Raw genomic sequence first — 57,671 nt, 5'->3', positions numbered from 1 at the left:
CGATCCGGGGCCGTCAGCGCATGGCGGTGACGGGAGCGAACGGCAGCGGCAAATCCACCCTGCTGAAAATACTTGCCGGGGCCGTTCCGCCCGCTGCGGGGCGGTGCGAGGTCCATGTTCCGTACGCTTGGCTGGACCAGCAACTGGCCATGCTCGATCCGGCCCGGTCTGCGCTGGACCAGTTGCTGGCCGCGAATCCTTCCGCCGGGCAGGCCGAAATGCGGACACGGCTTGCCTTGCTGGGGCTTTCCGGCGACGCCGCGCTGGAACCCTGCTCCCGCCTGAGCGGCGGGGAGCGCCTCAAGGCCGCGCTGGCGTGCGTCCTGTATGCCGAACATCCCGCCGAGCTGCTGCTGCTCGACGAACCCACCAACCACCTCGACCTGCGCTCCCTCCAGGCGCTGGAACAGATGCTGCTGCAGTATCGGGGCGCGCTGGTGCTGGTTTCGCACGACGAGGTGTTCCTGCACCGCCTGCGGCTCGACGGCCGGATCGAGCTGTCCGGAGAGGGATTTGCCGTGCGGGGAATGGACAGCCAGCACAAATTTCTGTACGATTCGGTTTACTAAAAGCCGCGAACTATCTGCGGCTTTAGCACTCCAACTACCGGAGTGCTAACCTGAAGCCCTGGTACTGGAGGTTTCACATGTCTCAAGCTTTGGCGACCACCAACCTGTCGCTGCCCAGCGTGGTCGGCAGCCTGGATGCCTACATCTCGGCGGTGCACCGCATCCCGGTGCTGAGCCACGATGAGGAGCAGGCGCTGTCGCGTCGCTACAACGAGGAAGAGGACCTCTCCGCCGCCAAGCAGCTGGTGCTGTCGCACCTGCGTTTCGTGGTGCACGTGGCCCGCGGCTATTCCGGCTACGGCTTGCAGCTGGGCGACCTGATCCAGGAAGGCAACATCGGCCTGATGAAGGCGGTGAAGCGTTTCGATCCGGACCAGGGCGTGCGCCTGGTCAGCTTCGCGGTGCACTGGATCCGCGCCGAGATGCACGAGTTCATCCTGAAGAACTGGCGCATCGTGAAGGTCGCCACCACCAAGGCGCAGCGCAAGCTGTTCTTCAACCTGCGCAAGAGCAAGAAGCGCCTGGGCTGGATGAACGCGGCCGAGGTGAGCGCGGTCGCCCACGACCTGGGCGTGCCCGAGGCCACGGTGCGCGAGATGGAATCGCGCCTGTCCGGCCGCGACATCGGCTTCGAGGCGCCGGCGGACGCCGACGACGACGCCAGGCCCGCGCCCGAGGCGTTCCTGGTCGACGAAGGCGCCGACCCGTACGACAACGTGGCCGCGGCCGACCAGTCGGACAACGAGCTGACCACGCTGTCCGCCGCGATGGGCAAGCTGGACGAGCGCTCGCGCCACATCATCCAGCGCCGCTGGCTGGACGACGACAAGGCCACGCTGCAGGAACTGGCCGACGAGTACGGCGTGTCCGCCGAGCGCATCCGCCAGGTCGAGGCGAACGCGATGAAGAAGATGCGCGGGCTGTTCGCGGCCTGACCGGGCGGCCCCGTCCGGCCGCGATCCCGACAAGCGACGCAGCTGAGTTGCCACGGCCCGCTTCCGCGGGCCGTGGGCTTTTCAGCGTTCGCGTCCGTGCCGGTCCGCGCCGGTGATGATTCGCGCGTGCCGCGCCTGGGTCCAGTACGCCATCGCCCAGTCCAGCAGCACCACCAGCCGGTTGCGGAAGCCGATCAGGAACCAGATGTGCGCGCCCAGCCACACCCACCAGGCGAGCAGGCCGGAGAATCGCAGCCGACCGAACTGGGCTACTGCGGCCATGCGTCCTATCGTGGCCAGCGAACCCGCGTCGCGATAGCGGAACGGCAGCACGCGCGTGTCGCCGCGCAGGCGGGCGGCGATGAGACGTCCCACGTGCTCGCCCATCTGCTTGGCGGCCGGCGCCACGCCCGGCACCGGGCTGCCGTCCTGCTGCACGCTGGCGAGGTCGCCCAGCACGAACACCTCGGAATGGCCGGGCAGGCCGAGGTCGGGCTGCACCAGCACGCGGCCCGCGCGGTCCAGCGGTGCGTCCAGCTGGCGGCCCAGTGGCGAGGCGGCCACGCCCGCGGCCCACAGCACGGTGCGCGCGGCGATGCGCTCGCCGCCCAGCGTCACGCCGTCGTCGTCCACTGCGGTCACCGCGTGGCCCAGGCGCACCTGCACGCCCAGGTGTTCCAGCTGCCGCTGCGCCTTGGCCGACAGCACCGGATCGAACGCTGGCAGCACGCGCGGGCCCGCCTCGACCAGCAGGATGTTGGCGTCCCGCGGCTGGGCGCGGCGGAACTCGCCGGTCAGCGTGTGGCGGGCGATCTCGGCGAGCGTGCCGGCCAGTTCCACGCCGGTGGCGCCGCCGCCCACCACGACGAGGTTGAGCCAGGCCTGGCGGCGCGCGGGATCGTCCTCCTGCTCGGCGCGCTCGAACGCGGTGAGCACGCGGCGGCGGATCGCCAGCGCGTCGTCCAGCGATTTCAGGCCCGGGGCGTTGCCGGCCCAGTCGTCGTGGCCGAAATAGGCGTGCGCGGCGCCGGTGGCGACCAGCAGCCAGTCGTAGTCCAGCCGCTCGCGGGTGAGCTGCACGCGGCGCTGCGCGAGGTCGATGCCGGTGACCTCGTCCATCAGCACGGTGACGTTGCGCTGGTGGCGCAGGATCTGCCGCAGCGGCGCGGCGATCGACGGCGCCGACAGGCCCGCGGTGGCGACCTGGTACAGCAGCGGCTGGAACAGGTGGTGGTTGTGCCGGTCGACCAGGGTGATGCGCGCCGGCGCGCCGGCCAGCGCACGGGCGGCGGAGAGTCCGCCGAAACCGCCGCCGAGTATCACGATGTGAGGCAGTGCAGCGGGCATGCAGTGGTTCCTCGCAAACGGGTTGTTCAGTAGAGGTCGATCGGGTCCACGTCCAGCGACCAGCGTACCTTGCGCGCCGCCGGCAGGCGCGCGAGCTGCGCGGCCCAGGGGCGCAGCGCGGCGTGCAGCTCGCGGCGGTTCGCCGCTTCCAGCAGCAGCTGGCCGCGCTGACGGCCGGCGCGCAGCGGCATCGGCGCGGGCATCGGGCCGGCGACCTGCAGGCCGTGCTCCGGCGGCAGCGCGGCGCAGGCTGCGGCGAGGAAAGCGTCGACCGCCGCGCGCTGGGTGGCCTCGGCGCGCAGCAGCACCTGGTGTGCATAGGGCGGCAACGCGCCCAGTCGCCGTTCGGCCAGCAGGGTCTGCGCCGCGGCGGCGTAGCCCTGCGCCAGCAACTGGCGCAGCAGCGGGTGGTCCGGGTGATGGGTCTGCAGCAGCACGCGGCCCGGCTTGGCGGCGCGTCCGGCGCGTCCGGCCACCTGCACCAGTTGCTGCGCCAGTCGCTCGCTGGCGCGGAAGTCCACGCTGAGCAGGCCTTCGTCCACGCCCACGATGGCGACCAGGGTGAGGTTGGGCAGGTCGTGGCCCTTGGCCAGCATCTGGGTGCCGACCAGGATCGCGGGTTTGGCGGGCTGGTCCGCCGCGTCGCGCAGGCCGTCGAGCAACTGTTCGAACGCGTCGCGGCGGCGGGTGGTCTCGCGGTCGATGCGCAGCACCGGCACGTCGGGGAAGCGCGCGGCCAGCGCTTCCTCCAGCCGCTCGGTGCCCTGGCCCTGCGGCTTCAGCTCGGTGGCGCCGCAGGCCGGGCAGGCCGCCGGAATGCGGCTGTGGTGGTCGCAGTGGTGGCAGATCAGTACGCGGCGGCCGGCGTGCAGGGTCATCGGGTGTTCGCAGCGCGGGCAGTCGGCATGCCAGCCGCAGGCGTGGCACAGCAGCACCGGCGCATAGCCGCGGCGGTTGCGGAACACCAGCGCCTGTTCGCCGCGCGCCACCGTCTCGGCCACCGCGGCGAGCAGGGTGGGCGAGAGGCCGTGCTCCAGCCGCTGCGCGCGCATGTCCACGATCTGTACCGTGGGCGGCCGCACCGCGCCGGGCCGTGCGCGCAGGTGCAGCGCGCGGTAGCGGCCGGCTTCCACGTTCGCCAGCGATTCCAGCGACGGCGTGCCCGAGCCCAGCAGCACCGGCACGTCCAGCGCGCGGGCGCGCACCACGGCAAGGTCGCGGGCGTGGTAGCGGAAGCCTTCCTGCTGCTTGTAGGCGCCGTCGTGTTCCTCGTCGACGATGACCAGGCCGGCGCGCGGCAGCGGGGTGAACACCGCCGAGCGCGTGCCCAGGATCACCTTCGCCTCGCCCGAACGCGCGCGCAGCCACGCCCGCGCGCGTTCGCCTTCGGCGAGGTTGGAATGGATCACCTCCACCGCCACGCCCAGGCGCTCGCGCAGGCGGCGCAGGGTCTGCGGGGCGAGGCCGATCTCCGGCACCAGCAGCAGCGCCTGCTTGCCTTGCGCCAGCACACGTTCGATCAGGGCGAGGTACACCTCGGTCTTGCCGCTGCCGGTGACGCCGTCGAGCAGGAAGGGCTGGTAGCGGCCGAGATCGTCGGCCACCGCATCCACGGCCTGCTGCTGTTCCGTGCTGAGCGGGTGCGCGGGGCGTACGGCGATGGCGCGGTCGGGGCTGCGTTCGCCGCGCTCGACCAGCCCGGCGGCGAGCAGGCGCCGCGCCGCGGCACGCCAGCCGGGCAGGCAGGCCTCCAGTTCGGTGGCGCCCAGCGGGCCGGCGGCCAGTTCGGCGAGCAGGGCACGGCTGCCACCGCGCCGGCTGCCGGCGTCCAGTGCGCCGCGTCCGGTCACGGTGAGCGACCAGCATTCCTCGCCCAGCGTCGGCAGCGGTTTCGGTTCGCGCAGGGCCAGCGGCAGCGCGTTCGCATAAGCCTCGCCAGGAGCGCCCAGCCAGTAGTCGGCCGCCCAGGCCAGGGTCTGCATCAGTTCGGCATCGAGCAGCGGTTCGTCGTCGAGTACGCGCAGCGCGCGTTTCAGCTTGCCTGCACCCACCGCGGTTTCCACGCCCGTGGCGACCACTACGCCCACTGCCTTGCCGCGGCCGAACGGTACCAGCAACCGGCTGCCTGGCCTGATCTCGCCGCCGGCCGCGGGCGGCAGGTAGTCGAACAAGGTGGGCAGCGGCACCGGCAGGGCGACGCGCAAGGTGGCGGGAATCATGACGGTCGAGTCTAGCGGGGGCGCCGGGGCCGCATTCCCGGCGCAAGGGGCAGGCTTGGCGGGACTTGCGCATACATGCTGCCCGCGGGTCGAGGAGTCGGGCGCAAGTCACTCAGCCGCGCAGGTTTTTCCGCTTATCCACAAAGCCTGTGGACAAGTCTGTGGACGGTACGGGGACGAGGGCCCCCGGAGCGCATCGTGGCGCCCTTCCCTACACTCTGGACATGTTTTGGTCATGCATAAAAACATATGTTTTTCAGTGTGTTGTGTTTCACGGTGGGCAGCCGTTCATCGAACGGCCAACAAGGACGCGCTGGCTTGACAGCCCGGTGACGCTGTGCAAAACCGCGACCGGGTGCTCCCCGGGAGGTGGCGCCGCCAGCCCCTGCGCCAGGGGCTTTGTGCTAGTGCGCCAGCCCAAGCACCGCCGCGCCCAGCAACACGAGACCGAGCAGCCAGACGTAGCACCAGCCCACGCACCAGTACTTCAGCAGCGTCATGGCCCAGCCCTGCCGGTAGATCTGCTTCTGCATCACCAGCAGGTAGATCGGCGCCCACCACACCAGGGCGATGCGCAGCCAGCGCAGCGGATAGCCGACCCAGGCGGCATGCGGCACCACCCAGCCGATCAGGGTGCCCAGCAGCATGAGCAGCAGCAACCACAGGAACAGGAAGGCGTGGCTGTGCAGCGCCACGATCAGATGCTCCATGTAGATGCGCCGCCGGAACACGTAGAACAGCTTGAGCAGCAGCGCGAACACCGGCACCAGCACCAGCATGGCGCCCGGCAGCTTGCCGAAGAAGCCGGTGAGCATGCGCTCCCTGGCGGCTTCGCGGCTGGCCGGGTCGCCGTGCTTGTAGTCGTGCCAGTTGTCCTGCATGTGCTGGAGGGTCGCGGTCAGTTCCGCGTTGGCGAAGGCCGGCAGCCAGCCGATCTGCACGGGCTTGATCGGCGTGCGATCGTCGCTGCGCGCCACGGCGGCGACCGTGCCGCTGGCGGCGGGCAACGGCTGGGCATGCAGCTCGGCCAGCCGCCGGTTCGCGGCCTCGCGCAGCTGCTGCTTCCCGCTGGCCGCCTGCGCCGCCATCGTGTCGCTGCCGAAGGTCTGCACCGCGTTCAGCGCGTTGATCTTGCTGTCGAACAGGTCGCGCACGTCCTCGGCGTCCGCGGCCTGCGCGAAGTCGGCGCCGCGGTCCAGCAGCACCGTCTGCTGATGCCGGTCGACATTCTGGTCGATCGCCCGCGAGGTGATCAGGTGCAGCACGAAGAAGTTCAGCAGGCACAGCACGAACATCAGCCGGAACGGCGCGATGTAGCGCATGCGCCGGCCGGCGAAGTACTCCAGGGTGAGGAAGCCGGGCTTGAGGAACAGCGCCGGCAGCGTGCGCAGGATGCGGCTGTCGATGTGCAGCAGCGTCTCCACCGCCTCCTCGGTCATGTGGTGCATCGGCTTGAGCACGCTGTGCATGGATTGCCCGCACTCGTGGCAGTACTCGCCGGCCAGCGGCGTGCCGCAGTTGGCGCAGTGCAGCCCTTCGTGGCTGGACAGGGATTTCATCGCGGGTCCCTTGGCGGTCATGGACAGGCTCTCGGCGTCGCAGCGGGCGATCTTGGCACAGCAGGCGATGGCCGGCAGCCCGGTCCGCTAGAATGGCCGCCCCCCGGAGTCTTTCGATGAACCCGTTCCGCCCCGAACGTGCCCGCGTGCGGCACGAGATCGGCGCCACCGTGCGCCTCGCCCTTCCGCTGATCCTGGCGCAGCTGGCCGCGGTCGGCAGCAACGTGATCGACGCGGTGCTGGCCGGCCACGTGAGCGCGCATGTGCTGGGCGCGGTGGCGGTGGGCGCCAGCCTGTGGTCGCTGGCGATCGTCAGCGGCATCGGCGTGATGATGGCGGTGCCGCCGTCGGTGGCGCAGCTGGATGGCGCCCGGCGGCGCGGCGAGGTGGGCGGCGTGTTCCGCCAGGCGCTGTGGCTGGCGCTGGGCATGGGGGTGCTGCTGTGGTTCGCGGTGCGCCACGCGGGGCCGCTGATCGACCTGATCGGGGTGGCGCCCAGCCTGCGCCACGACGTGGAGCGCTTCCTGTACGCGATCAGCTGGGGCGCGCCCGCGCTGACCTGCTATTTCGCGCTGCGCGGGCTTTCCGAGGGGCTGTCGCTGACGCGGCCGTCGATGTACTTCGGCTTCGGCGGCCTGTTGCTGCTGATTCCGCTGGGCTACGTGCTGATGTTCGGCAAGCTGGGCATCCCGCCGCAGGGCGCGCACGGTTGCGGCGTCGCCACCGCCACGGTGCTGTGGCTGGAGATGCTGGGCTTCGCGGTGTACGTGACGAAGCACCGCAACTACCGCGGCCTGAACCTGTTCGAGCGTTTCGAGTGGCCGGACTGGCGGCGCATCGGCGCCTTGCTGTACGTGGGCGGGCCGATGGCGGTGACCCTGCTGGCCGAGGGCGGGCTGTTCGTGGCCACCGCGCTGATCATCAGCACGCTGGGCGAGGACGTGATCGCCAGCCACCAGGTGGCGCTGAACGTGGCCACGCTGTTCTTCATGGTGCCGCTGGGACTGGCGATGGCGATCACCGTGCGGGTGGGCAACGCGGTGGGGCGCGGCGACGCGCGCGGCGTGCGCTACGCCGGCTTCTGCGGCATCGGCCTCACCCTGGCGACCCAGCTGGTGTCGGCCTCGGTGATGCTGGCGCTGCCGCACTACATCGCGATGCTTTACACGCACGACGCCACGGTGATCGCGCTGGCGTCGCAGTTGATCGTGCTGGCCGGGCTGTTCCAGTTTTCCGACGGCATCCAGGTGGCTGCGAACGGCGCGTTGCGCGGACTCAAGGACACCCGTGCACCGATGGCGATCACCCTGTTCGCCTACTGGGGCGTGGGCATGCCGGTGGGCTGGTGGCTGGCATTCCACCATGGTCTCGGCGCGCGCGGCATGTGGATGGGCCTGATCGCGGGCCTCAGCGTGGCGGCGCTGATGCTGTTCGTGCGCTTCTGGCGCAGCGCCTGGCGCGAGCGCTGGCGGCGGCATGCCGACGTCGCGCCGGAGGCGCCGGTGCCGGTCGCTCCCGGCATGACGTGATGCCGCCCGAACGGCTACGCTAGCGCGAATCCCTCCCGGAAAACCCGTCGATGTCGCCTCCGCCCATGCCGTCCCGTCCTTCGCCTTCGCCCACGCCGCCGCGCCGGAACGGTTTCTGGGCGGTGCTGTGCGGCATCGGCCGCGGCATCAACGTGGTGCGGCTGGTCATCATCAACGCGGCGTTCTTCTTCGTGTTGCTGATCGTGCTGGTGCTGATCGCGGGCGGCATCGCCGCCAGCCGCGCGTCGCGCACCGTGGCGGACGACAGCGTGCTGGTGCTGCAGCCGCAGGGGCAACTGGTCGAGCAGTACAGCATCGATCCGCTGCAGCGCGCGCTGGCGCGCCTGTCCGGCGGCAAGAGCGAACAGGTGCAGCTGCGCGACCTGGTGGGCGCGATCGACGGCGCCGCGCGCGACAAGCGCATCACCCGCATCCTGCTGCTGCCCGACGAACTGCACGCCGGCGGTTTCGCCGCGTTGCGCGAGGTGGGCGCGGCGCTGGACCGCTTCCGCGCCACCGGCAAGCCGGTGATCGCCTGGGCGGCGAACCTGGACCAGGGCCAGTACTACCTCGCCGCCCACGCCGACAGCGTGCTGCTCGATCCGCAGGGCAGCCTGATGCTGACCGGCCTCGCGAACTACCGGCTGTTCTACAAGGGCCTGCTGGACAAGCTGGGCGTGGACGTGCACCTGTTCCGCGTCGGCCAGTTCAAGAGCGCGGCCGAACCGTACATCCTCGACCACGCCTCGCCCGCCTCGAAGGAAGCGGACGGCTACTGGATGGGCGGCCTGTGGGACGAATACCTGGCCGAGGCGGCGAAGCTGCGCAAGCTCGATCCGGCGAAGCTGCGCGCCGACATCGACAACCTGCCGCAGGCCATCGCCGGCACCCAGGGCGACCTCGCCAGGCTGGCGCTGGACGAACACCTGATCGACGGCACCGCCACCCGCGCCGAGCTGATCGCGATGCTGCGCAAGCAGGGCGTGCCCGCCGCGAAGAACGGCCACGGCTTCCGCTCGGTGGACCTGCAGCATTACGTCGCCGACCTGCCGACGGGCGGCGATCTGCTCACGCCGGGCGTGACCGTGGTGGTGGCCGAGGGCGAGATCGCCGGGGGCAAGCGGCCGCCGGGTTCGATCGGCGGCGAGTCCACCGCCGCGCTGGTCCGCGCCGCGCGCGAGGACAAGCGCACCAAGGCGCTGGTGCTGCGCGTGGATTCGCCCGGCGGCGAGGTGTATGCCGCCGAGCAGATCCGCCGCGAGGTGGAACTCACCCGCGAGGCCGGCATTCCGGTGGTGGTCTCGATGGGCGACGTGGCCGCCAGCGGCGGCTACTGGATCTCGATGAACGCGAACCGCATCTTTGCGGAGCCGAACACCATCACCGGCTCGATCGGCATCTTCGGCATGTACTACACGGTGCCGAACACGCTGGCCAAGCTGGGCATCACCAGCGACGGCGTGGCCACCGGGCCGATGGCCGGCGCGTTCGACATCAGCCGTCCGCTGGACCCCAAGGTCGGCGCGGTGATCCAGGCGATCATCGACAAGGGCTACCGCGACTTCGTGGGCGGCGTGGCCAAGGCGCGCGGCAAGAGCTACGCCGACATCGACGCGATCGCCCAGGGCCGCGTGTGGACCGGCAGCCAGGCGCGCGAACGCGGCCTGGTCGACCAGCTCGGCGGCCTGGGCGATGCGGTGACCGAGGCCGCCGGCCTCGCCAAGCTGGGCGGGAAGTACCCGGTGCGCTACCAGCAGGCGGCGCTGGGCGCGTTCGAGCGCTTCATGGTCGGCTTCAGCCAGAGCGCCGGCGTGGAACTGCTGCAGGCCTGGGGCGTGCGGCTGCCGCCGTGGTTCGCGCAGATCCATGCGCTGGCGCCGGAGCTGTCGCTGCTGCGGGACGCCAGGGCCGGCACGCCGAACGTCTACGCGTATTGTTTCTGCTCGCCGCACTGAGCGGCGCGCCGGAGTTCAGTCGATCGCGGCGTGGTACCACTCGCCCTGCCGCGACACGCGTATCGGCATGCCGAACGCTACGCCCAGCGCCTCGTCGGTGAGCGTGGCGGCCTTGTCGCCCTGGCGCAGCACGCGGCCGTCCTTGAGCAGCAGCACCTGGCCGATCTCGGGGATGATTTCCTCCACGTGATGGGTCACCAGCAGCAGCGTGGTGCCGCCGCGCGCCAGCGTGCGCAGGCTTTCCAGGAAGCGGCGACGGCTGGCGAGATCCAGTCCCGCGCAGGGTTCGTCCAGCAGCAGTGCGCGCGGGCGGTGCACCAGGGCGCGCGCGATCAGCACGCGGCGCGCCTCGCCGGTGGACAGGCTGGCCATCGCGCGGCCGACCAGATGGCTGGCGCCCAGCTGCTCCAGCGCCGCGTGCGCGCGTGCGCGCATCTCGTCGCTGACCGCGTGGTCCCGCCACAGCCCGCGCGCGGCGAAGAAGCCGGAGACCACCGCATCGAACACCTCCAGCGGCTCCTCGCTGGTGTAGTCGCTCTGCACGGCCGGCGAGACGATGCCCAGCAAGCCGCGCAGCTCCGCCACGTTCCAGTGCGCGCGGCCGAACACGCGCACCGGGCTGCGGCCGTCGTCCGGCGCCAGCGGGTAGACCTGGCGCGCGATCAGTTGCACCAGCGTGGACTTGCCCGCGCCATTCGCGCCGAGGATGGCGGTGTGGCAGCCGGCGTCCAGGCGCAGGCTGAAACGGTCCAGCACCGGCTGGCCGCCGCGCAGCACGGTGGCGGCGGTTATCTCCAGCAGCGGCGGTACGGGGAGTGGGTTGGCGTCGGCGGGCATGCCGGAAAGATGCCGGCAAACCCGGCGGCTGGCAAGCCATGTGGACGTCGAGACGTCCAAACGCGGGCAGGGTTACTGGGTCTGCGCCTCGATCTGCCTGCGCTGTTCCTCGGCCTGCTTGTCCGCGATCTTCTGCACGTCCTTCGCCCGCTGCTCGTCCGCCTTCATCGCATCCCACGGCGTGGCGACGCGGCTGCTGGCCGCGGCCGCCGGCTGCGCGACCGCGGTCGGCGTGGGCGACTTCCCGGAGCAGCCGGCGAGGGCCAGCAGGCACAGCAGCGGCAGGGGTGCTTTCATCGTGCGGACCTCGCGGGAATGCCGGCGCCGAGTGTCCCGCCGCACGGGCCCGGCGGCAAGGCCATCGTGTAAGCTCAGCCCATGAACAGCCGCATCGACGCCTGGCAGCTGCACGGCCATACCGCCCTGATCACCGGCGCCAGCAAGGGCATCGGCTACGCCGCCGCGCGCGAGCTGGCCGGGCGGGGCGCGAACGTGCTGCTGGTGGCGCGCGACGAGGATTACCTCGAACAGGTGCGGGTGGAGCTGGCCGACGACCACGAAGGCATCGAAGTGTTCGCCTTCGGCGCCGACCTCGCCGACGCGGAGGACCGGCTCGCGGTGTTCGACTGGGTGGCCGACCTGGGCCTGCCGCTGTCGCTGCTGGTCAACAATGCCGGCGGCAACGTACCCAGGCCGGTGCTGGAGTACGGCGACGACTACCGGGAAATCTTCGAGCTGAACCTGTTCGCGGCGTTCGAGATGTGCCGGCTGGCGCATCCGCAGCTGGTGCAGCACGCGAACGCGGCCATCGTCAACGTGGGCTCGGTGTCCGGCATCACCCATGTGCGCACCGGCGCGCCCTACGGCATGAGCAAGGCCGCGTTGCACCAGCTCACCCGCAACCTCGCCGCGGAGTGGGCAGTGGACGGCATCCGCGTCAACGCGGTGGCGCCGTGGTACATCCGCACCCAGCGCACCGATACGGCGCTGGCCGACGAGGATTACCTGGAGGAAGTGCTGGAGCGCACGCCGCTGCGCCGCATCGGCGAGCCGGAGGAAGTGGCCGCGGCGATCGCCTTCCTGTGCCTGCCCGCCGCCAGCTACATCACCGGCCAGGTGCTGGGCGTGGACGGCGGCTTCCTCAACTACGGGTTCTGATCCCCGTTCACGGGCCGCCGCAACCCTGCAGCTGCGCACGCAGCTCGGCTTCGCGCCGCAGCAGCGGGGGCTGGTCGCTCTTGAACGCGCGACCCAGCTTGTGCTCGTTCTCGGTCCAGTCCTTGCGCAGCGCCTCGCACACTTCCTGCGGGCTCATGGCGCGGCAGCGGTCCCGCACCCAGGTGTAATAGCTGGAGACCATCGCGGCGTTGGGCGGCTCGCGGCCCATGCGGTTCGCCGCGTTGTACTGCTGCGCCAGCGAAGTCGGCACGCCGACGATGCCCAGCGGCGCGTAATAGCCGGGCGGGTCGCCGGTGGCGCTGGTATAGGTCTTGCCGTCGGTGGCGCGCACGCACTGGTACAGCACGGGCACCGGGGCGGCCGGCGGTGGAGGTGGCGGCGTTGCGGCCGCGACGACAGGTGGCGCGCTGCTGCCGGGCGCGGGCGGGAGGTAGGGCGGGGACGACGGCGGCGCCACGTCCAGGGCGATTGGCCGCTGGCCCTGCGCGCCGGGGCAGGGCGTGGACTGGTAGCTGGCCTCGCCGTGCGCTCCCGCGCACTTGTACACCGTCTGCGCGTGCGCCGGCGCGCACAGGCCTGCGCCCGCCAAGGCGAGCAGGAAGGACAGGGCGGGCAGACGCGGCATCGTTCGTTCCACGACCACGCGGGGAGCAAGGCTCAGAATACGGCCTCGTGTTCCTCGGCGGCAAAGCCCAGGGTCACCGCGCCTTCGCCCACGTTGACCATGCCGGTGATGCTCATCGGCGCCTCCAGCAGCGCGACGCCGCATTCCTCGCAGGCCACGCGCAGGCCGGCATGGCCGGGCAGGTGCGAAAGCACGTCGACGTCGCCGCCGTAGCTCAGGCATACCACCGGCACCAGCAGGCCGGCGCGCACGCGGGCGGCGGCGTAGTCGAACAGCTGCTGCGCGCCCTGCTCGAAGCCGCGCGCCTTGCCCACCGGGCCGGTCTCGCCGCGGAAGCAGCGCAGGATGGGCTTGATGTCCAGCGCCGAGCCCAGCATGGCGCTGAACAGCCCCACGCTGCGGTCGTTCTTCTTCTTGGCGCGGGCGCGCAGGTAGTACAGGTCGCGCGGCAGCATGTAGCCGTAGCTGTTGTGGGCGATGTGGTTGAGCCGTTCGCGGATCGTGGCGGGCGCCTCGTTCGCCGCGATCAGCCGGGCCGCCTCGAACACCACCGGCGCCGCGCCCGCGAAGATGTTGCGCGTGTCGATCACCCGCATCAGGAACGGCCCGGGAATGCCGGCCGGCTCGCGCACCTCGCGGTAGCCGCGCAGTATCGCGAAGCTGGCGCGCACCACGTTGTCGTGGATCGGGCTGCGGGTGGCGGTGATGGTGAGGCAGAACGCGCAGTCCTGTTCCAGCGCCTGGTGCTGCAGGAACATCCGCTGCACCTCCTCCACCGAGGTGGGCTCGGTTTCCGCCGAGTGGCTGCGGTTGCCGAGGCGGCGGTCGATGAAGCGCCGGATCTCCGCCGGGTCGCGGTCGTCCAGGAACGTCTCGCCGTCCACCTTCACGGTGATCGGAAGCACCGAGATGCGGTGTTCCTCCACGAACGCCTGCGGCAGGTCGCAGGCCGCATCCATGGTCAGCCCCATGCGCATGTGTCACCCCCTCAAATGACGCCCAGAACATAGCATGCGCCGGGCCCCGATGCCGGGCAGCGAGTCGCCGTCCCATGCATTCATAATGGCGCCCGACCCCGAGGACCCCGCCGGCGTGGCGTCGCCGGCATCCTCCGCGCAGGCGGAGGCAGCAACGGACAAGGCAGCAACACATGAAAGAAAAACAGGAAATCGTCGCCAACTGGTTGCCGCGCTACACCGGCACGCCGCTGGAGCAGTTCGGTCAGCACATCCTGCTGACGAACTTCGGCCACTATGTGGACTTGTTCGCCGAATGGCATGGCGTGGAAGTGCGAGGGCGCGACCGGCCCATGCCGAATGCCACGGCGGACGGCATCACCTTGATCAACTTCGGCATGGGCAGCCCCAACGCCGCCACCGTGATGGACCTGCTCGGCGCGATCGCGCCCAGGGCGGCGCTGTTCCTGGGCAAGTGCGGCGGGGTCAAGAGGAAAAACCGGATCGGCGACCTGATCCTGCCGATCGCCGCGATCCGCGGCGAGGGCACCAGCGGCGACTACCTGCCGCCCGAAGTGCCGGCGCTGCCGGCATTCCAGTTGCAGCGCGCCGTCTCCACCATGATCCGCGACCTCGGCCACGACTACTGGACCGGCACCGTCTACACCACCAACCGCCGCGTCTGGGAACACGACGACCAGTTCAAGTCCTACCTCCGGCGCACCCGCTGCATGGCGGTGGACATGGAGACCGCCACCATCTTCGCCGCCGGCTTCGCCAACGAGATCCCCTGCGGCGCCCTGCTGCTGGTCTCCGACCAGCCGATGATCCCCGAGGGCGTGAAGACCGAAGCCAGCGACCGCACGGTCACCGAGACCTACGTGGAGGCGCACATCCGCGTGGGCATCGAGGCGCTCAAGCTGGTCCGTCGCAACGGCAGGAGCGTGAAGCACCTGCGGTTCGACGAAGACGGGGACTGAGGGCGAAGAAACTCGACGCGGTCGTCTCTGCTGCAGCCATCACGGGGCGGAATGCATGCCCCTGCGTGCTGCGGGCGGGGCGACCGCTGGCGTCCGCCCCCGCATCAAGGCCCGGGATTCGAAACCCCGCTACCGGCATGCCAGGGCAACTTCCGGCTGCGATGGCGGCCAGCAGCCGCGCGTGCTGCGATGCAGCACTCCGGCTTGAGCGTCGATCACGCGTGAAACTCAAGGCGATCCCTTACCGGTGCCTTGGGCAAGACGGGTGGCGTTCAGGCTCGCCGATACGCCAACATTCGGAAACGAAAAATATTGCGCAAGTCCTGATTGCTGATTTATGTGGATTTTCCCGTTTTCAATGACTGCAATTCGTTTTTTATTGCTGCCTTGTCGTAATTAATTGCGAATATGAGTTCGTTGACAAAATGTAAAGCGGGCGTATCAAATCCGCATGCCTCAATGTGAAACCTGATGTCGATGGTTAATCGTTCGACCAACCGGATCTACCGTCCCGGATCCACGGCCCACTGCCAGGTTGGCGTTCCCAGCCGTTTGCGTTGACGCACCTTTACCCATGGATGATCGCGGCCAGTGACGGAGCGCCGCGATGCGGTGGGCAAATCAGAAGGCCGGGGCTGCTGCCACCGGCCAGATCAAGAATCTATTCGGAGGGTGTCACTCATGAAACTCGGGGTTTCGAAGCTTTCCTCATCCGTCCGCCTGGCGCTTTCGCTGGGTGCCGTCGTCGCCATGGGCACCAGCACCATGGCGTTCGCGCAAGACGCCAACAGCCAGCAGGGCGGCCAGCCCACTGAACAGAAGGCCAAGCAGCTGCAGACCGTGGTGGTTACCGGTTCGCTGATTCGCCGCGTCGACGTCGAAACGTCCAATCCGGTCGTCACCATCGACCGCGCGCAGATCCAGGCCACCGGCAAACTGACCTTGGGCGATCTGGTGCAGCAGCTGCCGGCGATGACCGGCGGCAACGTCAATCCGCAGGTCAACAACGGCGGCGGCACCGGCCAGTCCAGCATCAACCTGCGCGGTCTCGGCTCCAAGCGCACCCTGATCCTGGTCGATGGCCAGCGCCTGCTGAGCAAGGATCCCAACGCCATTCCGGCCGATGCGATCGAGCGCATCGAAGTGCTGCCTTCCGGTGCTTCGGCTACCTATGGCTCCGATGCCATCGGCGGCGTGGTGAACTTCATCCTGCGCAAGGACTATCAAGGCGCAACGTTCACCGCCAACGTCGGCGAGTCCGACCAGAACGACGGCGGCCAGCAGGGTTACTCGTTCACGTTCGGCCAGACGTCCGACAAGGGCAGCATCATGGCCGGCATCTCGTACAGCAAGCAGGACGGCGTACTGGCGTCCAACCGCTCGTTCTCCAGGAGTGCCCTCAGCCTTTCCCAGACCACGAACGGCGCCCGCAACGCCTATATCGGCGGTTCGTCGTCCGGCCCGTACGGTCGCATCCAACTGCCGAAGTCCGGGCCTATTACCGACGCTTTCAGCAACTGCGCCAATAAAGCCATTACGCTGAATCCGGGCGGCAACAGCCAGGTCGTTACCCCCGCGAATTACCATTGCTACACCAACTCGGACAAGTACAACTACGCGGGCGTCAATCTGGACATGACGCCCCAGGAACGCACCGGCGGCTTTCTGCGGGGCGAGTATCGCCTCGGCGATCACGTGACGGCCTATGTGGACGCGATCTACCAGAAGACTTCGTCCAACTTCCAGCTGGCATCTGCCTTGTTCGGCACCGATACGACGGGCGCCACGATTGCGAAGGACAACGCGTTCAACCAGTTCGGCGTCGGCCCGTTCGGCACCAGCTTCGGCTCCACCGGCAACAGCTTTCGCACGCGCCTGACCTCGGCCGGTTTCCGCACGGCGGCAGTCGGCCGTACGGATGCGCAAATCAATACCGGCTTCAAGGGCGACTTCACGGTCTTCGACCGTAACTGGAATTGGGACGTGGGCTTCAACTTCGGCCACGAGAGCGTCGTCACCACGACCGGTGGCCTGGCCAACCAGAACGAGCTTTATACGGGCTCCTCCACGATGGGTCCCGATGGCGTGGCGATCTGCCCCAGCGGCGTCAGCGCGGTCGCCTGCCAGTTCAATCCGTTCGACATCAATGCACCGGGCAGCATCGCGGCGCTCAAGGCTGCGGCGGCTTCGGCCCCCAGCAATGTCTACCAGCTCGAGCGGACCTGGCACGCCGGCATGAACGGTGAGCTGTTCGACCTGCCTGCCGGCGCCGTGCAGTTGGCGGTGGGGGCGGAGTACCGCAAGGACTACCAGCACAACGTCCCGGCGCCACAGCTGGTGGTCGATCCCACGACCGGCAGCTGCATCCTTGGAAGCCAGTGCCTCAGCGCGGTGCAAGGCGGCTACACCACCAAGGAAGTCTATGCCGAGAGCTTCATCCCGGTGCTGGCCAACCTGCCGGGCGTGAAGTCGCTGAACCTCATCGTTGGCGACCGCTATTCGCGTATCGGCAATTTCGGCAGCACGAACAACTTCAAGTTCGCGCTTGAGTACAAGCCGATCGACGACCTGCTGCTGCGCGGCACGATGGAGCAGGTGTTCCGTGCACCCACGCTGGGCGAACTGTACAACTCGGGTTCCGATGCGCCGCTGATCCATACCGACCCGTGTACCGGCTATACCGGTGCGCCCGCCGGTTCGCCGATGGCCCTGGCCTGCCAGAACGTACCCACCGACGGCTCGTTCGTGAACACCTACGTGCAATCGGGGCAGCAGGCGTCCACGATCACGCAGGGTTCGCGGGTGGCCGGGTTCGACGTCAAGCCTGAGCATGGCAAGACCTTCGACGTGGGCCTGGTCTACAGCCCGTCGTATGTGCCGGGCTTGTCCACCACGCTCGACGTCTGGCATCTGTACCTGAACGACACCATCACGGCGGTGGGCCTGCAGAGCCTGCTCAACCTGTGCGCCGGCGGCTCGACCCTGTACTGCCAGTACATCCACCGCAATCCGAATCCCGGTCCCAACCAGGGTCAGTTGCTGCAGTCCACGGTCGAGCCGGTGGGCAACCTGGGCAGCCTGAGCACCGGCGGCATCGACTGGTCCGCCAACTACAAACTGCCGCAGTTCTCCTTCGGCCAGTTCGTCGTCGGCGTCAACGCCACCTATCTGAAGTACTACACCCAGCAGACGGCGCCCGGCATCGGCGGCAACATCACCTACAACAATGCGGGGCATCTGCTGCCCTACGGCTCCGCGCAGGCGGCCGCCTGTCCGGACAACGTGGGCGTTTGCACGTTCCCGCGCTGGCGCGCGCAGGGCTTCGTGGACTGGCAGTTCGGCAACTGGAGTGCCGAGTGGCGCATGCGCTACATCGGTGCGTTCCGGAACGGCTCCGCCAATCCGGATGAGGCGACCAGCCCGGTTCAGGGGGCGCCGGCGACCACGATCCTGCACTACGGTTCGACCATCTACAACGATGTGTCGCTGGGCTACAACATCGAGCCGTTGAAGACCCGCGTGGACTTTGGCGTGAACAACCTGTTCGACCGTGCCCCGCCGATGTTGTATGCGAACAATACGCTCAACGCCAACACCGATCCCAGCACGTTCGACCTGATGGGCCGTTACTTCTGGGCCCGCGTGACGGTCAAGTTCTGATCGTTGGTTCAGATGCTAGTCTTGATGGGCCGCGTGGAAATCACGCGGCCCATTTTCTATTGGACGCGATGAATACCGACGTCATTTCCCAGATCGTGGTCGCGCTGAAGACGGGCCGGGCGGCGCAGGCGGAGCAATGGTCGCGCGCCGCCCTGCTGGAGCTTCCGGGGAACGAGGATCTGCTGCTGCTGCTGGCCATGAGTCTGCAGACCCAGCGGCGCCTGCCGGAAGCGGTATCCATCCATGCCGAACTGGTCAGGCTGTTTCCCGCGAACAGCGTGCACTGGAACAACTACGCCACGGCGCTGGGCGAAACGGGAGCGATGCAGGACGCCCGTGCGGCCTATTCGAAGGCGGTCGCGCTGGATCCCGCGAATGCGCAGGCCAAAAGCCAGTTCGGGCAGCTGTTGATCGAGTTGCGCGAACCGCTGGCGGCGCGCGAGATGCTGCTGGACGCCCTCGTGCTGGGGCACGATATCCCGGAGACGCGGATCCACGCCGCACGGGCCTGCTGCCTGAGCCAGGATCTCGAGGGCGCCAGGGAACTGCTCGCACCGTGGCGGTCCTGGACGCCGCTGGATGACGACGGGTTGCAGTTGAGCCTCGCCCAAGTGCTGACGCTGCGGAACGATGTGCTCGATGCCGCGGAACTGCTGGAGGACCTGCTGTCGCGGCAGCCGGAAAACCTCGAAGCCAGGCTGCTGCTGGCGACCCAGTACGAGCGATTCAATCGATTGGCGGACGCCGAGGCCATGGCGGAACCGGTGCTGCGCGCGATGGCGGAATCGACGGAGGCCCAACGCAACGAAGCGACGCATCTGTTGGCCGCGTTGGCACTTCGGAAAAGGGATGCGGCCGCGGCGAAGCAGATGCTGGAGCGTTGCGGGCCGCAGGGCGAGGACGATTATGCCCACTACTTCCAGCTCGCCGCGGTCCACGACAAGCTGGGTGAAACCGACGCGGCCATGTACGCCCTGCATGTGGCCCATCGTCTGGAGGCCAAGGAGCGGCAGTTCGATTCGCCGGAATATTTCGCACCGGATGCGAAGGCGTTGCCGCTGCAGACGCTGGGAGTTTCGGCCGAACAATACGCGCGCTGGCCGCGGTTGATCGCCCCGGAGGGGCGCGACTCGCCGGTCTTCGTGGTGGGCTTCCCGCGCTCGGGCACCACGCTGCTGGAGCAGATGCTGGACGCCCATCCGGACCTGCAGTCGATGGACGAGAATCCGTTCTTCAATCGCCTCGCCGACATCCTGCGCAAGCATGATTCGCGCATCCTCGAAGATCTCGGCGTGTTGCGGCAGTTCGATTGCGACGAACTGCGCAAGCGCTACTACGCGATGGTGGATGAGCGTGTTTCGCGGCAGCCGGGCGTCCGGGTGGTCGACAAGAATCCGCTGAACATGCACTGGTTGCCGATGATCCACCGCCTGTTTCCCGAGGCGAAGATCATCCTTGCGCTGCGCCACCCCTGCGACGTGGTCCTGAGCTGCTACATGCAGAGCTTTCGCTCGAGCAGCCTGGCGGCGGCCTGCAGCACGCTGGAGCGGCTGGCGCACGCTTACGTGGAGACCATGGCCAAGTGGATCGACGAGGCGGCCCTGCTGCAGCCGTCGGTGATGATCTCGCGTTACGAGGACCTGGTGGCGGACGTGGCGCTGCAGACCGGGCGCATCGGCCGGTTCCTGGACCTGGCGGACGCTTCGCCGATGCTACATTTCGATAGCCACGCGCGCGGCAAGGCCTACATCGCCACGCCGAGCTACTCCCAGGTGATCGAACCGGTGAACCGCCGCGGCATGGCTCGCTGGCACAAGTACCGCAGCCATTTCGAGCCGGTGCTGCCCATACTGGAGCCCATGCTGAGGCACTGGGGCTATTCGGCCGACGCGCCCGCTTGAAGACGCGCCACCCTTGCTGCGCCGTCAGTGTTCCGGCAGCTGCAGCAGTTCCGGCACGTAGGGTGCGTAGTGGCGCCACCGGCCGACCGAGCGCGCATGCACGGGTTGCCGCGCCTGCCATGCACTGGCCGTGCGGATGTCGCCGCCCACCCGGGTGGTTGCAGGGGCGGGCGAGGGCGAAAGGCCGAGCCATGGCAGCAACGCGGCGATGGTGGCGGCGGGATCGCTGACCAGCTCCTCGTAGCGGACAGTGCGCACCGATTGCGGGTAACGCGCCAGCCAGTGCGCGCCCAGGCGCCTGCAGCCGTGGATCACGGCCGCGATATCCGCGAAGTCGCAGGCGTAGTCGTGCGCCGCATCGCGGAATGACTGCGACCACAGCGACAGCGCGGTGTCGCGCGCATCGCGCGTGCACAGCAGCACGCGTGCGTTCGCCCACAACTGCATGATCAGGTCGACGCGCAACAGGTTCATCGGCTGCTTGTCGATGAAGCAGCGTGCTCCCGTCTCGTCGTCCTGGCGGAGCTGGGCCGCATAGAATGCCGCACACTCTTCCAGCGCGGCCCGGGGCGGATGCGGCGTGCGTTCCAGCCGCAGTGCCGCCACCTCCAGCCAGCCCAGTTCGCCGCGATTGCAGACGCCGGCATGCGCCGCCAGCCGTTCCGCCAGCAGCGTGGTGCCGGAACGCGGCACGCCGACGATGAAGATCGGCGTCCAGTCTGTCGGGCCCGGCAAGGACATTGCGCTGGCCGGTGCGGCGAGCCTGCCGTCGATGCTGCGTTTCCAGCGTTTGCGCGACCACTGGCTCGAGGCATGTGCGCCGGCATTCGCTTGCCGCAGTGTCGCTGCAGCCTCGGCGTACTGGCCTAGGTCGTCATGGGCCTTGCCCAGGGCGAACAAGGTGCTGACGCGCGTGTGCTGGTCCAGTGCCGGACGCTGCAGTATCTCCCGGAACAAGGTCAGGTCCGGATGCTGCGCGTCGGCATAACGCTGCAGGCCGGCGAGGCCGAGCGGGATGTTCCAGTTCACCGCGTCGGGGTGATGGTCAAGAGCGTGGCGGTAGCGCTCGCGCGCGTGGTCGAACCGGCCGAGCTGGGTGGCGAACATGCCGGCATATGCGTGCAGCCGCGCATCGTCCGTTCCGGCGGCGATGGCCGTCTCGCAGATGGCGAAGGCGGCTTGCGGCAGCGCGTAGTCGTCGAGCATCTCCACCGCGCGGATCGTTGTCTCCGCATCCTGCGAGCCGTGCTCGAACAGGCGGCGCATGGCCTCGGCCGCCGCGTGGAGGCGCCCCTGCTCGCGCAGGAACTGCACCAGCAGGAAGGTGGCGGCGCTGTCGCCGGGGTACGTGGCCAGGCGGCTGCGCAAAACGGCCTCGGCATCCTGCCGTTCGCCTCGTTGCCAGCGCACGCCGGCCACGCCCAGGCAGGCATCCACCGAGTCCGGGAAACGGCGGGATGCCTCGGAAAATGCCGCCAGCGCGGCATCGAGTTCGCCCTGCAACATCCAGGAGCGTGCCTGTTGCAGCCAGTCCGCCTCCGGAGCGTGCGCCAGCGCGTCGAATTCGCGTTGCCAGGGGTGGGCGGCGGCAGGCGTCATGGGGCGTAGGCGGGAAGACCGAGCGCCTTGCGCAGCGGATCGAGCAGGGAGCCGTAGCGCGACGAGCGCGCGGTGTCGCGCCGCAACGGCTGGCGTACCTGGGTGGCGCTGGGCGAGCGCACTTCGCGCTTGTTCTCGTGGAAGTGCAGGCAGGCTTCCTCGAACGGGAGCTGGCAGAACGCCAGCAATTCGCGGATCTGCGCCTGCGGGTCCGCCACCAGCGCCTCGTAGCCGTTTTCGCGCACGGACTCGGGATGCAGGGCGGCGCTGCGCGTCACGCTGCGATCGAAGTCGCGCCAGAACGCGGCGAGATCCTCGAAGTTGCGGGCGTAGCCGTTGTTGGCATCCAGCTTCTGGCGGTAACAGGAGAAGCAGGTCTCCAACGGGTCGCGCCGGCACACCACGATGCGCGCGCCCGGCAGCATGGCGAGGATCGCGCCGATGTACATCCAGTTGTTGGGCAACTTGTCGATGAAGCGGGGGCGCTCGCGGCGCCAGCGCGCGGTGCGTTCGAGATAGCGTTCTCCCAGGGCCGCCCAGTCCGCCGGCTGCATCTCGCCCACCCATTGCGGGAACGGCTTGCCGCGCCGGCGCGATTCCTCGGCGATCACCTGCGGCAGGTCCGGCAGCTCGCCGGCGCCTTCCACCGAGGAATGCGCGGCAAGGATCTGTTCGATCAGGGTGGAGCCGGAGCGCGGCAGGCTGACGACAAAGATCGCCTCGCGACCGAGTGCTCCGGGCGCGCCTGCGGGTGGCGGGTCGAAGGCGTCGGAGATGGCCGCCACGCTGGCCGAAAAGGCCGGCGCGCTCCAGGCAAGATAGCGCCGCACGATGGCGTTCGCGCCGGCCAGCGCGTCCAGCGACTCGGCGTAGCGGCCGGCGTCGTCGAGGGCTTTCGCAAGGGCGAAGCCGATGTTCACGCGATCGTTTTCGCTGACTCCGCCGAGCTGCAGCGCGGCGCGCATGCGGGCGATGTCGCTTTCGTCCAGCTGGTGCGTCTTGAGGTCGGCCAGGCCCCACCATGCGATGCCCGCGGCCGGCTGCTCCGCGAGCAGCCGCCGGTATTCGGCGACGGCTTCCCCGACCTTGCCCTGCGTGCGCAGCAGGTCGGCCAGCAGGGCGCGTGCGTCGACATGGGCCGGCGACAGCGCGACCGCACGCTGGAGAACCCCGATCGCTTCGTCGTTGCGCACGCATTTGGTGAGCATCACGCCGAGGTTGTACCAGGCCAGCGCCAGGTCCGGGCGCAGCTCGCAGGCGCGACGCAGCATGCGGGCGGCCGCCTCGTAATCGCCGGCGGCGCCCAGCAGCGAGCCCATCGTGTTCCAGGACGGCGCATCCTGCGGGCGCTGGTCCAGCGCGCGCTGCATGGCGCGGATGGCATCCGGATGCTGGCCGCGCAGGCTCAGGATGCCGGCTTTCATGCGCAGCACTTCGGGATGGTCGGGATGGGCCGCCAGCGCCTTGGCCAGGTGACGATCCGCCTCGTCCGCCCGTCCCGCATCCAGTGCCTGTCCGGCGGCCATGACGCATTGGGCGGTAGCGGGAGTCAGGCCTTGCCAACGCGGGTTCATCGGGATATCCAGCATCGGACGACAGGTCGCGGTGCACCTGCATGTACATGCAAGATGCGGGTCAAATGGACGGCAACGTCTTTATTATACCTGCGGCATCTGCATGGACCGGCGGAGCCTCAACGCTGTATCGAGCGCACAACGGCAAGCGATCGCGGAAGAAACATGGACACCGAATCTCAAGGCCACGTCGTGGCGCTGCGCGAAAAAGCCCTTGCCGGCCTGCGGCAGGGCGATGCGTCCCTGGCCGAACAGTGCTTCGTGCAGTTGCTGGAAACCATGCCCGATGACGTGGATGCGCTGCAGTTCGTCGCCGGACGGCATTTCCAGCGTGGCGACGGGGTGCGCGCTGTGGCGCTGTTGCAGCATGCGGCCCTGACCGCACCAGGCAACGCCGACATCATGCATCAGCTCGGCACCGTGCAGATGGCCAATGGCGACCTGCAGGGCGCGGCATCCAGCCTGGGGCGTTGCCTGGAACTGCAGCCCGGGCACTTCCTGGCCCGCCTGCGCCTGGGCCTGGCGATGGAGCAGCTCGGGCGGTCGCACGAGGCCCTGGTGGCGTATTTCGCCGCGATCAACACGGCGCAGGCGCAGGGTCGCTGGCTCAGCGACGCGACCACCGCACCCGGCATCCGCGTAGCGGTACAGCACGCCATGCGCCACGTGGATGCCGGGCGGCACGCGTTGTTCGACGGCCTGCTGGAACCGCTGCGCGAACGCTACGGCCGCGGGGAAATGCGCCGCGTGGAGGAATGCCTGGCGATCTACCTGCACGAGCGGCCGGCAAACCTGCCCGATCCGCGCCAGCAGCCGAAATTCCTGTATTTCCCGGGCATCCCCAGCCGCACCTACTATCCGCGCCAGCGTTTTCCGGAATTCGAAGCCCTGGAGGCGGCTACCGCGGCGATTCGCGACGAGCTGTGCGCGGTGCTCGACAGGCCCGAAGGCCTGGAAGCTTTTCTCAGGGCGGATACCCAGGAGCAACTGGACAGCATGCTGCACGGGGCCGGGGCGCAGCGTGCCGCGTGGGACGCCTATTTCTTCTATCGCCACGGCCAGCGCTACGACGCGCATTGCGAAGCCTGTCCCCGCACCACGGCCATGATCGAGCGCATGCCGCTGTCGCGCATCCGCGACCACGGGCCGGAGACGCTGTTCTCCGTGCTCAGGCCCGGCACGCACATCCTGCCGCACCGCGGCGTCACCAATACCCGGCTGGTCACCCATCTGCCGCTGATCGTGCCCGCGGACTGCGCGTTGAACGTGGGCGGCGAGATCCACGAATGGCAGGAAGGCCGCTGCGTCACGTTCGACGACACCTTCGAGCACGAGGCCTGGAACCGCAGCGACAGCACCCGCGTGGTGCTGATCATGGATTGCTGGAATCCGGACCTCACCGAGGCCGAGCGCGAGGCCGTCGCGGTGCTGGTTGCCGGCATAGGGGACTTCAACCGGAGCTGCGAGTTGCCGGGGGAGTGAGTTCCGCGCTGGATGTGCTGGCGGAGCCGGAACGGCGATACGGGGCGAAAGACCCTGCGACGTACGCGCACGGGTACGGGCGGCCGATCGAGGAAGCATCCCGTGCGACAATCGGCAGGGTTTCGGCCGGTATGCGGCCACCGAACTGAGCGGCACCAGGCCCATGTATCCGCATGCGGGGCAGTGCCACGGCCACCCAATCGATCCGGTCCATGCCTCCACCGCTCCCGCCTTCGCCAGAGATACGCCGACTCCTCGCGGACGCCGGACGGGCGCTCAACCAAAGACGCCCTGATCTCGCCGAGGATGTGCTCGCGCGGGTGCTCGCCGTCGAACCGGATTCGGCCGATGCGCGATTCCTGTACGGCATCGCCTGCCTCATGCGCGGCGACAGCGCCAAGGCCGTCGGCTTGCTGCGCCAGGCGGTCGCCCAGCGTCCGGGCGACGCAGGCATCCAGATGTACCTCGGTTGCGCCCTGCAGGATGCAGGCAAGTTGGATGAGGCGCTGGCGCATCTGCGCCGTGCCTGCGAACTGGCGCCAGGCCAGGCCGCGTCCTGGTACAACCTCGGCAAGGCGCTGAAGCAGCAGGCAAGGCTGGAAGATGCCGCCGGGGCGTTGCATCGTGCGCTGGTGCTGGACGGCGGCCACATCCTCGCGCGCATCAGCGTGGCCGACATCGCCACCATGCAGGGCGACATTTCGCGCGCCTCGGCCGAGTACCGGCACGTGCTGCGCCAGCAACCCGGGTGCGCCGAAGCATGGCACGGCCTGGCCAATCTCAAGACAGAGTCGCTGGGGCCTGCCGATATCGACCTGATCCGCCGCGCCCTGCGTCAACCGGGCCTGTCACCCGACACGCAGGTGATACTCGGCTTCAGCCTGTTCCGTGCGCTGGAAGACCAGCACGACTACGCCCGTGCCTTCGAAGCACTGTGCCAGGCAAACGCGGCCAAGCGGCGCCAGGTGGCATGGGATGCTGCTGCCGAGCGAGCGTGTATCGATAGCATCATGGAAGTATTCAGCGCCGCTCTGCCTGCTCCGGTGGATCCCGCGTTGGGTCGGGAAGTCATCTTCATCGCCAGCATGCCGCGCTCGGGTTCCACCCTGATCGAGCATATTCTCGCCACGCATCCCGACGTCGAGGGCGCCAACGAAATTCCCGACCTGCCCCAGGTCATCGAGGACGAATCGCGTCGCCGTGGCCAGTCCTTCCCGGCGTGGGCAAACGCTGCCACCGCGGCCGACTGGCACCGGCTGGGTCGCGACTACCTCGCCCGTACCGCGCACTGGCGCGAGCGACGTCTGCGCTTCACCGACAAGAACGTCACCAACTGGCCGCTGCTGGGCGCCGCCCGCCTGATGCTGCCCGGCGCGAGGATCATCCACTGCCACCGCGACCCGCTGGAAACCTGCTTCTCCTGCTACCGCCATCTGTTCCGGCATGGCGTGCATTACAGCTACGACCTGGCCGAGATGGCCGAGCATTACCGCGACTACGAACGCCTCAGCGCGTTCTGGCTGGCGCGGTATCCGCAGCACATGCTCGACTACCCCTACGAAGCCCTGGTGCAGCAGCCCGAAGCGCAGATCCGCCGATTGCTCGCCTTCTGCGGGCTGCCGTTCGATCCCGCCTGCCTCACGCCCCACCAGACCCGGCGTGAAGTGCTCAGCACGGCGAGCGCGGCGCAGGTGCGCGAACCCATCCGCGCCGATACGGCGCACAGCGCGCCATATATGGCATGGTTGCAGCCGCTGCGGGAGCGGTTGTCGTACTGAAGCGAACACGGCCGCCGGTTGCCCGGCGGCCGTGTTTGTTCTCTTGCATTCCGCTGCGCGACGCCGCCGGCTTGCGGCGGCATCGCGCAGCGGTTGTCGCTTACCAGTCGTACTTGACGCTGAACTCCGCGAACCGCGGCTGCTCCACGGCGAAAAGCCCATTCGTACCTGGATACGGCAGCTTGTACATGGTGTCCGGCGCACCACCCGCACCATCGTGGGTAACGACGTAAGCCGTGTCGTGCTGCTCGTTGAACACGTTCTGGACCTGCACCTGCAGGGTCAGGTGCTTGCCGGCCCATTCCGGGATGTAGCTGACGGACAGGTCGAGCTTGTGGGTCCATGGGGTACGACCGGCCTTGCCCGGAGGCGACGGCATGCCGTTGCACCAGTGATAAGCCTCGCCATAACCCTCCGCATCGATCTGGTCGGGACCCCAGGAACCCAGGCAGGTGATGGGTGCGCCCGACTGGACGATGTACAGGCCACTGACCAGCCACTCGGGGGTGATCGCATAGGTGCCGTAGGCCTTCAGCGTATGACGATGCGAATTCGGCAGCTCGCCATTCGAGTACTGCATCAGCTCGGGGAAGTCCCACGCCTCGCTGATCGAGGAGGACTGGCCGCCGCCCGCAGCAGCCGAGGCATTGGAGATCTGGCCGAGCGGCGAGTAGGTCGGGCCTTCCGTGGTGCCGTAGCTCTTGGCGAACACGTAGTCGATCTTGCCCATCCACTTGCCGTCCCACGGATGCTCGAGGGCCTCTTCCAGGCTGTAGTACTTGCGGAACGCCGCGGGGAAGCCCGTGACGTATCCACCTGTCACCGTGTGCGGGTTCCAGGTGTAGGTCTTGTAGGTGCCGTCGGTCGCCAGGTAGCGCACCTGGTTGCTGCGCCCGGGGTTGACCAGGATGTCCGTCTGGAACGCAACCGGATCCGCGTCGGCAGGCTCGGTGACCGTGCCGGTGTCGTCGATGATGTTGTTCATCCTCGAGTAGGTCGCCTGCGAGGTCCAGACCAGCGCCTGGCCGAACGCGTTGAGCGACTTCTGGAAGCCCAGCACGTACTCGTCCTGGTACATCGGCTTCAGGTCCGAGGCGGCAATCGTCTTCGGATCCTTCGGCGTGCCGTACTCGCCGTCGGGCGAGTAGGGCGTCGCACTCGTGTGCACCTGGGTCAGGCCCTGCGGAATGCCGTTCCCGTCGATCGACGCATAGGTGTAGTACTCGTTGAGGTAGGCATTCGCGCCTGCCATGCGCACGCCGAGGCCTGTGGGCAGGGCGAGGTAGTAGCGCCCCGCGTTGCCGTACAGCTTGGCGCTGCTGTCGCCGAAGATGTCCCAGCTGAAGCCCAGACGCGGCTGCCACTGCGGCTTGGTCTGGCGAATGTAGGGCTGGTTGCCGGCGCTGTAGTTGGTGAACTGGTCGTTGCGCAGGCCGAGATTCAGCAGCAGGTTCGGGGTGAGCTGCCAGTTGTCCTCGACGTATTGTGCCTTCTGCTCCACCGTGAACGAGGCCACGCCGCCATACGTCCGCTTCACGACATAGTAGCTGTAGGCATCGGTGCCGGTGCCCACTGCGCCGCCGTTGGGGTAGTTGATGGGGTTGTCAACGCACTGACCCAACGCATTGCAGGACAGAGTGGGCTTGGAGAAGCCCTTATACCCTTCCCTGCCGTAGATCCAGTAATACCCCGGACCGGCACTCTGGCTGCCGTCGCTCAAGTCCGTGCTGCGCATGTTGTCGATACCGAACTTCACGTCGTGATCGCCCAGCTTCCAGTCGAGATCAAGACGGAAGTTGTTCTCGGTGGACTTGTGGTCCGGAGAGGGGATGGTGAGCGCGTTGTTGTTCGTGTTGCCGGTGCCCGGAACGGTCGGGTTCTGGCTCGCGACGCCCGATATGCCCGCCAGCAGCACATCGAAGCCCGGATAGGCCACTTGCTGGCTGTAGTACGTGCTCTTCATCTTGCCGGCCAGCACGCTCAGCGTGAGGTTGTCGGTGATGTACGAGGTGTACTTCAGGATGCCGATGTCGAACTTGCTCGAGTACAGCGGATTGTTGACGCCTTTGTAGCTGCCGAGGGTATTCGTGCCGTAGTCGTAGTTGTAGGCGTTGTTCGAGAGGTCTTCTTCCTTGCTCGAGGCATAGGTGGCTTCAAGAACATTGCTGTCGTTGATGTTCCAGTCCAGCTTGCCGTAGAACTTGGGCGAAGTGCTGCTGTGCGAGTTGTAGTACGGCGAATCGACCGAACCAGTGGCCTTGCTGCTGTCGTGCTGGGCCTCGGCCGTGATGTAGAAGAACAGCTTGTCCTTGATCAGCGGACCCGAAATGTAGGCGTCGTAAACCGTGCTCCAGTCTTCGTTCCTGCGGCGGTTGGCGTAGATGTCGCCTGCCTGCTGACCCGCCGTGGTCGACGCCGGGTTCGCATAGTGGATGTTGTCGTAGCCGCTTTGCGCCCAGGTCGGCGCCCAGGTGACATAGACGCCGGCGTGGAAATCGTTGCCGCCGCGATGGCCGATCTGGCTGATCACGCCGCCGGTGGAGCGGCCGTATTCCGCGCCGTAGCCGGAGGTGATGGTCTGCTGTTCGGCGATGGCGAAGTACGGCAGGGCGATGCCGCCAGCGTTGCCCACCGGGTCGGTGGTGTTGAAGCCGTTGATGTAGTACGCGTTCTCCGCCGTCGAGTCGCCGCCGAAGGAGATCAGCGGGGTGCCGGCCGGGCCGGTGCCCAGGCTGGCGTTGCCGCCGGCGACGCCGGGCGCGAGCACGGCGATGGACTCGGCGTTGCGCGCGAGCGGCAGCTGCTTCAGCTGCTGGGCGGTGATCACCGAGGACTGGCGAGTGGAGGACACGTCGATCGCGGGAAGCGAGTTGGCCGTGACCGTGACGCTGGAGAGATTCTGGACGTTCTTGCCGGCTTCCGCGGCCGAGAACGGCACCTGGGCGCCACCGCTCACGCTCACGGACACGTGGTTGTGCGTGGCAACGACATTACCGCCGTGCATCAGCGATACGGTGTATTCGCCGACCGGCAGCTGGTTGGCGCCAAAGCGGCCGTCGCTGCTGACGGGCACTTCGCGGGTCAGGCCGGTCTGGTTGTTGACGATGCGCACCGTCTCGCCCGCCGCCGCCGGCGCGGTGCCGAAAACCGAGCCGGTGGTGGCCTGGCCATAGGCGATACCGCTGATGCCCAGTCCCACTGCCAAGGCAGTGGCCAGGGCGTTGCGACGGTACAGCTTCTCTCGCATCACACGCTTGTTCATTCGCTTTACTCCCCAAACACATCCCGAAGGGGATGATTAGAAATAGTTCACCCAAGTCACTGCGGAACAGTGGCTTGAAATGGCCGCACGCCATGCGTTGCCATAGGCAGAATGATGGGTAGTCGAATCAGGCCTCGTGTGAAGCACGCGCCCGATTCCGCCATTGACCTTTCTTCACGGTGACAGCCGCTCAATTCCCCTTGCGCGGCAGAAACTAGTTCGCGGGCCTGATATCTGTCAACGCTTTTTTAGCAACTTGCGAACACCGCTTCCGGGTATGAAAGTTAATGCGCGATCTGAAGGTTAATACGATTTTCTTTGAGATATTCGAAATATATTTCGGAACTGTGCCGAATGATTTTGCGAAAGACGAATTCTCGATTTGCATCAAATGACTTGCGATGCAATTTGTCCGCGGAATGACAACTGCCATCCGACACGGCCTGCAGGATATTGCGAACATCCGCGATGGCGCATGCTGCAACAGGGTGGACTGGGCAGGTTCTGCCGGGATGGATGGTTTCAAAGGTAACTCTTGGGTGAATGGGCAATTCGCAAGCCCGCCCCTCCGTGCCTGGCACGGGAGCCGCAGGTCGTCGGCAGCCGGATCGTCCCAGGGTGCGTTGCCGTCGCAACAGTTGGATTCGCACAGGTGGCCGCAGCACCTGCAGCAACCAGCGCGGGGGCCGTGCGGCACAAAAAACGACGCCCCTTGCGGGGCGTCGTGATGCGAATCCGTGCTGGCCTGGTTGGACGGAGGCACCGTTCGGCGCCTCCGAAGCCGACCGCTTCAGTGGTGCGAAGGCTGCGTGCCAGCCTCGCTCGCCCACGCCTCCATCCCGCCCTCGACGTTGTGCACGTTGCCGAACCCGTGGGCGGCGAAGCGTTCGGCCACGCCCTGGCTGGAGACGCCGTGCTGGCAGATGAAGGCGAGGGCGGTGTCCCTGGGCAGAGCGGCCAGCGCGTCGTAGCCTTCGTCTTCCAGGATGCGTGCCTGCGACGGCGCGGGGAGCTGGGCGCGGGAGGCGGCGGGGCGCACGTCGATCAGGGTGATGCTGCCGTCGGCGAGGCGCTGCCGCAGTTCCTGCACGGTGATCGATTTCACTTCATGCGCGCCGGGAAATTTCAGGCTCAGGCCCTCGCCCTGCACGGTGGAGACCCAGTCGATCACGATGCCCCTGGCGCGCTGGGCGCTGGCGGGGTCGAAGTGCACTTCGAGGCCGTTGGCGTGGGCCACGATGTCGTGTTCGCTGCCGGGGGCGAGCTGGAAGCCGGCGCTGTGGTCGGGGCCGATCTCCAGGTGCAGCGCCAGGCCCTGCGCGTTCGCGGTGCCTTCGCGGATGGCCTTGGCGGCGGCGTCGGTGATGGTGATCCCGGGCGGCGTGCGATCGGGCGCGGCGAGGCCGAACAATGCATGCAGCTCGCCGCTGCCGTACATCTGGCGGATGATGTCGGCGCCGCCGACCAAGTCGCCGCCCACGTAGAGCTGCGGGATCGTGGGCCAGTCGCCGTAGGCCTTGATGCCTTCGCGGATCTCCGGGTCTTCCAGCACGTTCACCGTGTGGTAGTCGGGCAGCAGTTCGTTGAGCGTGTTGGTGGCGGCGGCGGAGAAGCCGCAGGCCGGCGCGTGGCGGTTGCCCTTCATGAACAGCACCACGCGGTGGCTCTTGAGCAGGGTTTCGATGCGTTCGCGGGTGGCGCTGTCGAGTGACATGGGGAGGCTCCAGAAAGAAGTCGATGATACGCCCGATATGCCGCTGCCGCGTCGTGGCTTCAAGCCGCAGGCGGGGCGGCCAGCATGGCGCGGGCGCCGGGAACGGCGGTTTCGGTCCACAGCGCGTACTGCGCAGCGGACGGGTGCAGGCCGTCGTCGGCGAGCAGGGTGGCATGTCGGCGCGAGATCGGGGTGATGTCGACCCAGGATGCGCCCAGGCGCAGGGTTTCCTCGCGGGCGGCGGCGTTGTACGCGTCCAGCTCGGCGGCGATGCGTGCGGTATCGCGGCCGCTGTCCCGCGCGAACGGGGTCGCGCCCCAGTCGGGAATGGACAGCACCAGCACCCGCCCGGCGCGCCCGGCGGCGAGCGCGATCGCCCGTTCCAGCAGGCGGCGGAATTCGTGGCGATACTCCTCCACGTCGCGGCCGCGGTACTGGTTGTTGACCCCGATCAACAGGCTGACCAGGTCCCAGGGGGGCAGGTGGGCGGCCGCGTCCATCGCGGCGGAAAGCTCGTCGGTGGTCCAGCCGGTGGTGGCAAGGATCGCCGGATCGGCCAGCGGCACGCCCGTGGCCCGGAGCGCGGCGGCCAGTTGCACGGGCCAGCGACCCTCGGCCGGCACGCCTTCGCCGATGGTGTAGGAGTCGCCCAGGGCGAGATAGGTCATCGGCATGCGGATCTCCTGCGCTTCCTTCGCCTTTGGCGGAAAGGTGGCCCGGAAGGCCGGATGAAAGTGCGGGCGGAGCATGGCGGCGAGCGAGCAATCGGACCCTCGCCCCTACCCCTCTCCCGACGGGAGAGGGGCCGTGAACATCACGCCACGGCGGCGCGGCGCGGCTGTTCCGCCGCCATGCGCGCAAGCACCCGCTCGATGCGGGCGAACACCTCGCGCAGCTGCGCCGGCTGCGGCAGCAGGGTCAGGCGCAGGTGGCGGCTGGCGGCCACGTTGAAGCTGGTGCCCGGCACCACCAGCACCGATTCCTCTTCCAGCAGGCGCAGCGCGAAGGCGTTGTCGTCGAACACCGGGATGACGTCGGCGCGGATCTGCGGGAAGGCATACAGCGCCCCGGCCGGCGACACCACGTCCAGGCAGGCGCTGGCCGCCACGCCGTCCAGCACGGCCCGGCGCGCCTCGTGCAGGCGGCCGCCCGCCGCAGTGAGCGCGGTGATGGTGGGGTCGTCCTGCAGGGCGGGGATCACCGCCCACTGCGCGGTCGCGTTCGGGCACAGGCGCAGCGCGGCAAGGAGCTGCAGCGCGTCGCGATAGTCGGCGCTGCGCGCGGGGTCGCCGGACAGCGAAAGCCAGCCCACCCGGTAGCCGCAGGCGCGGTGCACCTTGCTGAGGCCGCCGAAGCTCACGCAGGGCAGCTCGCCGGCCAGCGCGGCCAGCGGCTGGAACGGGGCGTCGTCGTAGAGGATCTGGTCGTAGATCTCGTCGGTGAGCAGCAGCAGCCGGTGCCGCGCGGCCACCGCCACGATGCGCTCCAGCAGCGCGCGCGGGTAGACCGCGCCGGTGGGATTGTTCGGGTTGATCAGCACCAGCGCCCGCGTGCGCGGGGTGACCAGCGCCTCGATCTCGTCCGGGTCGGGCAGGTGGCCGTTCTCGGCGAGGCAGCGGTAATAGCGCGGCTTGCCGCCGTTGAGGATGGTGGCGGCGCTCCACAGCGGGTAGTCGGGGCTGGGCAGCAGCACCTCGTCGCCCGGCTGCAGCAGGGCGCGCAGGCTGAGGTCGATCAGCTCGCTGACGCCGTTGCCGATGAAGATGCGCTCCACTTCCACGCCGCGTGCGCCGCGGGCGCGCTGCTGGGCGGCGATCGCCTCGCGGGCCGCTTCCAGGCCTTGCTCGTGACCATAGGCCTCGCTGTCGCGCAGGTGGGCGGCAATGGCTTCGCGCAGGTGCGCGGGCGTCTCGAAACCGTAGCGGCCCGGATTGCCGATGTTCAGCTTGATGATGTCGTGGCCGGCAGCTTCCAGTTCGCGGGCGCGGCGGGTGAGCGCGCCACGGATCTCGTAACGTACGTCTGCCAGGTGCGTGCTGGGTTTGATCGAAGCCAACGCCGGAACCCTCGGGACCGGCGACCGTGCCGGTTTTGCGTCGATGCTAGCAGCATGGTGCGGCGCAGCGCGAGTCGCTTTGCGGACGCTGGGCGGGCATTTCCGGGGCAGGGCATAATCGGCCCACCTGCCGAAGTCCCCCAGACTCATGAGCGATGCCGAAACGACAGAACGGCTGCGACGCATCGGCTGGCGTGGCGTAGCCGTGCCGGCAGCCGGGCGCCAGCTGGCGCGGGTGGTGGCCCAGCACCGCACCGGCTACGAGCTGCACGACGGCGAGCGCAGCTTCGGCGCGCAGCCGGCAGGCCAGTTCCTGAAGCGCGGCATCGATCCGGGCGAGCGCCCGGCGGTGGGCGATTTCGTGGAGATCGAGCCCGGCCAGCCGCCGCACATCGTGGCCGTGCTGCCGCGGCGCACCGTGCTGTCGCGCGCCGCAGCGGGCGAGCGCTATGCGCGGCAGATCATCGCCACCAACATCGACCATGTGCTGGTGCTCACCGGGCTGGACGGCGACTACAACCCGGCGCGCATCGAGCGCTACCTCTCGCTGATCGAGGATTCCGGCGCGCGCCCGGTGGTGCTGCTGAGCAAGCCGGACCTGCACGAGGACGTCCAGGCGCGCGTGGACGAGCTGCGCGCCCGGCTCGCGCCCGGCACGGCCATCCATGCGATCAACGGCAAGGATGCGGCCAGCGCGGCGCAGCTCGCGCCCTACCTGCAGCCGGGCGACAGCGCGGTGCTGGTGGGTTCCTCCGGCGCCGGCAAGTCCACGCTCACCAACACCCTGCTCGGCGTCGACCGCATGGCCACCAGCGCGGTGCGCCACCACGACAGCCGCGGCCGCCACACCACCACGCATCGCGCCCTGCTGCAGTTGCCCACCGGCGGCTGCCTGATCGACACCCCCGGCATGCGCGAGCTCAAGCTCACCGGCGAGGAAAACCTGGACCTGTTCGCCGACATCGAGGAACTGGCGGAGAGCTGCCGCTTCGCCGACTGCGGCCACGGCAGCGAACCCGGCTGCGCGGTGCAGGCCGCGCTGGACAGCGGCGAACTCGCGCCCGAGCGCTGGCGCAACTACCTCAAGCTGCGCGACGAGCGCGAGGAACAGGCGTCCACGCTGGAAGCGAAGCTGCGCCGCCAGCGCGGCGGCCGGCCCGCGGAACGACCGCACGCGCCGCGCGGAAGACGGGAGCGGGATTGAACCGGGGCGCGATGAACCGCCGGCAAGGAGCACCTCACATGCGACAGCTTCCCCCGATGATCGAGCCACGCCACGAGCGCGCCGCCACGCAGGCCGACGGGGCGACGACGGCGGCCGCACGGCGGCACGCATGAACGCGCCAAGCCCCGACCTGCAGCATGTCGCCGCGCTGGACCAGCGCCTGCTGACCGCGGTGAAGGGCATCCGCATCCTGCCCACGGTGTCGTGGCCGGCCTCGCTGGAGAACCGCATGATCGCGGACTACGCCGCGGGCCGGTTCGCCTTGCCCGAGGTGGGCTACCAGCGGCCCGACCTGTCGGCCGCGCGCGCCGAGCTGGCCGCGATCGAGCGCGAGACCGCGGCGCTGGGCGGCGATCCGCTGGGCGACTACCTGGCGAGCACCGCCGAGTCCTGGCGCATCGCGGCGGAGATGCTGGAGGCGGTGGGCACCGACGGGGTGAGCGCGCCGTCGATCGCGCTGTACGGCCGCCCTGGCGAGGCGATCCCCGGCAGCCAGCGCAGCAACCTCGATGCGGCGCGCTATTTCGTGGAGCTGTCGGACGAGCTGGGCGCCGACCTGCTGGCCGACGACGCGCGCGAAGGCATCAGCGCCGAGGTGCTGCGCGACGAGATGGCGCACACGCTGGACCGCTTCTTCGGTGCGGACACGGTGAAGGTGGAAGTCGATCCCGAGCTCACCGCCAAGGCGGCCGCGGGCGCCACCCGCATCCGCCTGCGCGGCGGCGCCATGTTCAGCGACTACGACCGCCACCAGTTGCTGGCGCACGAGGCGCTGGTGCATTCGCTCACCGCGCTGAACGGCCGCGCGCAGCCGCTGCTGGCCTCGCTGGGGCGCACCTCGCCGCGCGTCACCGCCACCCAGGAAGGCCTGGCGGTGTTCGCCGAGCTGATGTCCGGCGCGATCGACATCGCGCGGCTGAAGCGCATCAGCCTGCGCATCCTGGCGATCGACATGGCGCTGTCCGGCGCCGACTTCGTCGAGGTGTACAGGTTCTTCGCCGAGCGCGGCCAGAACGCCGCGGACAGCTTCCACTCCGCCCAGCGCGTGTTCCGCGGCGTGCCGCCGCGCGGCGGCGCGGCGTTCGCCAAGGACAACGTGTACCTCTCGGGCCTGCTCACCGTGCACACGTTCTTCCGCTGGGCGTTGAAGGAGCGGCGCCTGGAGATGCTACGCCACCTGTTCGCCGGCAAGCTCACGCTGCACGACGTGGTGGCGCTGCAGCCGCATTTCGCCTCCGGCGCGATCGCGCCGCCGCGCTGGCTGCCGCCCTGGATGCAGCACGTGCACGGCCTGGCCGGCAAGCTCGCGTTCTCGGTGTTCGTCAACGGCATCCGCATGGGCAAGGTGCATGCCGACGAGCTGTCGCTGAGCGTGTAGCGGCGGTTCTCCCCCGGCCCGGTGCTACCATGTCGCGAGTTGCTTCGCGTCCCCCGAATCCCAGGAAACGCCCCCTCCATGGCCCACTCCGAAGACCTGCGCCACGCCGCGCTCGAATACCACCGTCACCCGCGTCCGGGCAAGATCAAGGTCAGCCCGACCACGGCGCTGCTGACCCAGCGCGACCTGTCGCTGGCCTATTCGCCGGGTGTGGCCTACGCCTGCGAGGCCATCGTCCAGGACCCGAACGCGGCCAGCGAGATGACCGCCCGCGGCAACCTGGTGGCGGTGATCACCAACGGCACCGCGGTGCTGGGCCTGGGCGACATCGGCCCGCTCGCCGGCAAGCCGGTGATGGAAGGCAAGGGCGTGCTGTTCCAGAAGTTCGCCGGCATCGACGTGTTCGACATCGAGCTCAACGAGCGCGACCCGGACAAGCTGGTCGACATCATCGCCGCGATGGAGCCCACCTTCGGCGGCATCAACCTGGAAGACATCAAGGCGCCGGAATGCTTCATCGTGGAGCGCAAGCTGCGCGAGCGGATGAAGATCCCGGTGTTCCACGACGACCAGCACGGCACCGCGATCATCGTCGGCGCGGCCGTGCTCAACGCGCTGGAAGTGGTGGGCAAGCGGATCGGCGACGTGAAGGTCGCCACCACCGGCGCCGGCGCGGCCGGCATCGCCTGCCTCGACATGCTGGTGGCGCTGGGCGTCAAGCCCGAGCACATCCTCGCGTTCGACCGCGAGGGCGTGATCCACCGGGGCCGCCCCAACCTCGACCCGGACAAGGCGCGCTACGCGCGCGACACCGACAAGCGCTCGCTGGCCGAGATCGTGGCCGGCGCGGACGTGTTCCTGGGCCTGTCCGCCGGCGGCATCCTGAAGCCGGAGATGGTGGCCACGATGGCCGACCGGCCGATCATCCTCGCACTGGCGAACCCGTCGCCGGAGATCCTGCCGGAGGACGCGAAGAAGGTGCGGCCCGACTGCATCATCGCCACCGGCCGCTCGGACTATCCGAACCAGGTCAACAACGCGGTGTGCTTCCCGTACATCTTCCGCGGCGCGCTGGACGTGGGCGCCACCGGCATCAACGAGGCGATGAAGACCGCCTGCGTGCGCGCCATCGCGGAGCTGGCCCGGATGGAGGCCTCGGACCTGGGCAGCGCCTACGGCGGCGACGTGCCCTCGTTCGGCGCCGAGTACCTGATCCCGCGCCCGTTCGACCCGCGCCTGCTGGTGATGCTGGCGCCCGCGGTGGCGCAGGCGGCGATGGACTCCGGCGTGGCCGCCCGGCCGATCGTCGACATGGAGGCGTACAAGGAGAAGCTCGGCCAGTTCATCTACCGCACCGGCCTGATCATGAAGCCGGTGTACGACCGCGCCCGCTCCGACCTGAAGCGCGTGGTGTACGCCGAGGGCGAGGAAGAGACCGTGCTGCGCGCGGTGCAGTCGGTGGTCGATTACAAGCTGGCCTTCCCGATCCTGATCGGCCGACCCGAAGTGATCGAGATGCGCATCCAGCGCCTCGGCCTGCGCCTGCGCGAGGGCGTGGACTTCGAGCTCACCAACATCAACGACGACCCGCGCTTCAACGAGTACTGGCAGCAGTACCACACGATGACCGAGCGGCGCGGCGTCACGCCGGACGCGGCGAAGAACCTGCTGCGCTCGCGGCCCACCCTGATCGCCGCGATCATGGTCGAGCGGGGCGAGGCCGACGCGATGATCTGCGGCCTGGTCGGGCGCTACCACAAGAAGCTGGGCTACCTGCGCAGCGTGTTCGGCCTGGACCCGGGCGTGCAGTGCACCTCGGCGATGACCGGCGTGATCAACGACAAGGGCGCGTGGTTCTTCCTCGACACCCATGTGCAGGTGGACCCATCCGCCGAGCAGATCGCCGAAGCCGCGATGCAGGCCAGCTACCGCCTCAAGCTGTTCGGCATCGAGCCCAAGGTGGCGCTGCTGTCGCACTCCAACTTCGGCAGCCACGACAACCCGAGCGCGGCGAAGATGCGCAAGGTGCGGGAGATCCTCAAGGCGCGCGCCCCGAGGCTGGAAGTGGACGGCGAGATGCAGGCCGATACCGCGTGGGACGAAACGCTGCGCCGGCGCATCCTGCCCAGCTCCACGCTCGCCGGCCGCGCCAACCTGTTCGTGATGCCGAACCTCGATTCCGCCAACATCGTCTACAACATGGTGCGCGTGATGACCGACGGCGTGGCGATCGGGCCGATCCTGATGGGCGTGGACAAGCCCGCGCACATCCTCACCACTGCCTCCAGCGTGCGCCGCGTGGTCAACATGACCGCGATCGCCGCGGTGGATGCGCAGATCCGTGCCGGGCGTGCGTAACACGCGCTGAGGAAACCGCGCACCGAAGAAACGGCGCCCGCCCGAGCCAGGCTGCCTTCATCTCCTCTCCCCTCCGGGGAGAGGACTGAGGTGAGGGGCCGGGACTTGCCTCGCCTTGATCGAATCCGCTGTGCCTGATGTGGGGTACTGGCAAGAACCGCCCCTCACCCCGACCCTCTCCCCCGAGGGGAGGGGGAAAGGCCATCCCATGCGCCCCCGCATGGACGTCCATCGGCAGACGTCCAACTGGCAGCGATGGGGCGCGAAAGCTAGACTTGGCCTCGGTCTGCCGCTTCCCCCGGCGGCGTCTTCCCCCTACAGGCATCGCGCCGCACGGCGCCGCGGAGAATCTCCCATGGACCAGCTCGACGACATCCTCAACCAGGATCTCGATCCCACCGAAACCCGCGAGTGGATCGACTCGCTCAATGCGGTCATCAACCATGACGGCACCGAGCGCGCGCATTACCTGCTTGAGCAGATGGTCGATTCGACGCGCCGGGCCGGCGGCTACCTGCCGTTCGATCCCACCACCGCCTACGTCAACACCATCGCGCCGGCCAGCGAGGCCAGGATGCCGGGCGACGCGGCGATGGAATGGCGCATCCGTTCGCTGGTCCGCTGGAACGCGATGGCGATGGTGGTGCGCGCGAACCGCAAGCCGGGCGAGCTGGGCGGGCACATCGCGAGCTTCGCTTCCTCCGCCACGCTGTACGACGTGGGCTTCAACCACTTCTGGCGCGCGCCCGGCGCCGACCATCCGGGCGACCTGGTGTTCCACCAGGGCCATTCCAGCCCCGGCATCTACGCGCGCTCCTTCCTGGAAGGCCGCCTCGCCGAGGACCAGCTCGACCTGTTCCGCATGGAAGTGGTGGGCAAGGGCCGCGCGCTGTCGTCCTACCCGCACCCGTGGCTGATGCCGGACTACTGGCAGGTGCCCACCGTTTCGATGGGCCTCGGCCCGATCCAGGCGATCTACCAGGCGCAGTTCTGGAAGTACCTCGAGCACCGCGGCCTGGTGCCCCCGTCCGACCGCAAGGTGTGGTGTTTCATGGGCGACGGCGAATGCGACGAGCCCGAGTCGCTCGGCGCGATCGCGCTGGCCGGCCGCGAAGGCCTGGACAACCTGGTGTTCGTGATCAACTGCAACCTGCAGCGCCTGGACGGCCCGGTGCGCGGCAACGGCAAGATCATCCAGGAGCTGGAAGGCGTGTTCCGCGGCGCCGGCTGGAATGCGATCAAGGTGGTCTGGGGCAGCTACTGGGACCCGCTCCTCGCGCGCGACAAGGAAGGCGTGCTGCGCAAGCTGATGATGGAAACCCTGGACGGCGAGTACCAGGCCTGCAAGGCGTTCGGCGGCGCGTACACGCGCGAGCACTTCTTCGGCAAGTACCCGCAGACGCGCGAGATGGTCGCGAACCTCAGCGACGACGACATCTGGCGCCTCAACCGCGGCGGCCACGATCCGCACAAGGTCTACGCGGCCTACCACGCGGCGACGCAGACCAGGGGCATGCCCACGGTGATCCTCGCCAAGACGGTGAAGGGCTACGGCATGGGCATCGGCACCGGCGAGTCGCAGAACCCCACGCACCAGCAGAAGAAGCTGGACGACGAGGCGGTGCGGCACTTCCGCGACCGCTTCCAGATCCCGATCCCCGACGACAAGCTGCACGAGGTGCCGTACTACCACCCCGGCAAGGACTCGCCGGAAGTCGAATACATGATGGAGCGCCGCCGCGCGCTGGGCGGCTTCCTGCCGCAGCGCCGCCGCAAGGCCGACGCCAAGCTGAAGGCGCCCGAGCTGTCCGCCTTCGCCCAGATCACCGCGGGCACCGGCGAGCGCGAGATCAGCACCACCATGGCGCTGGTGCGCGGCATGAACCTGCTGCTGCGCGACAAGCAGCTGGGCGAGCGCGTGGTGCCCATCGTGGCGGACGAGGCGCGCACGTTCGGCATGGAAGGCATGTTCCGCCAGATCGGCATCTACGCGCCGTTCGGCCAGAAGTACCGCCCGCAGGACTCCGACCAGCTGCTGTACTACCGTGAGGACCAGAAGGGCCAGGTGCTGCAGCAAGGCATCAGCGAGGCCGGCGGCATGGCCTCGTGGATGGCCGCGGCCACCAGCTACAGCGTCAGCAACCAGGCGATGCTGCCGTTCTTCATCTACTACTCGATGTTCGGCTTCCAGCGCATCGGCGACCTGGCCTGGGCCGCCGGCGACATGCGCGCGCGCGGCTTCCTCGTCGGCGGCACCTCGGGGCGCACCACGCTCAACGGCGAGGGACTGCAGCACGAGGACGGCCAGTCGCACCTGATGGCCGGCGTGATCCCGAACGTGAAGGCCTACGACCCCACGTTCTCCTACGAGGTGGCGGTGATCCTGCAGGACGGCGTGCGCAGCATGCTGGAGCTGCAGGAAGACCACTACTACTACATCACCGTGATGAACGAGAACTACGCCCATCCCGACATGCCCGAGGGCAGCGCCGAGGGCATCATCAAGGGCATGTACCTGTTCAGGGACGGCGGCAAGCCGAAGAAGGGCGAGCCGCGCGTGCAGCTGCTGGGTTCCGGCACCATCCTGCGCGAGGTGATCGAGGCGGCCGAGCTGCTGGACAAGGACTTCGGCGTGAAGTCCGACATCTGGTCCTGCCCCAGCTTCGTCGAGCTGCGCCGCGACGGTTTCGACGCCGAGCGCTGGAACCGCCTGCATCCGGAAGGCAAGCAGCGCGTGGCCTACGTCACCGGCCTGCTGGAAGGGCGCAGCGGCCCGGCCGTCGCCGCCACCGACTACGTGCGCGAGTACGCCGACCAGATCCGCGCGTTCCTGCCCGACGGCATGCGCTACACCGTGCTCGGCACCGACGGCTACGGCCGCTCGGACACCCGCGCCCACCTGCGCGACTTCTTCGAGGTGGACCGCTACTGGATCGCCCACGCCGCGCTCGCCGCGCTCGCGAAGGACGGCAAGGTCAACGCCAAGGACGTGGCGCGCGCGATCAAGGAATACAAGCTCGACCCGGACAAGCCGAACCCGCTCACCGTGTGAGCCGGCCGCAACGCCGCAATGGAAAAGCCGCCGCGAGGCGGCTTTTCCATATGGGGGGAGCGCTGCCTGGTCGGGCAGGGGACGTCGAAGCGATCTCCTGGCGGTGCGTCGGCTTCGCCCGTGCGCGCAGGCCACGCCCGGCACGCACGGAATGTCCGTGCGGACTATTCCGACAGCGTGCGCTGGATCGCCTCCAGCGCGTGCCCGCGGGTCTCGACGCCGTGGCGGGCCAGCAGCCAGCCGGCGGCGGCCATCGACAGCGCGATCAGCAACGCCGACAGCGCGAAGTGCCCGAACAGCCCCAGCACGCCCAGCGCCGCGCCAAGGATGCCGCCGGCCTTCGAGCTGGCGGCGATCAGCCCCGAGCCGGTGCCGCGCAGGTGCACCGGATAGATCTCCGCGGAATACGGCAGCATGGTGGCGATCACGCCGCCGCTGCTCACCAGCAGCGCCACCGTGGCGGCCACGGTCAGCGCCCCGCTGCGCGCCCCGGTGAACGCGATCGCGCAGAACCCCAGCAGCGCCACCGCGGTCAGCGCGATCAGCAGCACCAGGCTGCGGAAACTGCTCCAGCGCTGGTACAGCCACACCACCACCGCCGTGCCGGGCACCGCGAGCAGCGCCGAACGCGCCAGCAGCGCGCTGGCGTCCCGGGCATCCACGCCCAGCGTGGCGAGGTTCGCCGGCAGCCACAGCAGGAAGCCGAAGTTCACCAGCCCCCAGGCCAGCCCGCAGGTCGCCAGTCCCGCGGTGATGCGCGCATGGCGGCCGCGCAGCAGCTGGCGCAGGTCGGCGGCCGGGTGCAGGCTTTCCAGCACGGGCGGATCGGAATCGGCGCCGGCCGGGTCGGCGACCACCGCGCCGCGGCCGCCGGTGAAGCGCGCCAGCACCGCGCGCGCCTGCGCGTGCAGGCCGGCGTTGGAGAGGAAGCGCGGCGATTCCGGGATGTAGCGGTTGAGGAACAGGATCAGCGCGCCGGTGGGCAGGTTCAGCAGCCACAGCGAGCGCCAGCTGTAGCTCGGCTCCAGCAGCGTCGCCGCGCCGGAGGCGGCGAGATAGCCGGCCGACGTGCCCACGCCGCCCAGCGCCACCAGCAGCCAGCCGCGATGCGCGGCGGGAATCGTCTCGGCCATCAGGGTGAACGCGATCGGCAGCATGCCGCCGGCCGCCGCGCCCATCAGGAAGCACATCGCGAGGTTCCAGCCGAACGTCGGCATGGTGCCGCAGACCGCGGTGCCCATGAACAGGATCGCCGACAGCAGGATCGCCGAACGGCGGCCGAACAGGTCGGCCAGGCGTCCCCACAGCAGCGAGCCCAGCGCGGTGCCGGTCAGCGCGGACAGCGCCAGCCAGCCCGCGGTGCCCATGCCGATGCCGTATTCCGCCGTCACGCCCGGCATCACGAAGGCCAGCGAGGCGGGCTTCATCACGTCGATCGCCAGCGCCAGCGCCAGCGCGATCACCAGCGTCCAGTGCTCCCGCCGCAGCGGCACGCCGTCGGCGACGTGGAAATGATGGTGCAGGTCGTGGCCGTGCAGGCTCTGCCGCAGCTGGGCCAGGTGCGGCATCAGGCCATAGCCGGCCAGCAGCACGCCGCAGGGGATCAGCACCATGCCCACGGTCATCGGCAGGTCCATCGCCATGCCGGCCAGCTGGTAGTGCATGGGCGCCGCCATCAGGTACATCGGCATGTGCAGCAGCACGCCCGCGGCCACCGCGACGCAACCCAGCCAGAACGCCAGCGGGTGATGGAAGCGCGGTTCGGTGGACATGCTGCGGCAGCCGGCGGGTTCGCAGCGGCCAGCTTAGCAGCGGCCGCCGCGCGCCCGGTGGCGCCGGATGCGTCGCGGACTTCGTGCCCGTCCGCGGGCGCGGGCGGGACTCAGTCCTCGTCGCCGCCGTCGCTGCGGAACGCTCGGCGCAGCAGCAGGAACGCGCCGATGGTGCCGGCCACGATCGCGGCGGTGGCGACCGGGTGGCGGTTCACCTGGCGCTTCAGCCGCCGGTAGTGGTAGTTCGTCTCGTCGGCGAAGTCCTCGGCGGCGCGCGCCAGCCGGCGGCGGTAGCCATCGCCGTCGAAACGCGACGCCGCGCGCCGGCCGCGGGAGATCCAGTCGCGCGCGGTGTCGCCCGCCTCGCCGGCATGGCGCCGCACGCGCTCGCCCAGATCGTCCATGCCTTGTTCGATATCGCGACGAGTGCTCATGATGTGCTCCTCTGTTGACGGCCTCACGCTGCCAGTATGGGCGTGAGCGGTGCGTAAAAGCTGCGCGGACGCAATCGGCGTCATGGTTTCCACGATCGGAATTCGTCGCGCGCCTGTGCGCTGCGCAGGCGGCGGATGATCCAGCCGAACAGCACGCAGAAGCCCAGCGCCGTCAGGCTGCCGAACACCTGCATGGCGCGGATGAAGCCGTGCATCGCCGCGCCCATGTCGGCCGGCGCACCGGAGGCCTGCATGAAGGCGGGCATCGAGCCCATGATCCACCACTGCCACGCCAGCCCCAGGATCTGGTAGACGATCGCGAAGCCCATCAGGCCGATGAACAGCTGCCGCGCCCATTCGTGCCGGCGCAGCAACCCCACGGCCGCGATCAGCGTGGTGGCGGAGACCAGCAGGAACGCCCGGAAGAACCACGCGAAGTGCGCGAACAGCCATTGCATCGGCACCGGAAGTCCTGGTGGCAGCGGCGCCGCGGCCTGCGCGTGTTGCATCGCCGGCAGGAACAGCCACTGCAGCATCACGTTCTGCAACACGGAGATCAGCGTGGCGAATCCGGCGAGACCGATGAACACCCACGCCAGCACGGTGACGAAGGTGGAACGCAAGGGCGGCGGTGCGGACATGCGTGACTCCCCTGGCGACGCGACGGACACCAGCATCGCGGGTTTGCGGGCCCCGGGCAACGGCGGCGCCTGCCGCCACCGGCTCACACCGACTCGGCGCTGCCCAGCGTCTCGTTGGCGGGTTCTTCCAGATGCAGGCTCTGGCGCCTGCGCAGGCCGGGGAACATCGCCATCCACAGGCCCACCACCGCCAGCGTGCCGAGGCCGCCGACCACCGCGGAACCCACCGCGCCCAGCCACGCGGCGAGCATGCCCGACTCGAATTCGCCAAGCTGGTTCGAGGTGTTGATGAAGATCGAGTTCACCGCATTCACCCGGCCGCGCATCGCATCGGGCGTGTCCAGCTGCACCAGCGAGCCGCGGATCACCATGCTCACCATGTCGAACGCGCCCAGCGCGAACAGCGACGCCAGCGACAGCCACAGCGAGCTGGACACCGCGAACACCAGCGTCGCCACGCCGAAGCCCGCCACCGACGCGAACATCGTCATGCCCACGCGTCGCTGCAGGTCGTGTTTCGCCAGCCACAGCGACATCAGCAGCGCACCCACCGCGGGCGCCGCACGCAACAGGCCCAGGCCCCACGGGCCGGTGCGCAGGATGTCGCGCGCGAAGATCGGCAGCAGCGAGGTGACGCCGCCCAGCAGCACCGCGAACAGGTCCAGCGAGATCACGCCCAGCACGTCCTTGCGCTCGCGGATGAAGTGCACCCCGGCGAACAACGTTTTCAGCGTGGCCGGCTCGCGCTTCGGCGGCGCCTGCTCGTAGCGCAGCATCGCCATCATCGCTGCGGCGACCAGGTACAGCGCGGTCGCGCCCAGGTACACCACGCCCGGACCCGCCACGTAGAGCAGGCCGCCCACCGCAGGACCGAGGATCATCGCCATCTGGAAGGCCGCGCCGCTCACCGCCACCGCGCGCGGCAGGATCGCCGGCGGCACCAGCGCCGGCAGCAGCGACTGCATCGACGGCGACTCGAACGCCTTGGCCACGCCGATCGCGAACACCAGCAGCAGGATGCCGGTCTCGTGGATGCGGCCAAGCAGGGTCAGCACCGCCAGCAGCACGATGGCCGTCCATTCCACGACCAGCCCGGCCAGCACCACGCGCCGCCGCTCGAACTGGTCCGCCACATGACCGGCCGGCAACGCCAGCAGCACCGAGGGGATGAACTGCACCAGGCCGATCAGGCCGAGGTCGAAGGCGCGCCCGGTGATCGCGTAGATCTGCCAGCCCACCGCCACCGACAGCATCTGGAAGCCGAAACCGGAGGCGACGCGCGCGCACCAGAACTGCACGAACGCGCGGTGCTGCCGCAGTTGCAGGGAGGCCGTAGCGGGGTTCGACATGGGAGTCCTTGCCGGAGAGCGCGCATTGTAGCCGCGGCGCCAGTGCCGGCCGGTCGAAGGACGCGATGTCCGCGTCGCGCGGATCTGATCCGGACTTCCCCGCGCACCGTCATCGTGCAGGTCTGTTTCGATCCTTCCGGCAATGCCGGGCATCGACGGCGAACGGCGGCAGGAACGCCCGGAGCGGCCCGACGGACACCGCTTCCCGTGGCCGGACGAAATCGCCGGCGTGGAGCACACGGACTCCACGCCGGGCAGCGGAAACCGGGCGCGTTCTCGTGCTACGTCCGCAAGCGGGTGAAGCCGTCCGCGCTCCAGTCCTCGCTGCCGACGCCGTGGTGCACGAAGAACAGGCCGTCCGGGTCGTACCGGCGCTTGGCCGCGGCGAGTCGGGGATAGTTTCCGCCCCAGAATCCCTGCTGCCAGTCGTGCAGGAAATAATCGCTTTCGGAGACGTAGGAGCCTGCATCCGGCGCCACGCTGCGCAACGCGGCCATCGTGTGTTCGATGGCGGTCGCCTCGCGCCGCGCCTTGGCCAGGTCGGGGTGCGCGCCCGGCATGCCGGGAAAAGCAGGGGCGCCGCCGTTGGCGCTGATGGCGAGCGCGAAGGCGTCCAGCACCTGGGGATGGGTGGCGGTGTCGCGTGCGCGGTCGATGGCGTCGGCTGCCGCCCCGGCCAGGCCTTTGTTGAAGTGCAGCGAGACGCCCCAGTGCTGCGCGGCGGTGAACAGCGCGTCGACGAGCCGCGACTGCTGCGCGGGTTGCAGCAACGTGGCCGGCAGCCACGCCGACTGGTAGCCGTGGAGGAACGTGCCTGCCTGCTCCCGGTCGCCGGCCCATACGAAATGGTGGCGTGGCGCGCCCGGGCGGTCGTCCGTGGCGATGATGTCGGGCGCGTGCTTGCGCAGGAATTCGGCGTCCCACAGATGCCGTGCCGGCGCTGCCAGCGCCCCGAACGGCTTGGTGATGCGGCAGTCCTGGCGCGCCTGCACCCAGGCCAGGAAGGGCGCCCAGACCTGCTCGGCCTCTTGCCTGGTGAGGCCCTGGAACATCATCGAGACCTCGAGGACGTTGCCGTCGTGGAACTTCATCTGCTCGCCCCAGTGCGGGTTGAACAGCGCGCGCTGGTAGAAATCCACGGCCGCAGCGATCAGGGCGCGGTAGGCGGCGTCCGAGTTGGCCTTGATGGTGATGCCCACGCCGCCGAAGAAGTCGGGCAGCTCGAAGGTGCGCAAGGTCAGTCGCGTGACGATGCCGAGACTGCCGCCGCCGCCGCCCTTGAGACCCCAGAACAGTTCCGGGTTCGTGCGGGCGTTGGCGATGCGCACCTGGCCATCGGCGGTGACGACCTCCGCCTCCAGCAGGTTGGACGCCGCCGTGCCCCAGCGCTTGGAGAAGCTGCCGAAGCCGCCGCTCTGCACCAGCCCGGCCACGCCGACCGTGGTGCAGCCGCCGCCCTGCACGTAGCGGCCGCCGCGGGTGGTCACGGCGTCGTAGGCGTCGATCCACATGGCGCCCGCCTGCACGCTCACCGCGGCCTGCGGCGCCACGTGGCCGCTGCAGCCTTGCGGCACGAACGCGTCGTGCAGGCTCACCTGGTTCATGTGGCGCGTCCACACCAGCAGCGAATCCGGCGCGTCCGAGGTGCCCTGGTAGCTGTGGCCACCGCCTTTCACCACCAGCCGCAGGTGGTGCCGGCGCGCGAAATGGATGGCCGCGGCCACGTCGGCGGCGCTTTCCGCCGCCACCGCGTAGGCGCTGGGTTGCGAGGCCCAGGCATCGGCCCAGCCGCTGGTCTGGGTCAGTGCGGGGTTGTCGCCCACCGCGAAGGGGTTGTCCAGTTGCTTGAGTACCTGCGTGCAGGCGCTGTCCGGCGGCGTCGTGCCACAGGACGCGAACGGCGACGCCAGTTTCAGCAGCCGGCCGCCGACCTGCCGCTTCAACTGCTCCCATTCCGCAGCCGCGGGCCAGCCCGGCTCGCCCGGGCGCAGTCGTGAGCGCAGGCTCGTCGCGACTGTGCCGGCGCCGCGGGCCAGGGTCGTGCCGCTGCGCAGCAGCAAGGGCAGCAGGGGAAGGGTGGCAGCCGCCTTCAGCAAGTCGCGTCGTTTCATCGGATGTGGCTCCGGGCTGGATGGACGGCCGCCAGCATGTGCCGCCGGCACGGTCGTTCCCAGCTGGAGGTGACGGACGGCGGGCGGCCAGGGACGAGCCGACCTCGGGACGGGACGGGACGCATGGGGATTTCGCCGCGGCCACGTAGAATCCCCGGCATGAACGAGCAGGCACCGGCGGGTTGCAGGGATTTTCAGCGTTGGCCCCGCTCGGTCGAGATTGCCTTCTGGGTGACGCTGTACACCCTCAACACGATATTCAACGGCATCGTTGCGCGGATCGATCATGCCCGCACCGCGGCCTGGGAACCGTGGGTATGGGAATCGAGCAGCTGCCTGGTGGTCCTGCTGCTGATTCCCTTCGTGAAGGCGGCGGAGCGGCGTTGGCCGTTCCGCTTCGATACCTGGCGGCACAGCCTGCCGTGGCACCTGCTGGCAAGCGTGGTGTTCAGCCTGGTGCATGTGGCCGGCATGGACGAACTGCGCAAGCTGGCTTACGCCATGGTTGGGCAGCATTACGATTTCGGCGCGTGGTGGCCGAACTTCGGCTATGAGTACCTGAAGGACATTCGCAGCTACTTCATCATCGTGGCGATGATCTGCCTGTCGCGACTGTGGCTGCTGCGCCAGCAGGGCGAGGCGAAGCTGCTGGACGAGCCGGACGATGGTCCGCCGGTGGAACCGGTGGAGCGGCCCGAACGTTTCCTGGTACGCAAGCTGGGCAAGGAGTTCCTGGTCAACGCCAGCGAGATCGAGTGGCTGCAGGCCGCCGGCAACTACGTGAACCTGCACGTGCGCGGGCGCGATTACCCCTTGCGCAGCACCATGGCGGGCATCGAGACGCGGCTGGACCCGGCGCGTTTCCTGCGCGTGCACCGCGGCTACTTCGTCAACCTCGACTATCTCGCCGAGATCGAGCCGCTGGAGACCGGCGACGCACGTCTGCGCCTGCGCGACGGCGCCACGATCCCCTGCAGTCGCCGCTACCGCGCCGCGCTGCGCGAGCGCTATGGCCAGCCCGCCCCGGCAGAGTGAGTCTTGCGCCGTGCCGCGCGCTCGTTCCAAGCTAGCGACTGGTTCCGCTACGGATGCTCCGCCGATGATGACCTTGCCGCCGCCCCGCCGCCTCGCCGTCGCCGCCCTCGCCGGCGCCCTGGTACTCGCCGGCTGCTCGCAGGGCAGCGCGCCCGCGCCGGACGCCGCCCAGCAGCAGGCCCAGGCCAGGGACGCGGAGGCGGCGCGCAACCTCGACACCTATCGCCAGCTGCTGCGCATCCACAACGACCAGATGGCGGTGTCCATGGGCAAGGACATCGTGCAGCGCTTCCCCGACAGTGCCGCGGCGAAGGAAGTGCAGCAGACCCTGCCGGAGATCGAGAAGCGCTGGACGGAGAACAGCGAGAAGGCGCGCCTCGCCGCGCTGTGGCAGTACCAGGTGGCGCCGATGGCGGGCGGCACCCAGTCCACCGCGGCGACCTACGACAGCCAGCCGGCCGGCGTGCGCGTGCGGCTGGTGCTGCGCCGGCACACGAGCTGGGGCCAGAGCGCGTTCCTGTTCAACGACGGCCACGGCGGCTTCGTCTGCAAGGGCAACTGCACCATCGCCGCGAAGTTCGACGACAAGCCGCGCGCGATCAAGGCGTACGCGCCGTCCACCGGCGAACCGGCGCTGATGATCCGCGACGACAAGGGCTTCATCGCGTTGCTGGAGAAGTCGAAGAAGATCAGTCTTCCGGTCACGCTGCAGGACGGCGAGAAGAAGGTGGAACTGGTCTACGAGGTCGGCGGCTTCGTGCCGGACCAGTGGCAGGCATTGCCGAAGAAGGGCGGGAAGAAGTAGCGCGGCGCGGTGCACGCGCCGGGCGTTCGCGCGTTTCAGAGCGTGTAGCCGAATGGAGGATCAGTCATGTCCCGCAAAGCCCGGTGGATGGTCGTGGCGCTGGCAGCGACGCTGGGCGCGTGTTCCAGCGTGCCAAATGCGCAGCGCGAGGCGCAGCGACAGGCGGCATACGAGGCGGCGGCCGGCGCGCCGGTGCGCAGCTTCCATTTCTACAACCTGTACTCGTGGGAGCCGCTGGGCGACAGCCAGGTGGTCATCTACACCCAGGCGAACCGCGCCTGGCTGCTGGACGTGGGCCAGTGCCAGTACCTGGGCTTCGCCAACACGATAGGGCTCACCTCCTTCTCGGGCGACGTGTCGGTGAACTTCGACAAGGTGCTGGTGGGCCGCGGCTATCCGCCGTGCTTCATCTCGAAGATCCGCCCGGTCGACGTGGCCAGGCTGAAGCTGGAACAGCAGGCCCAGCGCAAGATCGACGCCGAGCCGCGCGAACCGGCGCCGGCGCCTGCCACCAGTCGCTGACCGCGCCGCTCAACGCACCACGGTGACCGGCACGTGGGCGCGCGCCAGCACGTTCGCCGAGACCGAGCCGAGCAGCCAGCGCGCCAGCGCGCCGCGCTCGGTGTGGCCGATCACGATGTGGTCGATGCCGTGCTGGTCGATCTGGCCCAGCAGCACGTCGCCGGGGCTGCCGTGGGTCAGTTCGACATCGACCAGGCTGGCGGCGTCGGGTTCGATCGCGGCCAGTTCCTCGCGCAGTTCCTGCAGTCGCTGGGTACCGGAATCGGTCATCATCAGCGCGCAGGTGTCGCCGCCCTCGGCCACCTGCAGCACGGACACCACGCGCACCCGTCCGCCGCAGGCGCGGGCCAGTTCGGTCGCGAACGAGAACGCTCGGCGCGCGGCGTCCGAGCCGTCATAGCCAACCAGCGAATACCTGGGCATTGTCTGCTCCTGTGACGGCCAAACATCGTCGTTTGGTGAAGAAGTCTGGAACGGGCGACGTTAGCGAAACATCAAGCTGAATGCAGCTGCGGATGGCTCACATGCGCATCACGGCAGGTTGCCGATCCTCCGTCCCGCCTTCCCGGGATGGCCCGCGGAACAGGTTCCGCATCCGAACTCGATCGAATAGGAGTAGCCGATGAAAAAGCACACACTCGCCGTGACCGCCGCCCTGCTGCTGGGTTCCGCCACGCTGACAGCGCTGCCGGTCACGCCTGCGCACGCCTCCAAGGCGGACGTGAAATGCCACCTGGCTTTCAACCTGGCCGGCTGGTCGATCATCCTCAAGCACGCCGAAGGCACCGGCACCGTCCGCTGCGACAACGGCCAGCACGCCGAGGTGAAGATCAGCGTGGTGGGCGGCGGCCTCACCGCCGGCAAGTACCGCATCGACCACGGCAAGGGCGAAATCACCCATGTGCGCGGCATCGAGGACGTGTTCGGCGACTATGCCGAGGCGACCGCCGAGGCCGGCGTGGTGAAGAGCGGCGCCGCCCAGGTGCTGACCAAGGGCACCACGTCGCTGGCGCTGGCCGGCCATGGCGAGGGCATCAACCTCGGCGTGTCGGTGGGCAAGTTCACCATCAGCCGGCGCTGAGCGCCCGGCCCGGGAGTGCCGTGGAGGGCGCCGCAAGGCGCCCTTCGCGCAGGTGCAGGCGTACACTGGGCGGCGCCGCCCCTCGTGGAGTATCGCCATGCGCCGCATCCCCCTGCTGTTCGTGTTCACCCTGCTCTGCGGCCTGCTGGCCGCGCCCGTGTTCGCCGCCGATGCCGGCGCCGGCGCCGATGCTATGCCCAAGGCCGGCGCGGCCGCACCCGCGTTCCGCCTGCAGGACCAGAACGGCCACTGGCGCAGCCCCGCCGACTACCACGGCCACTGGCTGGTGCTGTACTTCTATCCCAAGGATTTCACGCCCGGTTGCACCACCGAGGTGTGCACGTTCCGCGACGACGTCGCCAAGCTGCGCCAGGCCGGCGCGTCGGTGGTGGGCGTCAGCCTGGACGACGTGAAGTCGCATGCCGACTTCGCCGCCAAGTACCACGTACCGTTCCCGCTGCTGGCGGATACCGGGCATGAGGCGGCCAAGGGCTACGGCGTGCTCAACAGCATGGCCGGCATGCACTACGCCAAGCGCACCACCTTCCTGATCGACCCCGAGGGCAAGATCGCCAAGGTCTATGTCGACGTCGATCCCAAGGCGAACTCCGGGCAGGTGCTGACCGATCTCGCGGGCCTGAAGAAGGCGGCACCCTGATGCCGGTGATGGCGCGGGCCGAGTCCGGTCCTGCATCGCGTGGTTTCGCCTTGTGGCGCGTGGTGGTCTGGTTGCTGCTGTTGCTCGCCGCGTTCGGTTGCGTGCAGTACTTCAGCCATGCGCAGTTGCTGTGGGCGCACCGGGTGAACCTGTCGCCGGCCGACAGCGCCGCGATGCAGCGCATGCTGGCCTGGGACATCGGCTATCTCGTCGCCGCGTTGGTGCTGATCGTGTTGTGCGCCGGCTGCATCCTGCGCCAGGCCTGGGCGCGCGCGCCGCTGCGCGTGGCCGCGGGCGTGCTGGTGCTGTGGGCCTTGGTCAGCGGCGGCATGATGGTGGCGCAGTGGCCGCAGTTCGACCGCGCCAGTGCCGAGGCGCTGGCCCAGCTCGGCCACGATGCCGCCCTGGGCGAGGCCGTGGTGCATGCCCGGCGCGTCTTCCGCATCACGATGGCGCTGAAGGGGGCGGCGATCCCCGTGCTGCTGTGGCTGGCCTGGCGGCTGGGTACGCCCGCGGTGCGCATGCAGTTCCGCCATCGCCGTTGAGCGACGGCAATGGCATGATCGGCGAAGGCGTGTCGGGCTTTTCAACCGTTGCGAAAGGGGGGACAGGATGAAACGCGGCTTGGCGATACTGTTGTGTCTGGCGTGGTCGGGAGCCGCCTTGGCCGCGGGCCCGGCGGCGGTGCGCAAGCGGGTGCAGGCGAGCATGTTGCTCACCGGTACGATCGAGGTGACGCCGGACGGCAGCGTGGCGCAATACGCGCTCGATCAACCGGAAAAAGTGCCGGAAGCCGTCAAGGGATTGCTGACCAAGTCCGTTGCGACGTGGAGGTTCCAGCCGGTCGAGGTGGACGGCAAGCCGATGGCGGCCAAGGCATCGATGAGTGTGCGCGTGGTGGCCAGTCCCCTGGGTAACGACAACTTCAGTCTCGGTGTCGCGGGGGCATGGTTCGGCGAAGGCGCCTCGCGCCAGAGCGACGCCACGGCCCAGACCATCTCGTACAAGAAGCGGCAGATGCCCCGTTATCCCATGGATGCGGCTTACTCCGGGGTACAGGGCATCGTGTATGTGCTGCTGAAAATCGGGCGCGACGGCCGTGTGGTCGATGCCGCGGCTGAAACGGTGAACCTGCGGGTTGTCGCCAGCGACGAGCAACTGCAGGTCTGGCGACGCGTGCTGGCCGAGGCTGCCTTGACCGGGCTCAGGCACGACACGTTCAATGTGCCCACGGCCGGGCCGGAGGCGGGCAAGCCTTACTGGGTGGCCAGGGTGCCGGTGACTTTCCAGTTGAATGGCGGGACCCCGGCTGGTTATGGCCAATGGCAGGCCTACGTGCCGGGTCCGGTGCAGGAACCGGATTGGGCCGACAAGGACAAGTTGGCGGGAAGCCCGGATGCCGTTCCGGAGGGTGGCATCCTGCTGGCCGAGCATTCGTTGCGCCTGCTCACGCCGCCGGGCGGCAGTTGAGCGCCATCGTCGGTTGCGGGGAGCAACGCCCCGTTCCCGGGGCGCTGCGAAGTTGGCGCCGCGTGTTCAGCATGGGTTGACCCCGGTGCAGGTATCGCTGCGCCATCCCGTTTGCGGAAGCCCCCGATGCGCATCCCTCGACTTTCCCTGTTCCTGCTGCCGCTGTTCGCCGTGTTGCCCTTGCACGCGCAGGATCTGGCCGCCACCTGCCACGCCACCAGCAGCTACGACGTGACGCTGCGCCCGGACAGCATCCTGTTCGACCGCCCCGGCCCCGCGCCGATGCGGGTCGAGATGGGTCAGGGCACGCTGCGCACCGACGGCGTGGCGGTGCCGCTGAATGCCGAGGCCCAGGATCGCCTCAGCCTGTTCGAGCGCGACCTGCGCGCGCTGGCGCCGCGCGTGCGCGGCGCGGCGCAGCATGGCGTGGACATCGCGGTGCAGGGGTTGCGCCAGGAGGCGGCGGGCATGGGCCTCGGCGCCGATACCCGGGCCGCGCTGGACCAGCGGCTGCAGGCGGATGCGGCCAGCCTCAAGCAGCGCATCGCGGCCAGCAACAGCACGCACGACTGGCAGGGCAGCGCGATGGACCAGACCATCAACCAGCTCGAGGGCGACCTGATGCCGCTGATCGCCGCCGACCTCGGCCAGCAGGCGCTCGACGCCGCGATGAGCGGCGACCTGCAGGCGGCAGCCACCCTGCGCGACCGCGCGTCGAACCTGGCCACGCAACTGGAGCCGCGCATGCGCCAGCGCATGCAGGCGCTGCGGCCGCAGGTCGAGTCGCTGTGCCCGGCGATCCGGCAGTTGGCCGCCTTGCAGCAGGGCCTGCGCGACAACCGTGGCCGTCCGCTGGACCTGCTGCAGGTCGGCCGCTGAAGGCCGGCGCGCCGGCCGCAATCGGCGGCCATCGCCGTGGCGACCGCAGGCTCCGATCCTGCCGCGGATTAATCTCCGGCTAAGTGGCCGTCGACGAGGATGGCGCCATCATCCTCATGCTTGTCCGGAGGCGGCCGTGGCACCGAGCCTCACCGACGCCATCTGCAATCCGTTGATCCGCCGCGGCATCGATCTGTGCCGCCTGTATCGCCACGCTGCCCGCGCGGTGGGCGAGCCGGGGCTGCGGGCGGTGCTGGACGAGGATGCCCAGTCGCTTGCCGTCCTCGTGGCCGAGCTGCAGCACGAAGTGGGGCTGGCCGGCGGCACGCCGCGCACGCACGGCAGCTGGCGGGCCGCGCTGCGTTGCCGGATGGTGGACGGCATGGCGCATGCCGCCACCCGGCGCGACCACACCTGGATCCACGCCCTCGCCCAGGACGAGGCGGCCCTGCTGCGCGCGTTCGAGCATGCGATCGCCCGCCTGCCGGCCGAGTCCGCCAGGGGCTTGCGCCGGCAACTGCCGCGTTTGCGCGGCATCCATCTGGACATGCACGACCTGGACGGCGCCGCGCAGTCCTGACCCGCAGCGCGCAACTACATGGGCGCGCGCATCGCACCCACCCGATCTCCGGCATCCGGCCGTGACCGGCGTCGCCATCGGCGGACTAGCCTGCGTGACCGGGCGCAGCCGCGCCCATTGCGCGGGGAGAACGTCATGCATCGATACCTGCCTGCCGGCTTGCTGGCCTGCGTCCTGCTGGCTGGCGCCGGCGCCGCCTCGGCTTCGGACAGCCTGCGCGTGGGCAGCCGCGTGCTGGTGGTGGGCGACAGCGCCGCCACGGTGGCCGACCTGCTCGGCAAGCCTTCGCACAAGTCGCACCGCAGCGCGGCGCGCAGCGGCAGCCGTCGCGGCAAGCACGTGCGCGTGGTTTCCAGGGATGCGGAGCGCGGCGAGCAATGGCAGTACCGGCGCGACGGCCGGGTGGTCGTGGTCACCCTGGTCGATGGCCGCGTCAGCGACATCGACGAGCGCAGCCGCTGAACATGTCTTCGGTGCGCGCAGCCGTGACTGATGGCAGGGCATGACGCATGGCGCATGCCGTCGCCGGCTGCGTGATCGAATCTTCCAGCATGCCGGAACCCGCAACCTGCATCGGACTGCAGGGCCCGCGCCCAGGGAGAATTCCATGTCCAGACACGGTCCAGTCGCGGTACTCGTCCTCGCCATCGGTCTCGCCTTCGGCCTGCCGGCGCAGGCGGCCAGGGTCAACGTCCACGGCGACCAGTGCGGCTACGACAGCAACTACGACGTGCACGTGACACCAGGCGGCATCGATTTCAGCCGCAGCGGCGCGCTGCCGAACGAGGTCTTCATGCACGACGGCGCGTTGCGCGTCGATGGCCGGCCGGTGGCGGTGTCGGCGGACGACGCGGAGCGGCTGCGCAGCTACGAGGCGGACATGCGCGGCGTGCTGCCCGAGATGGCGGGCATCGCGCATGAGGCCGTGGGCATCGCCTTCGATGCCCTGACCACGGTGGCCGCCACGCTGGGCGGCAGCAAGCATCGTCGCGATGCGCTGGTGAACCAGCTCAACCAGTCGCGCATGGAGGCGATGCGCGGGCTGGAGGCCAGCATCAATGCCGATCACTGGAGCCAGCAGGATTTCGACGATGCGATCGAGAAGACCGTGTCGGAGGCCAGCGAGCAGATGGCCAGTGCGCTGACGCGCGGCGTGATGTGGTCGCTGTTCACCGGCCGCGCCAGCGAACTCGAAGCCCGGGCCGACACGATGGACCAGTCGATGGAGAAGGAAATGCAGGCGCGTTCGGGCCGGCTGGAAGCGCGCGCCAAGGCGATCTGCCCGCGCCTGGCGCGGATGAGCGAGCTGCAGCAGCAATTCCGGTTCCGCCTCGCCGATGGCCGGCCGCTGCAATTGATGACGGACAACCGGGATGGCAACGGCAAGGACAGCCAGGACAGCGCCGACGACGGCAAGATCGCCAGGCGCTGATTTCCCCAAAGCCCGTGCGCTCCCCGCACAGGTACATGCCGCGCCCGGCGTGACGCCGCCCGCGGCATTTTTTTTGCGCGGCGCCATCAGGGTCGGAAGCGCGCCGGAAACGCGCCTGCTGCTAGGCTCGTCGGCAGTCATTCCGAGCAACCGCCCCATGGACAAGCTGCGCGCCCATCTCGCCACCCTCGATTTCTCCGCTGCCCTGACCGCCGTCGGCCTGCGCCTGCTGGGCGCGCTGCTGATCCTGCTGATCGGCGCGTGGCTGGCGGCGCGCCTGGCGAATTTCATCCAGCGCGCGCTGAATCGGGCCAAGGTCGACGACACCTTGACCGGCTTCCTGCGCAACCTGGTCTACGGCGTGCTGATCACGCTGCTGGTGGCGCTGGCGCTGGCTGCCCTGGGCGTGTCGGCGGCACCCATGGTGGCCGCGCTGGGCACGGCTGGACTGGCGATCGGCCTGGCCTTGCAGGGTTCGCTGTCCAACCTGGCATGGGGCGTGCTGCTGATCATGTTCCGGCCGTTCCGGGTCGGCGATTACATCACCGCCGGCGGTATCGACGGCACCGTCGAAAGCATCAACCTGATGTACACCCAGCTGGTGCTGCCCGACAATCGCGAGGCCGTGGTGCCGAACGCCAAGGTGGGCGGCGACGCCATCCTCAACTTCAACCGGCTGGGCACGCGACGGCTGGACCTGAGGATCGGCGTGGGCTGGCGCGACGACTTGGATCAGGCCATGGCCGCGATGCGGCGGGTGCTGGCGGACGAACCGCTGGTGCTGGCCCAGCCCGCACCGGGCGTATGGGTGGACAGCATCGCCCAGCAGACCGTGACCCTGGTGTTGCGTGGATGGGTGAAGAGCGACGACGCATGGGCCGCGCAGACCGCGCTGCTGCGCGCGGTGAAGCAGCGCATCGACGCCGGCGAGTTGAGCCTGCCGGCGACGGCGCACGAGGTGAAGGTGGTGCAGGCGCAGGAGCAGGGGCGCGCGGGGGGCTGAGGTTGCGTGCGCGCTGCGTTGCTGGTTTTTGGTGTTGGTCAAAAGTACCGACCCGCTGATCAGGTGCGGCTACGTTCTCGTTGGGTGCTCAGATCAAAGCGGTTTCGTGCCGCTGACGCGGCCCGAGTCACTTTTCTCTTGCGTGGCCAAGAGAAAAGTAACCCAAAGAG

General features: G+C 69.0%; 45 protein-coding genes (1 of these 45 running past the window's edge). 26 read left to right on the top strand and 19 right to left on the bottom strand.

Annotated features, from left to right (window positions below):
- Together PCA_RS17240 and rpoH are read left to right on the top strand one after the other, a co-directional pair.
- Positions 1-569 carry the 3' end of an ATP-binding cassette domain-containing protein gene (locus tag PCA_RS17240; RefSeq protein WP_181303850.1) on the top strand. The gene continues 1,081 nt to the left of window position 1, outside the view, so 569 of the gene's 1,650 nt are visible here — the last part of the coding sequence; its start codon lies beyond the left edge, outside the window; its stop codon occupies positions 567-569.
- 77 nt (positions 570-646) lie between these two features.
- Positions 647-1,504 (top strand): RNA polymerase sigma factor RpoH, encoded by an 858-nt coding sequence (gene rpoH, locus PCA_RS17235; protein ID WP_181303849.1) that lies wholly within the window; start codon positions 647-649, stop codon positions 1,502-1,504.
- A gap of 81 nt (positions 1,505-1,585) precedes the next feature.
- Here the strand turns inward: rpoH and PCA_RS17230 are convergent, their stop codons facing one another.
- The 3 genes from PCA_RS17230 to PCA_RS17220 all read right to left on the bottom strand — a co-directional run bounded on the left by PCA_RS17230 (position 1,586) and on the right by PCA_RS17220 (position 6,629).
- Positions 1,586-2,851, bottom strand: a complete 1,266-nt coding sequence (locus PCA_RS17230) for an NAD(P)/FAD-dependent oxidoreductase (RefSeq protein WP_181303848.1) — start codon at positions 2,849-2,851, stop codon at positions 1,586-1,588.
- A gap of 26 nt (positions 2,852-2,877) precedes the next feature.
- A complete protein-coding gene (locus PCA_RS17225; protein WP_181303847.1) occupies positions 2,878-5,070 on the bottom strand; it encodes a primosomal protein N' in 2,193 nt (730 codons plus the stop codon).
- Positions 5,071-5,474: 404 nt separating this feature from the next.
- A complete protein-coding gene (locus PCA_RS17220; protein WP_181303858.1) occupies positions 5,475-6,629 on the bottom strand; it encodes a DUF3667 domain-containing protein in 1,155 nt (384 codons plus the stop codon).
- A 116-nt stretch (positions 6,630-6,745) separates the two neighbouring features.
- On the opposite strand from PCA_RS17220, the gene PCA_RS17215 reads away from it, so the two are divergent.
- Both PCA_RS17215 and sppA read left to right on the top strand, forming a co-directional pair.
- Positions 6,746-8,158: an MATE family efflux transporter gene (locus PCA_RS17215; protein ID WP_181303846.1), complete on the top strand. Its 1,413-nt coding sequence runs from the start codon at positions 6,746-6,748 to the stop codon at positions 8,156-8,158.
- Between the two features lie 50 nt (positions 8,159-8,208).
- Complete coding sequence (sppA, locus tag PCA_RS17210) at positions 8,209-10,113, top strand: signal peptide peptidase SppA (RefSeq protein ID WP_181303845.1); 1,905 nt, start codon at positions 8,209-8,211, stop codon at positions 10,111-10,113.
- Positions 10,114-10,128: 15 nt separating this feature from the next.
- On the opposite strand, the gene PCA_RS17205 is transcribed toward sppA, so the two are convergent.
- Together PCA_RS17205 and PCA_RS17200 are read right to left on the bottom strand one after the other, a co-directional pair.
- Positions 10,129-10,950, bottom strand: coding sequence for an ATP-binding cassette domain-containing protein (locus tag PCA_RS17205; RefSeq protein WP_181303844.1), 822 nt, complete (start codon positions 10,948-10,950; stop codon positions 10,129-10,131).
- A 72-nt stretch (positions 10,951-11,022) separates the two neighbouring features.
- Positions 11,023-11,247 (bottom strand): hypothetical protein, encoded by a 225-nt coding sequence (locus PCA_RS17200; RefSeq protein ID WP_181303843.1) that lies wholly within the window; start codon positions 11,245-11,247, stop codon positions 11,023-11,025.
- A gap of 81 nt (positions 11,248-11,328) precedes the next feature.
- On the opposite strand from PCA_RS17200, the gene PCA_RS17195 reads away from it, so the two are divergent.
- Positions 11,329-12,108: an SDR family oxidoreductase gene (locus PCA_RS17195; RefSeq protein WP_181303842.1), complete on the top strand. Its 780-nt coding sequence runs from the start codon at positions 11,329-11,331 to the stop codon at positions 12,106-12,108.
- A 7-nt stretch (positions 12,109-12,115) separates the two neighbouring features.
- Here the strand turns inward: PCA_RS17195 and PCA_RS17190 are convergent, their stop codons facing one another.
- Together PCA_RS17190 and PCA_RS17185 are read right to left on the bottom strand one after the other, a co-directional pair.
- Positions 12,116-12,754 (bottom strand): DUF4124 domain-containing protein, encoded by a 639-nt coding sequence (locus tag PCA_RS17190; protein ID WP_181303841.1) that lies wholly within the window; start codon positions 12,752-12,754, stop codon positions 12,116-12,118.
- Positions 12,755-12,786: 32 nt separating this feature from the next.
- Positions 12,787-13,731: a DegV family protein gene (locus tag PCA_RS17185; RefSeq protein ID WP_181303840.1), complete on the bottom strand. Its 945-nt coding sequence runs from the start codon at positions 13,729-13,731 to the stop codon at positions 12,787-12,789.
- 173 nt (positions 13,732-13,904) lie between these two features.
- Here PCA_RS17185 and PCA_RS17180 point away from each other — a divergent pair, with 173 nt between their 5' ends.
- The 3 genes from PCA_RS17180 (at position 13,905) to PCA_RS17170 (ending at position 20,251) form a co-directional block, all read left to right on the top strand.
- The gene (locus PCA_RS17180) at positions 13,905-14,690 is read left to right on the top strand and encodes an AMP nucleosidase (protein WP_181303839.1); all 786 of its coding nucleotides are present in this window, start codon (positions 13,905-13,907) and stop codon (positions 14,688-14,690) included.
- Positions 14,691-15,281: 591 nt separating this feature from the next.
- On the top strand, positions 15,282-18,350 hold the full coding sequence (locus PCA_RS17175) for a TonB-dependent receptor (protein ID WP_343204579.1): 3,069 nt from the start codon (positions 15,282-15,284) through the stop codon (positions 18,348-18,350).
- 323 nt (positions 18,351-18,673) lie between these two features.
- Positions 18,674-20,251, top strand: a complete 1,578-nt coding sequence (locus PCA_RS17170; RefSeq protein ID WP_255436946.1) for a tetratricopeptide repeat-containing sulfotransferase family protein — start codon at positions 18,674-18,676, stop codon at positions 20,249-20,251.
- Positions 20,252-20,275: 24 nt separating this feature from the next.
- Here the strand turns inward: PCA_RS17170 and PCA_RS17165 are convergent, their stop codons facing one another.
- Together PCA_RS17165 and PCA_RS17160 are read right to left on the bottom strand one after the other, a co-directional pair.
- Positions 20,276-21,850, bottom strand: a complete 1,575-nt coding sequence (locus PCA_RS17165; RefSeq protein WP_181303837.1) for a sulfotransferase — start codon at positions 21,848-21,850, stop codon at positions 20,276-20,278.
- Positions 21,847-23,376, bottom strand: coding sequence for a tetratricopeptide repeat-containing sulfotransferase family protein (locus PCA_RS17160; protein WP_255436945.1), 1,530 nt, complete (start codon positions 23,374-23,376; stop codon positions 21,847-21,849). Before PCA_RS17160 ends, PCA_RS17165 begins: the two co-directional genes overlap by 4 nt.
- Positions 23,377-23,589: 213 nt before the next feature.
- Between PCA_RS17160 and PCA_RS17155 the strand changes: the two genes are divergently transcribed.
- Together PCA_RS17155 and PCA_RS17150 are read left to right on the top strand one after the other, a co-directional pair.
- On the top strand, positions 23,590-24,906 hold the full coding sequence (locus PCA_RS17155) for an aspartyl/asparaginyl beta-hydroxylase domain-containing protein (RefSeq protein ID WP_181303835.1): 1,317 nt from the start codon (positions 23,590-23,592) through the stop codon (positions 24,904-24,906).
- Positions 24,907-25,079: 173 nt separating this feature from the next.
- Complete coding sequence (locus tag PCA_RS17150; protein WP_343204576.1) at positions 25,080-26,684, top strand: sulfotransferase; 1,605 nt, start codon at positions 25,080-25,082, stop codon at positions 26,682-26,684.
- A gap of 100 nt (positions 26,685-26,784) precedes the next feature.
- Here the strand turns inward: PCA_RS17150 and PCA_RS17145 are convergent, their stop codons facing one another.
- The 4 genes from PCA_RS17145 to PCA_RS17130 all read right to left on the bottom strand — a co-directional run bounded on the left by PCA_RS17145 (position 26,785) and on the right by PCA_RS17130 (position 33,716).
- On the bottom strand, positions 26,785-29,946 hold the full coding sequence (locus PCA_RS17145; RefSeq protein ID WP_181303833.1) for a TonB-dependent receptor: 3,162 nt from the start codon (positions 29,944-29,946) through the stop codon (positions 26,785-26,787).
- A gap of 790 nt (positions 29,947-30,736) precedes the next feature.
- Positions 30,737-31,660, bottom strand: a complete 924-nt coding sequence (gene grxD, locus PCA_RS17140; RefSeq protein ID WP_181303832.1) for a Grx4 family monothiol glutaredoxin — start codon at positions 31,658-31,660, stop codon at positions 30,737-30,739.
- Positions 31,661-31,719: 59 nt separating this feature from the next.
- Positions 31,720-32,334 (bottom strand): SGNH/GDSL hydrolase family protein, encoded by a 615-nt coding sequence (locus PCA_RS17135; RefSeq protein ID WP_181303831.1) that lies wholly within the window; start codon positions 32,332-32,334, stop codon positions 31,720-31,722.
- Positions 32,335-32,474: 140 nt separating this feature from the next.
- Positions 32,475-33,716: an aminotransferase class I/II-fold pyridoxal phosphate-dependent enzyme gene (locus PCA_RS17130; protein ID WP_181303830.1), complete on the bottom strand. Its 1,242-nt coding sequence runs from the start codon at positions 33,714-33,716 to the stop codon at positions 32,475-32,477.
- Between the two features lie 148 nt (positions 33,717-33,864).
- On the opposite strand from PCA_RS17130, the gene rsgA reads away from it, so the two are divergent.
- From rsgA to aceE, 4 genes are all read left to right on the top strand, one after another.
- Positions 33,865-34,920, top strand: coding sequence for a ribosome small subunit-dependent GTPase A (rsgA, locus tag PCA_RS17125; protein WP_181303829.1), 1,056 nt, complete (start codon positions 33,865-33,867; stop codon positions 34,918-34,920).
- A 130-nt stretch (positions 34,921-35,050) separates the two neighbouring features.
- A complete protein-coding gene (locus tag PCA_RS17120; protein WP_181303828.1) occupies positions 35,051-36,319 on the top strand; it encodes a flavohemoglobin expression-modulating QEGLA motif protein in 1,269 nt (422 codons plus the stop codon).
- Positions 36,320-36,397: 78 nt separating this feature from the next.
- The gene (locus PCA_RS17115) at positions 36,398-38,677 is read left to right on the top strand and encodes an NADP-dependent malic enzyme (protein ID WP_181303827.1); all 2,280 of its coding nucleotides are present in this window, start codon (positions 36,398-36,400) and stop codon (positions 38,675-38,677) included.
- Positions 38,678-39,032: 355 nt separating this feature from the next.
- Complete coding sequence (aceE, locus tag PCA_RS17110; protein ID WP_181303826.1) at positions 39,033-41,729, top strand: pyruvate dehydrogenase (acetyl-transferring), homodimeric type; 2,697 nt, start codon at positions 39,033-39,035, stop codon at positions 41,727-41,729.
- 164 nt (positions 41,730-41,893) lie between these two features.
- Here the strand turns inward: aceE and PCA_RS17105 are convergent, their stop codons facing one another.
- The 5 genes from PCA_RS17105 to PCA_RS17085 all read right to left on the bottom strand — a co-directional run bounded on the left by PCA_RS17105 (position 41,894) and on the right by PCA_RS17085 (position 48,036).
- Positions 41,894-43,501 carry an MFS transporter gene (locus PCA_RS17105; RefSeq protein ID WP_181303825.1) on the bottom strand — a complete coding sequence of 536 codons (1,608 nt, stop codon included), beginning with the start codon at positions 43,499-43,501 and terminating at the stop codon, positions 41,894-41,896.
- A 110-nt stretch (positions 43,502-43,611) separates the two neighbouring features.
- Positions 43,612-43,935 carry a hypothetical protein gene (locus PCA_RS17100; RefSeq protein ID WP_181303824.1) on the bottom strand — a complete coding sequence of 108 codons (324 nt, stop codon included), beginning with the start codon at positions 43,933-43,935 and terminating at the stop codon, positions 43,612-43,614.
- An 80-nt stretch (positions 43,936-44,015) separates the two neighbouring features.
- Positions 44,016-44,576: a hypothetical protein gene (locus PCA_RS17095; protein ID WP_181303823.1), complete on the bottom strand. Its 561-nt coding sequence runs from the start codon at positions 44,574-44,576 to the stop codon at positions 44,016-44,018.
- Between the two features lie 83 nt (positions 44,577-44,659).
- Complete coding sequence (locus PCA_RS17090) at positions 44,660-45,925, bottom strand: MFS transporter (RefSeq protein WP_181303822.1); 1,266 nt, start codon at positions 45,923-45,925, stop codon at positions 44,660-44,662.
- A gap of 281 nt (positions 45,926-46,206) precedes the next feature.
- On the bottom strand, positions 46,207-48,036 hold the full coding sequence (locus tag PCA_RS17085) for an FAD-binding protein (protein WP_181303821.1): 1,830 nt from the start codon (positions 48,034-48,036) through the stop codon (positions 46,207-46,209).
- Between the two features lie 159 nt (positions 48,037-48,195).
- Here PCA_RS17085 and PCA_RS17080 point away from each other — a divergent pair, with 159 nt between their 5' ends.
- From PCA_RS17080 to PCA_RS17070, 3 genes are all read left to right on the top strand, one after another.
- Complete coding sequence (locus tag PCA_RS17080; RefSeq protein ID WP_181303820.1) at positions 48,196-49,071, top strand: LytTR family DNA-binding domain-containing protein; 876 nt, start codon at positions 48,196-48,198, stop codon at positions 49,069-49,071.
- Positions 49,072-49,138: 67 nt separating this feature from the next.
- Positions 49,139-49,876: a hypothetical protein gene (locus PCA_RS17075; RefSeq protein WP_181303856.1), complete on the top strand. Its 738-nt coding sequence runs from the start codon at positions 49,139-49,141 to the stop codon at positions 49,874-49,876.
- A 66-nt stretch (positions 49,877-49,942) separates the two neighbouring features.
- Positions 49,943-50,398, top strand: a complete 456-nt coding sequence (locus PCA_RS17070) for a DUF6491 family protein (protein ID WP_181303819.1) — start codon at positions 49,943-49,945, stop codon at positions 50,396-50,398.
- Between the two features lie 9 nt (positions 50,399-50,407).
- Here the strand turns inward: PCA_RS17070 and PCA_RS17065 are convergent, their stop codons facing one another.
- Positions 50,408-50,821 (bottom strand): universal stress protein, encoded by a 414-nt coding sequence (locus PCA_RS17065; RefSeq protein WP_181303818.1) that lies wholly within the window; start codon positions 50,819-50,821, stop codon positions 50,408-50,410.
- A gap of 199 nt (positions 50,822-51,020) precedes the next feature.
- On the opposite strand from PCA_RS17065, the gene PCA_RS17060 reads away from it, so the two are divergent.
- The 9 genes from PCA_RS17060 (at position 51,021) to PCA_RS17020 (ending at position 57,501) form a co-directional block, all read left to right on the top strand.
- Positions 51,021-51,479 carry a hypothetical protein gene (locus PCA_RS17060; protein ID WP_181303817.1) on the top strand — a complete coding sequence of 153 codons (459 nt, stop codon included), beginning with the start codon at positions 51,021-51,023 and terminating at the stop codon, positions 51,477-51,479.
- 97 nt (positions 51,480-51,576) lie between these two features.
- Positions 51,577-52,137, top strand: a complete 561-nt coding sequence (locus PCA_RS17055; RefSeq protein ID WP_181303816.1) for a peroxiredoxin — start codon at positions 51,577-51,579, stop codon at positions 52,135-52,137.
- A complete protein-coding gene (locus tag PCA_RS17050) occupies positions 52,137-52,682 on the top strand; it encodes a hypothetical protein (protein ID WP_181303815.1) in 546 nt (181 codons plus the stop codon). The genes PCA_RS17055 and PCA_RS17050 overlap by 1 nt, the downstream gene beginning before the upstream one ends.
- A gap of 79 nt (positions 52,683-52,761) precedes the next feature.
- On the top strand, positions 52,762-53,607 hold the full coding sequence (locus tag PCA_RS17045; protein WP_255436944.1) for an energy transducer TonB: 846 nt from the start codon (positions 52,762-52,764) through the stop codon (positions 53,605-53,607).
- 126 nt (positions 53,608-53,733) lie between these two features.
- Positions 53,734-54,486: a DUF2884 family protein gene (locus tag PCA_RS17040; RefSeq protein WP_181303813.1), complete on the top strand. Its 753-nt coding sequence runs from the start codon at positions 53,734-53,736 to the stop codon at positions 54,484-54,486.
- A 136-nt stretch (positions 54,487-54,622) separates the two neighbouring features.
- Complete coding sequence (locus tag PCA_RS17035) at positions 54,623-55,066, top strand: PA2169 family four-helix-bundle protein (protein ID WP_181303812.1); 444 nt, start codon at positions 54,623-54,625, stop codon at positions 55,064-55,066.
- A 135-nt stretch (positions 55,067-55,201) separates the two neighbouring features.
- The gene (locus tag PCA_RS17030; protein WP_181303811.1) at positions 55,202-55,528 is read left to right on the top strand and encodes a DUF2845 domain-containing protein; all 327 of its coding nucleotides are present in this window, start codon (positions 55,202-55,204) and stop codon (positions 55,526-55,528) included.
- A 145-nt stretch (positions 55,529-55,673) separates the two neighbouring features.
- Positions 55,674-56,498, top strand: coding sequence for a DUF2884 family protein (locus tag PCA_RS17025; protein ID WP_181303810.1), 825 nt, complete (start codon positions 55,674-55,676; stop codon positions 56,496-56,498).
- Positions 56,499-56,655: 157 nt separating this feature from the next.
- A complete protein-coding gene (locus PCA_RS17020) occupies positions 56,656-57,501 on the top strand; it encodes a mechanosensitive ion channel family protein (RefSeq protein WP_181303809.1) in 846 nt (281 codons plus the stop codon).
- The last annotated feature ends 170 nt before the right edge of the window (positions 57,502-57,671 follow it).

Source organism: Rhodanobacter sp. PCA2 (assembly GCF_013620825.1).
Classification (GTDB): domain Bacteria; phylum Pseudomonadota; class Gammaproteobacteria; order Xanthomonadales; family Rhodanobacteraceae; genus Rhodanobacter_A.
This window is presented reverse-complemented; position numbering and strand designations above follow the sequence as displayed.

What these genes read in the sequence shown, in the direction of transcription:
- PCA_RS17055 (WP_181303816.1), top strand. Translation starts at nt 51,577, where the DNA reads ATGCGCCGCATCCCCCTGCTGTTCGTGTTCACCCTGCTCTGCGGCCTG.
- PCA_RS17020 (WP_181303809.1), top strand. Translation starts at nt 56,656, where the DNA reads ATGGACAAGCTGCGCGCCCATCTCGCCACCCTCGATTTCTCCGCTGCC.
- PCA_RS17225 (WP_181303847.1), bottom strand. Translation starts at nt 5,070, where the DNA reads ATGATTCCCGCCACCTTGCGCGTCGCCCTGCCGGTGCCGCTGCCCACC.
- rsgA (WP_181303829.1), top strand. Translation starts at nt 33,865, where the DNA reads ATGAGCGATGCCGAAACGACAGAACGGCTGCGACGCATCGGCTGGCGT.
- PCA_RS17150 (WP_343204576.1), top strand. Translation starts at nt 25,080, where the DNA reads ATGCGGGGCAGTGCCACGGCCACCCAATCGATCCGGTCCATGCCTCCA.
- PCA_RS17105 (WP_181303825.1), bottom strand. Translation starts at nt 43,501, where the DNA reads ATGTCCACCGAACCGCGCTTCCATCACCCGCTGGCGTTCTGGCTGGGT.
- rpoH (WP_181303849.1), top strand. Translation starts at nt 647, where the DNA reads ATGTCTCAAGCTTTGGCGACCACCAACCTGTCGCTGCCCAGCGTGGTC.
- aceE (WP_181303826.1), top strand. Translation starts at nt 39,033, where the DNA reads ATGGACCAGCTCGACGACATCCTCAACCAGGATCTCGATCCCACCGAA.
- PCA_RS17085 (WP_181303821.1), bottom strand. Translation starts at nt 48,036, where the DNA reads ATGAAACGACGCGACTTGCTGAAGGCGGCTGCCACCCTTCCCCTGCTG.
- PCA_RS17075 (WP_181303856.1), top strand. Translation starts at nt 49,139, where the DNA reads ATGACCTTGCCGCCGCCCCGCCGCCTCGCCGTCGCCGCCCTCGCCGGC.
- PCA_RS17170 (WP_255436946.1), top strand. Translation starts at nt 18,674, where the DNA reads ATGCAGGACGCCCGTGCGGCCTATTCGAAGGCGGTCGCGCTGGATCCC.
- PCA_RS17025 (WP_181303810.1), top strand. Translation starts at nt 55,674, where the DNA reads ATGTCCAGACACGGTCCAGTCGCGGTACTCGTCCTCGCCATCGGTCTC.
- PCA_RS17090 (WP_181303822.1), bottom strand. Translation starts at nt 45,925, where the DNA reads ATGTCGAACCCCGCTACGGCCTCCCTGCAACTGCGGCAGCACCGCGCG.
- PCA_RS17200 (WP_181303843.1), bottom strand. Translation starts at nt 11,247, where the DNA reads ATGAAAGCACCCCTGCCGCTGCTGTGCCTGCTGGCCCTCGCCGGCTGC.
- PCA_RS17030 (WP_181303811.1), top strand. Translation starts at nt 55,202, where the DNA reads ATGCATCGATACCTGCCTGCCGGCTTGCTGGCCTGCGTCCTGCTGGCT.
- PCA_RS17185 (WP_181303840.1), bottom strand. Translation starts at nt 13,731, where the DNA reads ATGCGCATGGGGCTGACCATGGATGCGGCCTGCGACCTGCCGCAGGCG.
- PCA_RS17065 (WP_181303818.1), bottom strand. Translation starts at nt 50,821, where the DNA reads ATGCCCAGGTATTCGCTGGTTGGCTATGACGGCTCGGACGCCGCGCGC.
- PCA_RS17135 (WP_181303831.1), bottom strand. Translation starts at nt 32,334, where the DNA reads ATGCCGATGACCTATCTCGCCCTGGGCGACTCCTACACCATCGGCGAA.
- PCA_RS17145 (WP_181303833.1), bottom strand. Translation starts at nt 29,946, where the DNA reads ATGAACAAGCGTGTGATGCGAGAGAAGCTGTACCGTCGCAACGCCCTG.
- PCA_RS17050 (WP_181303815.1), top strand. Translation starts at nt 52,137, where the DNA reads ATGCCGGTGATGGCGCGGGCCGAGTCCGGTCCTGCATCGCGTGGTTTC.
- PCA_RS17080 (WP_181303820.1), top strand. Translation starts at nt 48,196, where the DNA reads ATGAACGAGCAGGCACCGGCGGGTTGCAGGGATTTTCAGCGTTGGCCC.
- PCA_RS17165 (WP_181303837.1), bottom strand. Translation starts at nt 21,850, where the DNA reads ATGACGCCTGCCGCCGCCCACCCCTGGCAACGCGAATTCGACGCGCTG.
- PCA_RS17180 (WP_181303839.1), top strand. Translation starts at nt 13,905, where the DNA reads ATGAAAGAAAAACAGGAAATCGTCGCCAACTGGTTGCCGCGCTACACC.
- grxD (WP_181303832.1), bottom strand. Translation starts at nt 31,660, where the DNA reads ATGTCACTCGACAGCGCCACCCGCGAACGCATCGAAACCCTGCTCAAG.
- PCA_RS17220 (WP_181303858.1), bottom strand. Translation starts at nt 6,629, where the DNA reads ATGAAATCCCTGTCCAGCCACGAAGGGCTGCACTGCGCCAACTGCGGC.
- PCA_RS17060 (WP_181303817.1), top strand. Translation starts at nt 51,021, where the DNA reads ATGAAAAAGCACACACTCGCCGTGACCGCCGCCCTGCTGCTGGGTTCC.
- PCA_RS17100 (WP_181303824.1), bottom strand. Translation starts at nt 43,935, where the DNA reads ATGAGCACTCGTCGCGATATCGAACAAGGCATGGACGATCTGGGCGAG.
- PCA_RS17195 (WP_181303842.1), top strand. Translation starts at nt 11,329, where the DNA reads ATGAACAGCCGCATCGACGCCTGGCAGCTGCACGGCCATACCGCCCTG.
- PCA_RS17190 (WP_181303841.1), bottom strand. Translation starts at nt 12,754, where the DNA reads ATGCCGCGTCTGCCCGCCCTGTCCTTCCTGCTCGCCTTGGCGGGCGCA.
- PCA_RS17040 (WP_181303813.1), top strand. Translation starts at nt 53,734, where the DNA reads ATGCGCATCCCTCGACTTTCCCTGTTCCTGCTGCCGCTGTTCGCCGTG.
- PCA_RS17155 (WP_181303835.1), top strand. Translation starts at nt 23,590, where the DNA reads ATGGACACCGAATCTCAAGGCCACGTCGTGGCGCTGCGCGAAAAAGCC.
- PCA_RS17230 (WP_181303848.1), bottom strand. Translation starts at nt 2,851, where the DNA reads ATGCCCGCTGCACTGCCTCACATCGTGATACTCGGCGGCGGTTTCGGC.
- PCA_RS17215 (WP_181303846.1), top strand. Translation starts at nt 6,746, where the DNA reads ATGAACCCGTTCCGCCCCGAACGTGCCCGCGTGCGGCACGAGATCGGC.
- PCA_RS17070 (WP_181303819.1), top strand. Translation starts at nt 49,943, where the DNA reads ATGTCCCGCAAAGCCCGGTGGATGGTCGTGGCGCTGGCAGCGACGCTG.
- sppA (WP_181303845.1), top strand. Translation starts at nt 8,209, where the DNA reads ATGTCGCCTCCGCCCATGCCGTCCCGTCCTTCGCCTTCGCCCACGCCG.
- PCA_RS17095 (WP_181303823.1), bottom strand. Translation starts at nt 44,576, where the DNA reads ATGTCCGCACCGCCGCCCTTGCGTTCCACCTTCGTCACCGTGCTGGCG.
- PCA_RS17115 (WP_181303827.1), top strand. Translation starts at nt 36,398, where the DNA reads ATGGCCCACTCCGAAGACCTGCGCCACGCCGCGCTCGAATACCACCGT.
- PCA_RS17160 (WP_255436945.1), bottom strand. Translation starts at nt 23,376, where the DNA reads ATGGCCGCCGGACAGGCACTGGATGCGGGACGGGCGGACGAGGCGGAT.
- PCA_RS17120 (WP_181303828.1), top strand. Translation starts at nt 35,051, where the DNA reads ATGAACGCGCCAAGCCCCGACCTGCAGCATGTCGCCGCGCTGGACCAG.
- PCA_RS17205 (WP_181303844.1), bottom strand. Translation starts at nt 10,950, where the DNA reads ATGCCCGCCGACGCCAACCCACTCCCCGTACCGCCGCTGCTGGAGATA.